Genomic DNA, 57,671 nt, shown 5'->3' on the forward strand with positions numbered 1-57,671 from the left:
GCGTACACGTGTCCATTTAAAAAATAGGTGGACACGATCGTCGCTTCCCTAACACGCTGGTTCAAGGCGACATTGCCGGGCGCTTACGTAGGTTTGTCGGATGTTCGCGAAGGCCAAAAAGGCTAATATCCCTCGTTACGTAGGGCTCGGCCAAGAGCAGACGTTGGTCGGCGGCTTCTGTATTGCTGAGGAGGTGGATATGAATGACGTAGTCGGTCGGCAGGGCGACGTTGAGGTAACGACAACCATCGACAGACTGTATGCACTTGACCGTGCACTCCGAAACGCAGTCGATGGATTTCGTGTGCCCCGGGCCGACCAAAACATGCGGTCGATATTCGAGCGGCGGTTGCGACTGCATCCAGAGTTCGAGCGCGTGGTCGTTGGTGCTGAGTACGAGAGGGCTGCGAGGGAGCTGATAGCCTCAATCGAGGAATCTGCGGCAGGCATCGCTAGGCGCTGTGGCCAGCCTTGGCGACGAGGTCGGCCCGACAGTGGCGGTGCGAGACAAGACCACGTCGGTGGGAAAATTTGGATCCTTGGGGCGGTCGAGTTTCTAATAGAAGAGCGTCCTATTCTGCGTGGAGATATTGAACTTCGCAGGACGGAGCCTATTGCACCAGGCCTTCCAGACGTCGTCGTGGAGTATTTGGTCACTGTACCGGGAACGAGAGACCAACTCACCCGAGAAACACATGGTCACTGGGGCTACCACTATCACTACCTCGACAGCAGAAATCGTCGGTCTGACACTTTGCTAACGTTTGATCGCGATAGCCCGTCGGGCATCATGCCGACGTTGAGTTGGGAGCGGCACGCCGAAGGTCAGAAATTCAAGGCTCGGGCTGCAATGTGGGGGATCGATAAGCGCGAGAGCGTCTACTCCGTTTGTCGCCCTGATACGCTGCGCTTCAGCCTAGGTGATTTCAAACAGCCAGCGTCCGATGCGGAAGTGGTTTGGCCGCTGACTGCGAAAATGCCGGCTATATGCACTGCCTGATTTGTATGCCCATATGTACAGTGACACGCGTAGTCTGGCTTAGGCAGCCTTGGCCTTCGGCTGCACTCCGCCTGACCTGAAAACTGCCCCCGAGTCGTCGGACCAGTGCGCCGGCGACAGGGCTTTCGTCGACTCGCGGCGGGAATCTCCGGCGCAGCGACGCAGCTATTTGGTGCGCGTTGCTCTAATTGAGGAGAGGTTTTGAAAGACGAAGTGCAATCAGGCTATAAGCCTGTACAGGACGATTTGCTGAAGACGTTGGGCTTGGCGGTAATCGCGGGACAGGGCGTCGAACGCCTGATGAGCACCTGCCTGACGTTCGCATTGCACGGCGAGCCACTACAGACCGTGGAACAGTTTCAAGCCTTGCTTGAGCGGCATTCGAAAGCCACCTTGGGGAAACTGCTCAATGCGCTGCGGCAGCGGGTAGATCTTCATCCCGCCTTCGACGACCAGTTGGATCGCTTCCTCCAATACCGCAATGTCATCGCGCATAGGCTACATGACGTGCCCGGCGGTTTGGATCTTCATTCCGATGAAGGCCGGGGAAGGCTAAAGGCTTTCCTGCTCCAGTACATGGATGACGGCCAAAGCGTCTCCATGGTATTGCTGGGCGTGCTGCGGGACTGGGCGCGTCAGGTGGGCATTGATCTTCCCAGTGACCACCATCTGAGCCGGCGGATGCAGCACCACCTTGACGCCAATGTCATGCCGAACCTCGAGGGCTTAATCAGGTCCAAAGGCCGCGGCGCGTATCCATAAGTTTCAAATGCCGGCTAACAGTGTCCCACCTCGCATCGGCATTCAGTGTCTCCAGTGCTTGGCGCTGATGTCGTAGACAGTTGACGGCAGTACCTCGGCCAACTGACCTTCACGTAGGTCACTGTGGCCAAGGCCGCAAACCGTTTGGGATGACCCAGGGTGAGTTCCCCTGCAAGAGCAGACCGGCAGCAACCGCTGCGCAGCAGGCCTTGGCTCCTGACACAGGAAAGACCGAAACGGGTCGTGAGTGTGAGTTCGCGGATGCAGGTTGTTGCGGTCCTCCCGCGCGAGGCCGCCAATGTCAGCAGTCCACCCGACTGCTGACCTTAACAGAACCTGTCTCAATGTCGGCAATGGCCGATAACTCGTCGACGGGTTGTCGGGCGAACGACCGTTGTACCCCGTAAAGCGCCACGGGTAGGAGGATGGAGACCGGCGGCAACGAGTCACCAGCCGCTTACCGGACGGCGTGCGCCACTCTGAAGATTCGCAGTGCCATGCAAAGTCGCTTACGGTAAAGCGGATCGTCCGTCGACGGTGTTCGCACGGTAGCACGCCGTAGTCAGGATGACTCTGCGCGGTGGCCGATCATGGACTGCCGGCACGTGGAGGCGCCACAGTGACATACGTACTGCGCCCGAATGTCCTCGCTGATCTCACCTTCGATCTCAAGGCCATAGTCGATGAACAGCTCATCGCCGGGCTTGATGTCGGTGAGTGCATGAACGTATATGCGATCGCCCGTCTCGATTGCCTCGCAGTTGGGTGCGCACGCATGATTCAGGAAGCGGGCGCTATTGCCGCCGCGACTGCCATCGATCACGCGGCCGTCCGACAGACCAAAGACGAAAGTATGTCCCACGTCGGACCGCTGACGGGCAGCGGCGGGTCGCCACCTGGTTACTTCACCCTTGTACTGAATGAGCCGCTCGCCTGCGGCGATGGGCTGTAGCGCAAAGTGAGCTTGCCCCCGAAAAACGAATCCCTTGCTGAGCGTTTAAACTCATGCAAGGAGAAACAAGAAGATGAGCAAGACAAAGTGGGCGCGATACACGCTCGAATTCAAGCTGGAAGCGGTACGGCTGGTCAAAGCCGGCCAGAGCATTGCGGCGGTGGCTGCGACGCTGGACGTGCCGACCCAATCGATTTCCAACTGGGTCAAGGCTGAGCACGAAGGCAAGCTCGGCGGAGCCGGTACAAAGCCGGTAAGTCCAGAGCAGATGGAATTATCGAGACTGCGTGCCGAAGTGGCCCGCCTGAAGATGGAGCGGGACATACTAAAAAAGGCGTGCGCGTACTTCGCGAAGGAGTCGACGTGAAGTACGCCTTCATCGAACGTAATCGCCGTCATTGGCCGATTTCGGTGTTGTGCGAGGTGCTCGACGTCAGCCCCAGTGGCTATCATCAACGCCGGCAACGTACTGCGCAGGATAAGCCGGGCAGAAGCCGTGTGAGCGACGACGCCCTGCTGGCGCATATCAAGGCAATTCACTCACAGGTCAAGGGCGAATATGGCTGGCCACGCATGTGGAAAGAGCTGCTTGCGCGCGGCGTGCGCGTAGGCAAGGAGCGCGTGCGCAAGCTGATGGCACAGCACGGCATTCGTGCCCGGCACAAACGCAAGTACATTGCGACGACAAACTCGAATCATGGCTTGCCTGTCGCGCCGAACCTGCTGGAGCGCAACTTCACGGCGACGGCGCCGAATCAGGTCTGGACGAGTGACATCACGTATGTTGCGACGGCTGAAGGCTGGCTGTATCTGGCCGTCATCATCGACCTGTTCAGCCGGCAGGTCGTGGGCTGGTCGATGCAGCCACACATGAAGGCCGAGCTGGTTACCGATGCGCTGCGTATGGCGTGGTTCCGCCGCCACCCTGAAGCCGACGTAATCGTTCATAGCGACCGTGGCAGTCAGTATTGCAGCGGTCTGTTCCAGGACACGCTGAAAGCATACGGCATGCGCTCATCGATGAGTCGACGTGGTGATTGCTGGGATAACGCGCCGACCGAAAGTCTGTGGGGTTCGCTGAAAGTTGCACGCCTGCACGGTCGACACTTCCCGACCAAACGTGCGGCAATGGACGAAGTGGTCGATTGGCTCAACTTTTATAACGCGCATCGGCTACACTCGACGCTCAATTACGTCAGCCCCATGACGTTCGAGAAGAACTGGTTCGCCGCTCAGCAAGGTGCGGCCGCATAAATCCCTCGGCTATGGGATTCGTGAAACAGGGGCAAGGTCAAAGAGTCCCTTGCCATGCACCGATGAGCGTCGTGCAGTGATACGTCGCAGTCGCATTGTGTCGTTTCCCTTTAGTACGTCTCGATCTTCGTCAAGCCGTTCAGCTGCGAAGCATATCGCGGCAGCCGTTCGCATTCGACACGTCACATGCATATCACGCAACTAACCGTCAGCCGCTGGCACCTGCTTCCCCAGCTTCGCCAGAACCGCACCGACAGGGACGGGCGGTCAGCGAATTGGTCCGCCTGATAAAGCACATACAGTGGCGATGCCCTTCCGAAAGCCTTGCGGGTTGCGTGGCACCGCACACATGCGATAGGGTGAGCGTCCTGTTCCGCGACGCGCGGGCATTTTTCTAAAGGGAGCTCACACATGAACAGGCAGGAACTCATTGATGCGGTCGCGGCCGGCACGGGCGAAAGCAAGGCCAGCACCGGTGAAGCCATTGATGCCATCATCGAGGCCGTGACGGCCGCCGTGACGCGTGGTGAGACAGTGCAACTCGTCGGCTTCGGATCGTTTTCGACGGGCGCACGTGCCGAGCGTAGTGGCCGTAATCCGTCGACGGGTGAAACCATCACCATCCCCGCAGCGAAGACCGTCAAATTCACGGCGGGCAAGGCGTTCAAGGACGCCGTCAACGCTGCCTGACCCAGGTGTTCATGCGTGCGGCACGCGGCGACGTCTGAACCGGGAGCTCCGTGCGACCTTCAGAGCCGGTCACTGGACCGAACCGGCTAACTGTGTTCGCAGTTCACGCGCTACCTGCTCAAGCAGAGCCGGAATGAGCAGCTGTGCTTCGAGTGATCCCGCGACGCTGTAGCCACCATTGCCCGCAGCATCGATTACGACCATGGCCGTACACGCCGCACCCGTTGCATCTCTGGCGTGGGTGGCAAGCACGCTGAACTGGCCGGGCGTGCCGGGTGTATGTGCCGTGACTTGTGGCTTTCCGTCGCTCATGTTTGGCTCCGCGCTATCCGGTGTTCACCCATCGTACCTTCGCAAAACGCGGGAGGCAGGCGACAGGGTTAGCCAACTGGTCCGAATCCAGGGCCGGCGCATTCAGGATGCGCAGGTGTGAGTCTCGCAGACGACTGGCTGCCGGTAATCGAGGCGCCATCCATCCGTGAACCGTGGCGCCAGCATTTTTCTGTCGTGAGACTGAACGCTGCCAGCTCATCGGGTGTGAGGGCGGTTGCCATGCTCTTGCGATTGCCGCATGCTCCTGCCAGTCGCATAGTCCCCTATTGGCGTTCACCCAGAGGCGGGCCAGTTCAACAAGGTGCGCGATCTTGAGCCAGTCACCCGTTCGTACCAGCGAAACAGGTTCCCCGACCACGAGATAATCGGGCATCTCAACGCGGACGTCATCCTCGCGGCTCAGAGGGTTGACATGATGTCACCAGGACACAGGGACGTTCTGGCCGGAATGCAGCTTCGTTCTGCAGATCTTCGTCGCGTGCAATACACCGTTTCGCGTCTGGCGGTCAGGGGCGCGCGAAATCATCCGGCGTCAGTTCCAGACGCGCAGCGGGATGAGCGCGCAGCTTGCGCTCGGCGATCGCGCGGATGCGCCCGTATCCATCCCGGAACCTCTTCAGGGTCTGAGTCTCACTGGCCTGCGGTTCCAGCCAGAAGTAAGCCTGTAGCGCCGTGAGCGTGATCACGCATTCCACCGTTCCGTTTGCGAGCGCAAACGCGACGCCGCGGCGATTCGCGAGTACGCGAGGTTCGAGATCAATGGTTTCCATAGCTAAAGGGGGCATCGCATCGATACGCGCGACAGATATTTTTGCATACATCGTGCGGTTTCAGGGGCAGGGTCGTCGTTTCCTGCGCCTAAGGATGGCGGCGGATCCGCAGGTAGGCTGACAAGGTCATTTGTGTTTCGCAAAGGCGTCGCTCATCTGCCGCGCCCGCTTGACCTCGTCGCTGTGCAGATAGATCGACGTGGTCGACACCGAGGCGTGCCGCAGGTTGTCGCGCACGGTCGTCAGTTCTGCACCGTGTCCGAGCGCATACGTGGCGTGCGTGTGCCGCCTATCTCTTCAACGAGATAGGCGGCACTATCTTCCCTGCCGGACTATGTCTTGTAAGACTGCGATGCTGCCCCTTTCGGGGCAAATGTGCGAAGCCATATAGAGATAGTCTGAGGCTCCTTTCCGCTGCACCCCAACATCGGGGAAGGAGCTCAACGTGAAGTACGTGATCCATGATCGGGCGGTCCTTTCACGACCACCTGAAGGGCCACTTGCGGCGCCTCTCGTCTTGTTTGCAAGAGCGCTGAGTGATCAGGGATACTGTGCGTATTCCCTGCATCGACAAGTGCGCATTGCAGCCGACTTCAGCAGATGGCTTGCACACAAAGGTATCGGAATACACCACATCTGCACTGACCATGCAACACGGTATTTGCGACATCGCGCACGAATCGTTCGACTGTGCCGCGGAGATCGCGCCGCGCTCGGACATCTCATGGAATTTCTACGCAGCAGGCAGTTGATTCCCGCTGAGAAGGTGCCGGCTTCCCAACTGTCGCCTATTGAGCGAAGTATAGAGGACTACGTAGCGTACTTGCGCGAAGCGCGCGCCCTGACCGAAGCGACCATTCGCAACTACGTGCCCTTTGTCCGCAGTTTCCTGGAGGACTGCTTCGGCAACCAACCGGTCTCGCTTTCCCGTTTGCGCGCGATCGATATCGTGAGATTCGTACGACGTCAGGCACCACGTTTGCACCCGAAGCGAGCGAAGCTCATGACCGCTGGGCTGAGATCCTTTTTGCGCTATGCGAGCTATCGGGGCGACGTGGCGCTCGATCTCGCCGCAGCTGTTCCTGTTGTAGCCAACTGGTCGATGCCTGCGATTCCCCGCGCGATTGCACCGGTTCAAACCCGACGATTGCTTGCAAGCATCGATCGACGAAGCGCGGTTGGTCGTCGCGACTATGCCATTTTGCTCCTGCTTGCCAGACTTGGATTGCGGTCGGGAGAAGTAGCGTTCCTCGAACTCAGCGACATCGACTGGACCAAGGGATGCCTGACTGTTCGCAACAACAGCGGGCTGCGCAACGAGTTGCCCTTGCCCCCTGACGTCGGTAGAGCGATCGCTGCATATCTGAGTCGTGATCGACCGCCCGGCCCCTGTCGGCGGGTATTCTTGCGCTCAAGGGCTCCGTTCACTGGTTTTCGGAGCGCTTGTGCGGTCGGCTCCGTTGTGCGTCATTCGCTCCAGCGCGCTGGCATTGATGCGCCGACTATGGGAGCACACCAATTTCGCCACGGATTGGCCACCGAGATGCTGTACCACGGTGCGTCGCTCGGCGAGATCGGCGAACTCCTTGGACACAGGCACCCACAGACCACGAGGATCTACACGAAGGTCGATATCAAAGCGCTGCGTACGCTGGCCGTGCCATGGCCGGGAGGTGTGCGATGAACACGCTTCGGCAAGCGGTCGAGGAGTACGTTACCGTGAGACGAGCCCTGGGATTCAAGCTGAATGAGGCAGAGAAGGGATTGCGCGACTTTGTCGCGTTCATGGGACGACGCCGCGCCTCGTACATCACGCAATCGCTCGCTCTCGAATGGGCTCAACAACCATCACACCAGCGACCCGCAAGCTGGGCACAGAGGCTGGGCTTTGTCCGTTTGTTCGCGCGCTATCGCAGTGCAACCGATCCACGCACCCAGATCCCAGCACAGGGCCTACTTCCGTTTCGGCCGACGCGGGCACGACCATATCTATATTCGGACAGCGAGATCCGAGCGCTGCTGGACGCAGCACTTCATATGCCATGCAGGTTCGAACGGGATGAACTGCAGCCATGGACGTATCATTGCCTGTTCGGGCTCCTCAGCGTAACGGGTATGCGTCTGGGTGAAGTCAGAAACCTTGAGCTTGAAGACGTCGATCTGACGACAGGAATATTGACGATTCGCGGCACCAAGTTCGGCAAGTCGAGACTCGTGCCTTTACATGCTTCGACCTGCAAGGTATTGGCCGCCTACATTGCACGCCGGGAATGTCTTTGGACCGGGCGAACCGTGTCATCCTACGTGTTCGTTTCCAACAGGGGAAACCGGCTGGACAACAGCGAGATTCATCGCGCCTTTTATCGACTCTCCCGCCAGATTGGGCTGCGCGGCGAATTCGACAGTCACGGGCCACGGCTGCATGACATGAGGCACGTCTTTGCGACGAGAACGCTTTTACATTGGTACCGGTCCGACAGGACCCCGAGCGTCGTCTGCCCATCCTGTCGGCCTACCTCGGTCATGTCCATGTGGCCGATACGCAGTGGTACCTCAACGCTTCGCCGGAACTCATGCGCGAGTCGATGCGCCGACTCGAGCGGCATTGGGAGAACCGCTCATGAACACGTCTGCCAGCTTTGCTTCCCTTCTGGAACGGTTCTTTATACAGCGCCTGATGCAGCAGCGGCAGGCCAGTCCTCACACCATCATCTCGTATCGAGACACCTTCCGCCAGTTTCTGAAGTTCGCCGAGCAACGCCTGCATAAGCCGCCGTCAGGTATGGACTTCAAGGAGATTGACGCCCCGTTGGTCGCGGCGTTTCTGGACGACCTGGAGAAGCACCATGACGTAAGCGTTCGCAGCCGCAATCTCCGCCTCACGGCAATTCACTCGTTCTTCCGGTACGCAGCACTCGAAGCCCCGGAGCATTCCGCACAGATTCAGCGCGTGCTTGCCATTCCCAGCAAGCGCTTCACCCGCACGCTCGTCAACTTCCTGACCCGTCCGGAGGTCGACGCACTCCTTGCCGCGCCAGATCAACGTACCTGGTCCGGCCGACGCGATCATGCCTTCCTGCTGGTGGCTGCGCAGACCGGCCTGCGTTTATCCGAGATGACCGGACTCAAACGCGAGGACCTTGTTCTGGGTGCCGGCGCTCATGTGCGCGTAATCGGCAAGGGCCGTAAGGAACGCTGCACGCCGGTCACGAGGTCTACGCGAGCCGTATTGAAATCCTGGTTGCATGAGCCGCAGCGCGGTGATGGTGATGTGCTGTTTCCGAACGCCAGGGGAGGACGTCTCAGTGTTCACGGCGTGCAGTATCTGCTAAACAAACATCGAGAAGCGGCCTCAAGAGTGTGTCCCTCCTTGAACAAGAAGCGGATCACTGTCCACTGCTTGAGGCATACGGTGGCTATGGACCTTCTTCAATCGGGCGTTCCTCGCTCAGTGATTGCGTTGTGGCTCGGGCACGAATCGGTAGAAACAACGCAGATCTATCTCGAGGCGACGCTTGCAATGAAGGAGCAGGCCCTTGCGAAGATGTCGCCGCTACGCGGCAAGGCGGGGCGCTTCCGCCCGACAGACCAACTGCTCGGCTTTCTGAATAGCCTGTAGGGTCACGAAACTATGTTGGGTGATCGGGGCGATGCTTCTGTTCTGAGGCGCGCAATCCTTGGGCCAATATGAACTCTCATCGATATCGCCCGACATAGTCCGGCAGGGAAGATAGTGCCGCATCCAGTGCGGGCTCGCGCGGCGCAGCTTCTCCGCGAGGGGCGGGTGGTCAGTCTGGATCGCATTGGCGGCAAGCAGCAGAAAGCGCTCGGGGACGCCCCACAGTCGCACGCTGCTGATCGCCGCGTCACTGTCCGCTTCGAGGCTGCCGATGATCGGGGTGTCCGGACGCCAGCGTACTGCCGAAACCGGCAGGCGTCGTTCGGCCAGATAGCGGGCCAGGGCTTCCCACGCGAGCGGCGGCAGCGCCACCCGCGCCATCTTGCCGCCTTTGCCGGTGACGCGCAGCCAGTGCTCGCCGCGTGCGTCCGTCTCGACGTGACCAAGCGTCGCGCCGACCAGTTCACCCGCGCGCAGGCCCGTTGCAACGCCGAAATCGAGCAGGAAGCGAAGCCGCTGCGCGGCCGGAACCGCCCAGCCGTAAGACCATTCAAGCCCGTCGGCGATCGTGCGCATCAGCGTCCATTCGCCGTCGGTAAAGGCGCGCGAGGCATCGAGTGCCGTTGCGGTATGTCCGCCGCGCACCTTGATGCCCGCAAACGGATTGGCCAGCACGTAGCGCTGTTCGACGAGCCAGCGGAACAGCGCGCCGAGAATCGACAGTGCGTGCGCGACCGAGCGCGCGGACAGGCTGCCGTTGAAGGGCCGCCATTCGGGCGACGTGCGGGGCCGTACCGGGCCGATCCAGCGAGCGCGAGGCGAAGGGTGCCGCAGGAAACCCCGATACGCGATGGCATCCTCGGTGGTGAGCGACGACAGCGCGCGGCCGCGCTCGACGATGGCCCACAGGATCAGCCGCTCGGCTTCCTTGCGGTACGTTCGCTGCGTGGCCGGCGACTCGTGCAGCGACAGCCAGGTCTGCACCGCTTCGTAGTCGTTGGCGGCATCGAGCGTGCAGGTCGCGCGCGGCGCCCGGAACGTGCCGTCGGAGCCGTCGACCTCGTGCGGCAGTTTGAGAGTTTCCCACGGTACGACGTCGCCAGCGCTGGCTGGCGACGATCAAGGCACGCGCTTTTTCGGTGAGGCCGGGCCACGCGGCGAAAAACGCCTCGATTGAGCGGGCGCTTGCGGCGCCCAGTCCCGGCACGGCCTTCCACCACTGACGGCGGCGCGGAATGCGCACGGTCAGATCAGCGAGCGTCCGGATGCCATGCGCGTGCAGTACTCGCACGGAACGCGGGGTGAACCACTGCGTGATGTCGTCGGCGGTCTGCGGCTCCGGTGGCCGCGCCATGCGCAGCGTCTCGATGGCCTGTGCGACGGCTTTCGCATGCTGCTCGCGTTCCGACGCCGAATGGCTGAGGAGTGCTACGAGATCGTCGCGATGGGCCGTGCGCGCGACATCCAGCAGCTTGCTGCGGATGCGCCCGAGGACGCCGCGGGCCGATTGCCCGTTACCGAGTGCGGCGGGCAGGTAACGCGCCACGGCCTGCCGTACGGGCACGCCGGCGTACCAAGCGCGCAGCACGGCGAGTCTGCCCCGGATGCGGGGTACACCCCAGGGCGGTGTGGTAGCTCCGGCAACAACATAGCAAACTCGCGGGTAATATGGGGCCTTCGCATGTCGAGGGAGTGTCTGGCGCCATGGTCCAGAGAACGTCCTGCCATTGATGCGGTTCTCGTGCTTGAGGCCGTTGCTCCCGCTAACCGGGAGCCCAATCGATGACACGGAGACGAAGCAAACACTGGCGAGTACGTCTCGCTTTTGAGCCGAACCGCTATTCCAGCGAACAACTGGAGAAGGCCTACGAGCAGCTCAGTCCGATCGATGCCCGAAGCACGAAGCGTTCATCGAACGCAAGGCCTGCGACGGTGATGGCTATGAAGCGAGGCAAACGATGAGCAACGTTGCCATGGTCGCGTTTTACGCGCGCGTGTCATCCGAGCAGCAAAGCAAACGCGGCACGATAGACAGCCAGATCGCTGCATTGAAAGAGCGTATTCAGGCCGACGGTGCGCAGATTGTGGAGGACATGTGCTTTGTTGATGCCGGGGTGAGCGGCGCAACGCTGGTCAGGCCGCAACTGGAGCGCCTGCGCGACGTCGCCGCGCTCGGGACGATCGATCGGCTGTACATCCTCTCGCCGGACCGCCTGGCGCGTAAATATGCGCACCAGGCGCTGCTGATGGAAGAGCTCTCCTCGTGCGGCGTACAGGTGGTGTTTCTCAATCATGCAATTGGCACAACACCGGAAGAATCACTGCTGCTGCAGATGCAGGGCATGATAGCGGAGTACGAGCGGGCAAAAATCGCAGAGCGTCACCGCCGCGGCAAGCTTCACGGTGCGAAACGCGGTACGGTCAATGTGCTATCAGGGGCGCCTTATGGCTACCGCTACATCCGAAGACAGCTCGACGGGACGCCAGCCCGGTACGTCATCGAACTGCCGCAAGCCGCCACGGTGAAAGCGATCTTCGAGTGGGTCGGGCTGGAGCGCCTGAGCCTCGGAGAAGTGATACGTCGGCTTGGCGAGGCCGGTACGGTGACGGCATCGGGCAAGCCGTACTGGGACCGCAGCGTGGTATGGGGCATCTTGCGTAATCCGGCGTACATGGGGCGGGCCGCGTTCGGCAAAACGCAGGTGTGCGATCACCCGGTGCGCGTGCGTGCCCAGCGTCACAGCGCCGACGTGCCCAGGAAACCCTATTCAGCGAAACGTGCGGACCGGCAGGAGTGGATCGAAATTCCTGTGCCGGCGATCATCAGCGAAGCACTATTCGAAATCGTTCAGGAGCAGCTTGCCGAGAACCGCAAGCTGGCGCGCCAGCGCCGGGATAATGCGACGCTGCGCCTGCTGCAGGGGCTCACTGTTTGTGGACAGTGCCGTTACGCCTATTACGCGAAGAAAGTGAGCAAGGCTGCAGCCAAAGGACATCAGCGGGATTACGCCTATTACCGCTGCGTTGGAACCGACGCTTTCCGATTCGGGGGCGAACGTATCTGCGACAACCCGCAGGTACGAACGGACAAGCTCGACGAGCTGGTATGGAATCAGATCGTCGAATTGCTTAGAAATCCAGATCGACTGAAAGAAGAGTATGAACGCCGACTTGACGTGATGGAGCGTAACGAAAAGTGCGGCTTCGACACCGCCAGCCTGGAAAAGCAGCGGCTTCAGCTCGAAAAGGGCAAATCGCGGCTGATCGACAGCTACGCCGACGGTATCATCGACAAGACCGACTTCGAGCCACGGATGCAGCAATTGAAGAGCCGGCTCGAACAGATTGAACAGCAGATCCAGGAATCACGGCGCCACGGAGCGATGCAAAGCGAACTGTTTCTGGTCATCAACCGGCTCGAGGAATTTGCAGCCGCTGTCACTGAAAAGCTTGATGCGATTGATCTTGAAACGAAACGCAAGATCGTTCTGGGCCTGGTCAAGCGCGTCGAAATCCACAAGGACGAAATCGTCGTTGTGTTCCGTGTCGATCCGCAGCCCCCGGTTCGCGGCAGCGAAAATTCGAACGACTCAGACGAAGGAGCGAAAAGTATGCAACATTGTAGGCGGCGTAATCAGCCCGATCTTGATGAATCTGTTTATGCACTATGCGTTCGATACGCGGAAGCAACTCTGGTATGGAGTGGTAGGTTTGCTCGCGTTTCTCGCGATTTTAAAGATATTCTTCTGACTGCCTGCCCAAGGCCAGCGCAATTCGCATCTTCATCCATCCCGCCAAGGGTTCACGTCGTCGGGCCGTGGTGGCCGCGTGGTCACTACCCGATTCGGACCTCGGATCGCACATGCTCGGCTCGACCTTCAGCATCCTATGCGCGTCGCCGGACTACGTGAAGCGACACAGCGTGCCTGTCTATCCACGTGATCTCGGTGCGCATGCGTGCCTGTCGTTACAGACGCCCGCATTCCCGACGCACGAATGAGTGCTTGAAGGGCCCGGTGGTATCGATCGGATGCACGTATCGGGACCAGTACAGACCAATACGGCCGAATCGCTTGCGCTCGCGATTCGAGACGGTATCGGGGTCGGCATACTACCGGTGTACTCGGCGCTCGATGCGCTGCGCGACGGTACGCTCGTGCGAGTATTGCCCGACCACGTCCTGCAGAAGATGAACGTGTATGCGTTGCATCCATCGCGCAAATTCACCGATGCGAAGGTGCGGACTTGGGTGGAGTTGCTTCGCGCACAGGTGCCGGAGATGATCGCGCGCGACGTCGAGGCTTTGAACGCGATTGCCCGCGAACCGAACGCGGCCTGACCGTGAATACGTCGAACGCCGGTTACAGCAATCCGATTTGCCTTGCGACGATTTTTCGTCATGGGTGGTGGCAACTCGGTCATTTTTCGACGGTTACACGAGAGTGCTGGACGTCGCGCGAAGGCCTCGCTGCCGCCGCCGCGCGATGGAAGGCGTTAAGCACTCTTCTGAGCATGACTTTCCTCAATTCGGGCGTGGGCTGGATGTCGGTGTAGGTCCCGATGGGGTGTGCGCAAGCGTTCTCCACTCATGGAAGGGATTAAGGGAGAGCACGACCCCAGGAGTGCCAACGAGGTAGTCCACGACCCACCTTGGTCGGGCCACCGCGAGCGCGCAGCGCGGAGCGGCCTTTGATAGACTCCTTCGTAATTGACTAAAATTTTGAAAGGAGCTTTCATCGTGGACCCTCTTGACAGAGTTGACGCTGAGATTGTTCAAAGATTGCAGATGGACGGGCGTCTGTCGAATACAAAATTAGCGGAGGAATTGCATCTAAGCGACGCTTCATGTTGGCGGCGTCTGAGACGGTTAGAAGAGCAGGGGGTAATTCAAGGGTATGAAGCGATCGTCAACCGTCGGAAGGTCGGATGTGGGGTCGTAGCATTCGTGCAGATTGTATGCACGCAACATGGCGATGAGGTAACTGCGGCCTTTGAAAGAGCAATTCTTGCCTGCCCACAGGTGCTTGCCTGCCACAACACGACTGGCGAGGCTGATTTCCTTCTACAGGTTGTTGCTAGGGACCTTGATGATTACAGCCGCTTCGTTGAGCGAGTGTTGCGAAAGTTGCCGGGCGTTTCAAGCATCCGGTCGAATTTGTCTTTGCGGGAATTGAAGGAAACGCACCAGCTGCCTATCGCGAATCTGATCGGATTGTGAGTAGGCCGGCGACGCGGCTGCGCGGCGGCCTCGACGTTGAGCTGAACCGTCACAATTCCAGGCTGGCGCCCAACGAGGCTGCAAGAAACTTTCAGCCGACGGGATGCCGTGAATGATTCTTTCATAATCTGACCCGCCTCCGACAAAATCTGAAAAGCTTTTTCCACGGAAGTCTTCAAAATATCTGCAGCATTCCTTTGGAGACAGCGAGTATGAAAGCGGTAGTTTACGAGTCCTTTTCCACTGCCCCCCGGCTGCAAAACGTCCCCGATCCTGTTCCGGAAGACCACGGTGTCGTGGTGAAAATCATGGCGACCGGCGTTTGCCGGAGTGACTGGCACGCTTGGGTTGGGCACGATCCTGATATTGTGCTGCCCCACGTTCCGGGACACGAACTGGCCGGCGTCGTCGCGGCCGTCGGCAAAAACGTGAAGCGCTGGAAAGCAGGTGACCGCGTGACCGTTCCGTTCGTGGCAGGGTGTGGGCACTGTCCAGAGTGCCACTCCGGCAATCAGCAGGTCTGCGACCACCAGTTTCAGCCGGGCTTTACGCACTGGGGATCGTTTGCCGAATACGTTTCTATCCACCGTGCAGACCTCAACCTGGTGGCACTGCCGGACTCCCTTGGCTTTGACACAGCGGCCAGCCTAGGATGCCGCTTTGTTACGTCCTTCCGTGCCGTCGTCGATCAAGGAAAAACGTCCGCCGGGCAATGGGTGGCAGTTCATGGCTGCGGGGGCGTCGGTCTCTCGGCAATCATGATCGCGAACGCTATTGGTGCCAATGTAATCGCAGTAGACATCGCAGAGGACAAGCTGAAACTCGCTCGCGAGCTGGGGGCCGTGGCCACGGTCAACGCTGCAAATGGCGGGAATGTTGTTGAGCAGGTTCGGGAACTGACGCGCGGTGGGGCCCACGTATCACTTGACGCACTCGGCCATTCTGCGACCTGCGCAAACTCGATCAACAGCCTGAGGAAGCGCGGAAAACACGTTCAGGTGGGTTTGATGCTTGCCGAGCACAGCACGCCAGCAGTCCCGATGGGCAAGGTGCTGGCCAACGAGCTCGAGATCATCGGAAGCCACGGCATGCAGGCGTACCGCTACGACGTGATGCTCGACATGATTCACTCGGGCAAGCTTGCACCCGAGAAGTTGATTGGAAAGCGGATCAGTCTCAAGGAGTCCATCGAAGCTTTGATGCGTATGGATGAATTCCAAGCCGCTGGCGTGACAGTCATTACAGAGTTCCAGTAGGCTGGCCGATTGAACCGCCTTCGGGCGGCGTTAGTTCACTGAAGGTAGCGTCCACGACCACTCGTTCAGGAAAGCCGGCTGCATGGCTTAGCGCAAAACGCGAGCCCGCGTTCGCGGCGTGCTGCGGCGGCTGTCTCGACTACGCGCTCGCGGACGCCCCGGCCGTCCTGCCGGGGCTGACGGGCGAACGCAACACCTACGCGCTCTCGGTGCGCGGAACGGTGCCGTGCGTGCCACCGACGGCGCACGCTCACCAACGGCGACGAGGACTGCACGCTTGAGCGCCTGCTCAGAGAGCGTTCGGTGACCACGGCAGCAGGAGGCTATGAGGCCTTGATGACACTCGCATAGGCGCCAAAAACCAATCGTGTCGGAGCGGTCAGGGGTTTGTGCTCCTGTAAGTTGGAGAAGCTATTTGGACGGGTCCCTCGCGGACGAGGGAGGCATCAGTCAAACTATGGGAGAGAGAGCTGTATGGCAAGAAGCATTGCGTTTGTCGGTGGCGGAAATATGGCCCGCGCGCTCATTGCGGGTCTCGCATCGAGTGACCAGTGGCAAATTCACGTGGTTGACCAGGAAGAGCCATTGCTTGAATCCTTGCGCGCGGAATTCAAGTGCTCAGTATGCAACGTCATCGACGAGCAGATCGGCGAGAACGACATCATCGTTTTGGCTGTGAAGCCGAATGTGGTGCCGGATGTTTGCCTCAAGCTTGAACCGCTGCTCAAAAATCAATTGATAGTGAGCGTTGCGGCTGGTGTCAGCACGAGCAGTACCTCCGGTTGGTTGGGGGGCTACTCCAGAATCGTCCGGGCAATGCCCAATACCCCCGCTCTTGCGAGGGCTGGCATGACTGGACTGTTCGCGACGCCACAGGTTGAGATCGCATGGCGAGCTGTCATGGACGAATTGTTCTGCTCCGTTGGGGAGATACTCTGGTGCACAGCCGAATCCGATATCGACGCCGTGACAGCGATCTCGGGCAGCGGCCCCGCGTACGTTTTCTATTTCGTAGAGGCTATGATTGAAGCCGCTAGGCAGTTTGGTTTCTCCCAATCTGACGCTATGAGCCTTGCGACCCAGACCTTTTGTGGCGCCATGAAGTTGCTCGCGGTCTCGGAAGAGTCGCCCGAAATCCTGCGTCAGCGTGTAACTTCGAAGGGAGGCACTACAGCCGCGGCGATTAGCGCGCTGGAATCGCACGGAGTGAAAGATGCGATCGTCAAGGCCGCACAAGCGGCGCGCCATCGAGCAATTGAATTGAGCGAGGGAAAGTAAATCTTGGCACGTCGCGGCGAGACCATCCTGAATGGAGCCGCGAGTTGCGGCGATCCGGATTGCAGAGCAACGACTGCATGTGGAATAAGCGTTGAAATGCAAACAAGGAGCGTGCGGACAACTGCGTTGAATCTTGACAACTGCCGAACTTCTCCAAATTGAACAATAACACCGACTCCTCACCGTCAGAATGATGACCGGATATGGACCGGTCGATGTAGCGCTCTTGATACGCGGGTGATCCTTAATGCGCCAGACCCGCCCAATCTCATCTCATCACCAATGCTCACAGGAAGGTCGTCATGACACTCGACACTCAATTCAATCAGGTTTCCGTTATCAAACGCGCCAACGTTTACTTTGACGGCAAGTGTGTTTCGCATACTGTGCTGTTTGCCGACGGGACTCGGAAGACGCTCGGCGTCATCTTTCCCGGAACGCTAAATTTCGGCACCGAGGCACCCGAAGTTATGGACGTGCAGGCCGGCAAATGTCGCATCCGCATAGAAGGCGACGGCGAATGGCACACCTACAGCGCCGGTCAGTCGTTCGCAGTGCCCGGTAACAGTCGCTTCGACATCCACGTGATCGAAACGCTTGACTACGTCTGCAACTACTTGTGACGTCGAATGCTCGTGCGGAGCGCGTCGGTAGTTTGGGACTTTACATCACGGATGCTGGCCGTCGTAGTGCGTCACCTAGGTTCACTGCCAAGCCAGACGTCCCACTCACATCGCTGGAACGGTATTCGCGTATCGTCGACGACAGGTTGCCCGCAGTAGCGCGGTATGCGGCCCGTCGCGCGCCGGTTCGGCTTTTTCACAACCTATGCAGCGCGCGCTAACCGTACAATCCCTCGACAAAACGGACGCGAACCAGGAACGCGACGCACGCGTCGGAGAGTGAAGGAAATGACACCGGTATTGTTTCACGTGGTAAGGCATGCGTGCACTTTGCGACGTATCTCGACGCGGGCGGCACTCACAAGTAGGCGGAAGCAATCAGGTCGGAGTTGATAGACAACGCTTTGTTCGGTCGGCAGGCGCGCAGGTCGTGGTCGACAGCCAACCTGATCGAGCAACTGAAGGCATTTTTGGAGAATCGAAAACGGTGGAAGCGGTTGCAACCGTCGCCGTATTCAACATGGTGTCGCGATTCATCGTCGCGCTCGCCGTCTGAAACCCTTCTCACACAAGGCCGACCGGCATTCATGAGCTATGCTCACTGCTCCATGAGAACATACCATTGTTGCCCAGAATTTCGCGCTGCTACTCTAGCCGCAATTCGAGGTCACGCCGCCGGCGTGCCGTCTATTGCGGATGGAAGTCATCGTGAAGCTTCATTGTGAAATGCCCGTAAGCGGCGCCGCAGGTGCCGGAAAAGTCGGTTCGATTTTCGACGAAGTTATCGACCGCAAAAGCTCCAATTCGCTGAAGTGGGCGTTTAGCGAAAGCTTGCTCACAGCAGAGGAGTTCGCGGCCGACCCGTTGCCGATGTGGGTCGCGGATATGGACTTCCGGGCGCCGCGAGTCGTCATCGATGCACTGCATGAGGCCGTCGAGTTCGGTGTATTCGGGTATTCGCGCGGAGCGACCGAAAGCTACGTCGCCGCGGTAACGGGCTGGCAGGCAAAGCGCTTTGGCTGGGAGGTCCCGAGCGAATGGGTGCTTCAATCCAGCGGCATCATCACCGCGTTGAAAACGGCCATTCAGGCATTTTCTTCACCGGGCAACTCGGTCCTGATTCAACCGCCCGTGTATGCGCATTTTCACGACGATGTCCTGCTGAACGGGCGCCAGCTGACCTATGCGCCGCTCGAGCGCACGGGAACCGTATATCGCTTCGACGAAAAGGCGTTCGAGGCAGCGATCAGGCACAACACGAAACTCTTCATTCTGAGCAATCCGCACAATCCGACGGGCAACGTCTGGTCAGAAGGCGAACTGCGTACGATGGGGGAAATTTGCCTGCGGCATGGCGTGCTCGTGGTCTCGGACGAGATTCACCAGGATCTCATTGTGAATCCATTCAAGAAACACATCCCATTTGCGTCGCTCGGGAAAGCGTTTGCGGAGAACAGCATCACCTGCACGGCGCCGAGCAAGACCTTCAACCTGCCGGGACTTCAGAGCGCCAATCTCTTCGTACCCAACCGCTGCGTTCGCGAGGAATTGCGTCGGCAGTTTGACAGGAACATGTACTCATCCGTCAACACGCTGGGGATGGTCGCGGCCGAAGCTGCTTATTCTCGCGGTGAGCCGTGGCTCGAAGAATTGCTGCGGTATCTGCGTGAAAATCACGCGTACTTCCGAAATGCGGTCCACGGCCTCACGTCGAAGATCGAGGTTCTACCTGCCGATTCGCTCTACCTCGCCTGGATGGACTGCCGGGGACTCGCGATGGACCCTGATGTCCTCAAACATTTCATGTTGATCGACGCGCGGCTCTGGCTGGATAACGGGCCGAAGTTCGGCATCGAGGGGCATGGGTATATGCGTGCAAACCTTGGCTGTCCGCGTTCCACGCTGGACGAAGCAATCCGCCGCCTGACGACCGCGCTCGCTGAACTCTGAACTGCTGGAGCGCGCCAGATCTCGTCCCATGAAGGCGCGCGACCAAAACACAGTGCTGAAAGTAGCCCGTGGCACACGACCATCGTGCACGGTGCGCTCCTTTAGACGACCTGACTCGAACAGCCGCGATTGACCCTGACCATCGGGGCTAGAGAACCGATGTATGCCATGACCTGAGAGAACACGGCATGCAGTCGGGACATCGGCTTCACAAATCACGAGGTCGATGCAACGGGAGATGAGGTTTGAGGTTTGAGGTTTGAAAAAAATAGTAGTGCGTAGCGGTATTCGCACGGACAAACACCACATCTGAGATCAGCGTTTCAACGATCTTTAAACCTAAAAAAACTACAAACGATTAATTTCTTTGGAGGTGACATGAGCAAGAGCATCGAGGTACAGACATACGAGCGGGAAGATCTGAAAAGAGATCTTAAGAACCGCCATATCCAGATGATTGCCATTGGCGGCGCAATCGGCACAGGACTGTTCTACGGATCTTCCTGGGCAATCAGAACAGCTGGCCCGGCCATTCTGCTGGTCTTTCTGCTTGCCGCTATCGCCATCTACTTCGTCATGCGCGCACTCGGTGAAATGGCCGTGGAAGAGCCGGTGTCCGGTTCGTACGTGTCGTATTCGAACCGCTACATTCACCGCTTCGCAGGCTTTCTGAACGGTTGGAACGCATTCATCTTTCTGCTGGCCACCAGTGCGGCCGACCTGAATGCTTTGGGCAATTACGTTCATTTCTGGTTCCCGCACATTCCGATCTGGGTGACGGCCGGCACCGCGGTATCGCTGATGTTTGTCGTCAATATCATCGGCGTCAAGATATACGGCGAGGCGGAGTTCTGGTTCTCGCTCGTCAAGGTGATCGCGATCGTCGCGATGATTATCTTTGGCGTCGGCATGATCGTGTTTGGCATCGGCAACAACGGTGTGCCCATCGGTTATCACAACCTCGTCGGCCACGGCGGATTCTTTGCCAAGGGGGCGAGCGGCACATTCCTCGCGGTGGTGATGGTCGCGTTCTCGTTCGGCGGCGTCGAAAATCTCGGTCTTGCCGCCGGCGAAGCGAAGGACGTCAAAACGACGATGCCGAAGGCCGTCAATGCGACGTTCTGGCGACTGCTGATTTTCTACGTCGGTGCGATCGCAGTTCTGCTGATGGTTTTCCCGTGGACGTCGTTGACGACGAAGGGTAGCCCGTTCGTCGAGGTCTTCACGAAGATCGGCATTCCGGCCGCAGCGAGCATCATGAATCTGGTCGTGATCATGGCGGTGCTGTCGGCAGTCAACGCGAGCGTGTTCACCAACAGCCGCACGTTCTACAACCTGTCGCTGCAGAAGAACGCGCCGGCCTTTCTCGGCGTCACCAATTCACGCAAGGTGCCGCACCGTGCAATCCTTATGGTGTTTGCCGCGATGTTCGCGGGCGTGCTGCTGAACTACATCATGCCTGAGCAGGCGTTCGAACTCTTTTCTTCGGTGACAGTGTTCGCGCTGGTCTGTGCATGGGGTTCCATCGTCATCAGCCATCTCAGGTTCCGGAAGCTGAAGATCCAGAACGGCGAAGAAGACCAGATCGCGTACCGGATGCCGTTCTACCCATACAGCAACTACATCGCGCTCGCGTTCGTGGTGGCGGTGCTGGTCGGTATCGCGATCCTGCCGGATATGCGCATGTCGCTGGTTGTTTCGGCCGTCTGGGTGCTGGTCGTGTATGCGGCCTACCGGTTCTACGTCCGCAAAGACACGTCTCAGGCGCGTGACGAAGTCGATGCCGTCAAGCCCGAGGATCAGCTGGCCTGACGGCCACCCGACCCCCGCGCGGAGCGTCGAATCGATTTCGCGACTTCATTAAGCCTATGAGGGCGGACTGCCACGGACCACCGTGGCAGCCGCCCTCAATGCATTGGCGCATGCCGTGCACTTGTTTGCCATCATTCGCTGCCGACCCGGGCGGTCGGCGACGCGGACCGGTTTCCCACTTCCTCGCCACGACCGCGCATATACGCCTGCGGGCTACTGCCCATCTCGAGACGAAACGCATATACGAACGCCGATGTCGAGCCGTAGCCAAGCTCCATCGCTGTGCGGGTGACGCCCATGCCGCCGCCAAGCAGTTCGATCGCCCTGAACAGCCTCATTCGGCGGCGCCATGACCGCAAGCTCATGCCCGTCTCGCTGACGAAACGTCGCGCCAGCGTACGGGCCGACATTCCCAGGACGCACCCCCAGTCTTCCGGTCCACGCGGGTCTGCCGGATCTGAATAAAGCGCTTCGCAAAGCGTCGCGAGCGCGCCGTCTCTCGGCCACGGCAACGCCGTCGGCAGAGGCCGCGTTCGCCGGAGCTGGTCGAGAATGAGATGGGTGATTCGACCGGCGTAGCCGTCATCGTCTTGCCGTCCCTCGATGGCCGCCGCTTCGATGATGAGTGCCTTCAGCAGCGGCGAAACAGCGAACACCATCGGAGCCGTGCCTGAGAGCGCGCGACCGGTCTCTTCGGCTATCCACAGACTGCGAAACTCAGCGCCGAGAAGTGAGCCCACTTTGTGACGGAGCCCGGTCGGCAGCCACACGGCCTGCTCCGGGGAGATCACGAGCGACCCGCCTTCCGATATCACCGTCAACGCTCCGGAAATCGCGTAGACCATCTGATGCCAGCGATGCGAGTGCTCCGGAAAGAAGTGACGCGCCGGGATGAACTGCGCGCGGACTGTCAGCGGTGCAGGGGATATGGCGTCCGCCGGGGCTTCGATTGTTTCCCAGTTCATGTCGTTCGTCCGATTGGCAGATGTTCTATACATTTTGACTACCAGTCGAAATACTGTCACGGGAAAACCTGGTTTAATGACAGTCCCGCGTATTGATGCGCGACAGGGCCGACCGCAGCCGACAGCCGCGCCCGATTGCTAACAAATTTCCGGAGTAACCGATTTATGGGCCGCCTCGACCGCTACGATCTGCCGCTTTCGACAACATCCGACCTCGCCGCAGAGCGATACCGTACGGGTGTCGACCTGCTGCTGTCGCTGTGGCCGGGCGCCGGCGAAGCACTGGAAGAGGCGATCGCGGCCGACCCCGATTTCGCGCTGGCGTACGCCGCCCGCGCGCGCCTGCATGCGATCAGCGTGCAGCCGGCTCAGGCTCGCGCAAAGATCGCGAAGGCGCTCGATCTCGTCGCCCGTAACGGGACGGAACGTGAGCGCAGCCACGTCGACGTGCTGTCGCTGGCCATCAACGGACAGGCGGCCAAGGCACTCACTGCCGCGCTCGCGCACACCGACCGCTGGCCGCGGGACATCGTCATCCTGTCGATGCCGCTTGGGGCGTTCGGCCTCTTCGCGTTTTCCGGCATGGCCGACCACGACCAGGCACGCGTCGACCTGTGCGAACGCCACGCGAAACACTTCGATGCCGACGACTGGTGGTTTCTGACCTATCGAGGATGGGCGCACGGCGAAAACGGCGACCTCCAGCTCGGACGCGCGCTCACGCAACGCGCGCTGCAATTGCGGCGACACAACGTGAACGCGGCGCACGCCGTCGCCCACGTGCTGTACGAGTCCGGTGCGAACGACGAGGCGCAAGACATGATCACCGGCTGGCTGCCGGAGTACGACAAGACAGGCGTGCTTCACGGCCACATTGCATGGCATAGCGCGCTCATCGCACTTGAGCGGGCAGACACCGGGCGGGCGCTCGCCATCTACAACGAGCATGTCGCGCCGGCTGCGTCGCTCGGCACGCCGATCAACATCGTCAGCGACACGTCGTCGTTTCTCTGGCGCATGCAGGCCTACGGCCACGCTGTTCCGGCGGGCATGTGGGACGCCGCCGCAAAGTACGCGTCAGATTACTTCAAGGAAGCGGGGTTTCCATTCGCTGACTTCCACATGGCGCTGGTAGCCGCGGCGACGGGCGACAGCAAAGCCGTCGAACAACGCGTTGCCGTGCTCAACAGGCTCATCGACGGAGGCAAGCTTCCGGCCGGCCCCGTCGTCCCGGCGATCTGCCGCGCGTCGTTGGCCTTCGCCGAAGAAAAGTACGCACTCGCCGCGGAGATCCTCGAGCCGGTCGCGCGAGACGTCGTGCGAATCGGCGGAAGCGGCGCGCAGCGCGAGGTCGTCGAGGACACGCTTCTGGTTGCGCTCATGCGAAGCGGCGAGGCCGGGAAAGCGCATGCGATCCTCAACGAGCGGCTGCATCGTCGTCCGTCCCCTCGCGACGAGCGGTGGCTCGACCAGTTGCGCAGCGCTCAGGCGCCCCTCGCGAATCGATGATCGGGGCGACTTGCGTGCGGAAACTGCTCGTTCAAGGGATAGGCCCGGTCGCCGCAATCTCGATCGCGCAACTCTTCGGTACTGCACTGTGGTTCAGTGCAAACAGTACTGCCGGCGACCTGGTGAAAATCTGGCACATCAGCGCGGCTGACATCGGCTGGCTGACGAGCGCAGTGCAGCTCGGTTTCATCCTCGGCACACTCGTCGTCTCGCTGAGCGGCGCCGCCGATCGTTTTCGCGCGAGCAGGATCTTCGTCTGCAGCGCCGTCGTCGGTGCGCTGTTCAACCTTGGCTTTGCATGGCTGTCGACCGGTCTCGTGAGTGGCGCGCTGTTCCGGTTCGGCGTCGGTATCTGCCTCGCCGGTATCTATCCGATGGGAATGAAGCTGATCATCGGCTGGGCACCCAATCGCACGGGTCAGGCGCTCGCGCAGCTTGTCGGGATGCTCATACTCGGCACCGCACTACCCCACGCGATGCGCGTACTGGGAGCGGGTCTCTCATGGCAGCTGGTCATTTCCGCGTCGTCGTTGCTTGCTGTCGGTGGGGCCGGCATTATCGGCGCGCTCGGCGATGGGCCGCACTCTGTCGTGTCGCCCCGTTCCGCGCGCAACAAGGAGACACCAGCGACGTCGCCGCCATCCCTACTCAGCGCGTTTCGCGTTCGCCGGTTCCGGGCCGCGACGCTCGGATATTTCGGCCACATGTGGGAGCTTTACGCGTTTTGGACCGCTGTGCCGCTGCTGATTTCCCATACGTCTCTGACGAGTGCATTTGCGGGTCTCAGTGTGTCGGCGATGTCATTCATTGTGATCGGGATTGGCGCATTGGGCTCCGTGCTCGGCGGCGTTCTGTCGCGATACCTCGGCAGTGCGAAGGTGGCGACAGGCGCACTCGCGATATCCGGTCTATGTGGGCTCGTCTTCGCTTTGGGCTGGCGTCACCTGGCTCCCGAAACGATGGCAGTGCTTCTGCTGATCTGGGGCGCGTCGGCCCCCGCTGACTCGCCGCAGTTTTCCGCGCTCGCTGCCGACGCATGTCCGCGCGCGCTCGTGGGAAGCGCGCTCGCGATCCAGAACTCGATTGGCTTTGCGATCACGGTGTTATCGATTGGAGCGAGCACCTCGCTTTTCGAACATGTCGGACTCGATGCGATGTGGCTGCTGGTGCCGGGACCGGTGCTGGGTCTGGCCGGGTTTGCGCTCACTTTGCGAAAAGCGAGATCGTCGCGGGAGCCGATGCAGTGCACCGATAGCGTCGATCGCCCGCGAAGCACCGAAGCGTTGCGCTGATGGAGAACAGGGATGCTAGACCTCCAGTACCTCTCGATCGTGATGGAAGTGGATCGCCTCGGCAGCGTGACCGCGGCGGCCGACCGGTTGAATGTGACGCAGTCGGCGCTCTCTCACATGGTTCGAAAATTCGAAGAGCGGCATGGCGTCAAGCTCTGGACCAAGAACGGCCGCGGACTGCGGTTCACACACGCCGGCGAATATCTGCTTGGCCTCGCCGGGCGCGTGATACCGCAGATGGAGCACGCGGAACGGACGCTGACGAATTTCGCGGAGGGTCGCCGTGGAGCGCTGCGCGTGGGCATGGAATGTCATCCGTGCCAGAAATGGCTTACCCGGCTCACGCCGCACTATCTCGCGGCCTGGCCCGATGTCGATTTCGATGTGCGCACCGCATTCCGTTTTGACGGCGTTGCCGCGCTGCTTGGGTACGAAATCGATCTGCTCATCACGCCCGACCCGATCGACGTGCCGGACATCACGTTCGCTCCCGTCATCGACTATGAGTTGATGCTGGTGGTGCCGGAGCGCCATCCGCTCGCCACACGGGAGTTCGCTGTGCCTCAGGACCTGATGAGCGAGGAACTGATCACGGTTCCCGTGAGCAAGGAGCGCCTCGACATCTTCACGCGCTTTCTGGTGCCCGCGCACTGCAAGCCGAAATTTCATCGGACGGCCGAGCAGACTGAACTGATGCTGCAACTGGTTGCAGCCGGTCGCGGCATCGCCGTCTTACCGAACTGGCTCGTGGCGGAGGAGGGGAGCGGGTTGCCTGTGCGGACCATCCGGCTCGGCGAGCATGGCTTGAGCAAGAGCATCAATGTCGGGGTCCGCAAGGGCGAAGAAGATGTCGCCTATATCGCCGGGTTCCTGAAGATGGCGCACGATCTCTGGGCGCCAGCGCAACGGATGGTGGCCGACCAAACGGACCGGGAGTGACCCAATGAATACAGAAGCCTCGCAACGGGGTGACTCGCCTCACGAGATAGCCGATGCCGGTAGCAACATCGCGGGACTGACGCGATCGCGCTAGCGCTGGCTGGCGCCCATTCGATAATCGTATATCGACAAAGCGGTCACTCGAAATGAGCGGATGACCAACCTAGTTCGTATGCCAGTCGACGCAAGCCTCGCTAAGGAGCCAATCACGAAACGCGAAAAGTCTCGGCAACGCAGCACATTCCTTCCGGTAGACGACGTAAGACGCGAGCCCTGCGCACGCTGACGATTGTCGACAACTACAGACGTGAGTGTCTGGATATCGGTGTCGGGGCGTCGCTAAAAGGCGAAGACGTAGTTGTCGCTTTCTATCGCATCACATCAGATCGGCCAATACCGCGCCTGATCAAGGCAGATAGCGGGTCCGAATTCATCTCGAAGGCGCTGGGATCGATGGGCATACGAGAACGTCGTAGAGATCGACTTCTCACGTCCCGGCAACGCTGCACACATCAATCGACTTCCATGCCGCCTGTCGACTGGGATGCGGCGGGTCGAGCGTTATGCGCCTGCGGGACGAACCCACCGCCCGGGCGGATGCGGGGAAAGACGCTCGGCTTGGGGGCGCCCCGAGGGAGTTGAGACAGTAGCGGGCGCTGTCGGTGAGCCGGCAGTAGCTGAGCAATGCCGCCGGTTGTCGGAAGGACAACCGGGAAACGAGCGTCTTGTCTCGGTGGATATCAGTTACGGCCAGCCATCACACCGCCGTCGACGTCCCAGATGGCGCCGGTTACCCAGCTTGCCTTGTCCGAGAGCAGGAAGGTGACCGCTTCGGCGACATCCTGCGGCGTGCCCACGCGGCCGATGGGATGAAAGCTATTGAAACCCTGCAGCGCGCTGTGCACTTCTGCCTTCGGAATGAAGCCTTCGTAGATTGGCGTCTGGACTACTGCTGGCGACACTGCATTGACCCGGATGTGCTTGGGTGCCAGTTCCATTGCGAGGTGCTGAGTCAGCGAATGCAGACCAGCCTTGGCCATGGAGTATGCGGACGACGGGGTTGCTGCGATGGCTTGCTTTGCCCACATTGAGCCGATATTTACAATCGCGCCGGGGCGAGCCCTGGCGACCAGGTTGGCGGCGACTTTCTGCGTGATGAAGAAAAACGCCTTGTTCAGCTTCATGTACTGATCATAGTCTGCGTCCTGATGCTCCAGGAACGGCTTGGGAAAGAAGATTCCGGCCGCATTGACGAGCAGATCGATATCCGGGTACTGCTCGTCGATCGCCTTGAGCAGAGCGGCCAGCCCGTCGTTGCTCGATAGGTCGGCCATCAATAGCGTTACCTGGCCCAATGTGGCCAATTCCTTGCGCGCCTCTTCGGCCTTGTCCGCGCGGTGGCCCACAATTACCGCGCTGCCGCCTTCGGCGAGAACCATACGGGCCGTCTCCAGCCCCATTCCGCTGGTGCCGCCGACGACCAGCAGTTTCTTGCCCTTGAATTGATTGCTCATTTGAAATGCCTCCGCCCGCTACTTGGCAGGCTTAAGTTTGAATGAATTGGACTCGCGCTCACGGCCGGGAAGAAACGGATCTCAGTTGCGCCGATGCGACGGAGCCGCAACGTTCGAACGACCGCTACCTCTTTTCTCACTTGGCAAGGACACTATCAAAGCCAACAACAACTAGAAGCAAAACTAGTCGCAGTCGTGCATCGGACGTCGGTCCAGGAACAGGCCTCACCATCGTCGACCCAGTGCGGATTCTTCGCTGAATTGTTCTTGTGGGCAAATGAGATAAAGTGTGTCGAATTGACAGAAAAACTTTCTATTGCGGGCGCCACAGAAAGCGATATCCTGTGCTCAAACTGCAACGTCGGATCTGAAGTGCCTCCATAGGGCGAATACTATGACGCACTGGTCCCGCACGGAAACGTCAGTAGAGACGTGCCCTGGGATAGTCCTCGGGCCCTTTTTACCCTTGAACTCCCAATGAAGTTTATCTTTGCATGAAGGGTCCCGTACATCTCAATGCGCTTCGAGCGTTTGAAGCGAGCGCTCGGCACCAAAGCTTCTCGTCTGCGGCAGCGGAACTGAACGTGACGCCTGCGGCAGTGGGTCAATTGGTTCGCTCGCTCGAAGAGTGGCTCGGTACACCATTATTTCATAGAGGAACAAGCGGCCGTTCCCGCCTCATTCCGACCGAGACGGCGGAGCGTGCGTTGCCTGATATTCGCGCAGGGTTTGATCGGCTTTCACTCGGATTGGATCGCTTGCGCGAAGGCTCCAGGAACGGTGTGTTGACGGTCGCGGTTAGTCCATCGTTTGCGGGGAAGTGGCTGATGCCGCGGATAGAGCGGTTTCACGAAATGTGGCCGGAGACCGACGTTCGGCTCGACACGAACCTCAAGCTGGTCGACTTCACCGCTCAGGGCATCGATATCGGTGTGCGGTATGGGCGCGGCTCCTGGCCAGGCCTCGTGGCGGAAAAGCTGATGGACGAGCAAGTCTACGTCGTTTGCTCTCCCGCATGGCTCGCCAAAAACGGCAAGCTCAGGACACCCACTGACCTCGCCGGCAAAGCACTGATACACGATCTGTCGGTCGATACCCACCTCGGATTCGCATCGTGGAGCGACTGGCTTAAGCGGGCGGGAGTAGAGAACGTCGATGCGAGGCGGGGGATGCGGATCAATAACTCGGCCGCAGTGTTGCAAGCAGTGGTGGACGGTCATGGCGTAGCGCTGGCGCGGAGCGTCTTGGCCCGCGACGATCTGGCCGCCGGCCGGCTGGTCCAATTGTTCCCAAAGGTAAAGTGGACCTCCGAACTGGCTTACTACATCGTTTACCGCGGAGAGTGCTCGTCTCTGCCCAAGCTTGTGGCATTCCGCGAATGGTTAATCCAGGAGGCGGCATCGGCACAGTAATCGGTCATTGCCTCGCGTCGTAGAGCCGATCAACTGACGACGCTGCGCCGGTATGCTGTCGCCGAGACGATCAGAGCAAACATCGCCAACGCAAGAGGAATGAATGACAACGAGAGCACCATGTTCCAGCCATATGAGGTCAGGAGACCGCCCGACAGCAAGGAGCCGAAGGTCATCGTCCCGAAGACAATGAAGTCGTTGAGCGACTGCACGCGGGCCTTTTCTTCCGGTCTATGGCATTCGAGTACGAGAGCCGACGCCCCCACGAAGCCGAAGTTCCACCCTACGCCGAGCAGAATTAACGTGAGCCAGAAATGCGCGACATCGACGCCCGCCAACCCGACGACGGCGGAAAGAGCGATGAGTATCAGGCCCGTCATAACAACCTTTTGTGCCCCGAAGCGCGTGATCAAACGCCCGGTAAAGAAGCTGGGACCATACATCGCGATGATGTGCCATTGAATCCCAAGGTTGGACGACGTCTGCGGCAGGCCACACATTTGCATCGCAAGTGGTGCCGCCGTCATGAGGAAGTTCATCAGCAGGTATGAGACGGTTGCGCAGACAACTGCGGTCACAAACCTGGACTGGCGAGCGATGATGCTGATTGGACGGCCACCGGGCGCCGCCGTCGTCGAAGTCTTTGGAAGACGCACACCAAAAAGGATAAGTGCCGATATTGCGGCGACGGCTGCTTGCGCCAAGAATGTCGCAGCGAACGCATGAGGCGCCCACAAGTTCACGGTGTAGGTGACGAGTTGCGGGCCAATCACGCCCGCGAAGACACCGCCGGCCATGACGAACGATAGTGCACGCGGACGCCGCTCTGACTGGACGCAATCCGCGGCCGCGAAGCGGAAGGACAAGACCACCGCGGCGTAGGCCCCGCCGAAGAAGGTTGCTGCGCAAAAGAGCCAGAAAGCGCTCACTACTACCGCCAAAGCTGCAAGCAAGCCGGCAAGCATGCCGCATCCTGTGCCGGTCAGAAAGGCTGTCCGGCGGCCATAGCGCTGCGCGATGGCGCCGCTGGGTAGCGAGCAAGCCGCCATCCCCACTACGAAGATGGAGATAGGGAGTGTCGCCAGCGCGTGACTCGGGGCAAGCGCATTCCCGACGATTGCGCCCGTCGAGTAGATAATCGCCGAGTTCGCGCCGGCAAATGCCTGCGCGACGGTGAGCCTTGTGATATTGCCTTTCGCGTGAACGTAAGAGGACGACAATGGCGACGTGGTCGGGGGGGAGGATTGGCCGTGTGGCATAGGTTCGGTCTAGATTGCCCGGACTGGCGAGCGTTGCGAAGCGAAGAAGCATCGGCTATGTTCGGCGACCGCTGGGCTAGAACCCCGGCTCAGCGGTCGGCATCGCGATTATGGGTGGTGCCCACTAACATGCGTTTTTCTATCGCATGACTAAGACCATCCTGAACTTGACATCGCCGCTCTTCACTTTCTCATAGGCGGCAAGCGCGTTTTCCAGTGGCATGGTTTCGATCATTGGCCGAACGTCGGTCAGCGCGCTGAAATTCAGCGCTTTTTCGTTCTCGTAGGGAGTGCCTGTCATTGACCCGATGACACTCTTTTCTCCGGAGACCAGTTGGCCGCTTGCGACTGGTAACGGATCTTTGCCCACGCCCAGCACGATCAATCTGCCCTGTGGGGCGAGGCCCGCAATGCACGCGGATACAGTGGCGGCGTGGCCTATCGTCGTGACGATAGCTTGCGCGCCTCCCATCTCCTGGAGTTTGGCAGCGGCGTCGTCTTCATTCGTGTCGATATAGACATGCGCGCCCAGTGCCAATGCATCGTCGACAATCTCCCTCCCGCGGCCGATGGCTACGACCTTGAAGCCCATTTTTCGCGCGTATTGCAACGCCATGTGCCCAAGCCCACCGATGCCCAGCACGGCCACGAGATCACCCGCTTCGGCCCCTGACTTCTTGAGTGCATTGAAGGTGGCAAGGCCCGCACACAAGATGGGCGCCGCCTCTTCGGAGTCGAGTTCGTCGGGAATCGAAACCAAGCCAGTGCTGCGAGCGATCATCACTTCGGCGTAGCCGCCATCGGTCGTTACGCCAACGACCGGCTGATTCCGACAAAGTTGGAATTCCCCGCGTCGACACTGGTCGCATTCGTTGCAATGGCCGCCGAGGCGGCCGACGCCTACGCGCTGCCCCATCTTCCATATCGTTGGTACTGCCGCCCCGATGGCAGCAATTCGTCCGATCACTTCATGTCCTGGCACGCGCGGCTTCGATTTGGGATCGGCTCGGTCGATCTGGCCGATGTCGGCGCCGCAAATTCCGCATACCTCCACCTCGATCAAAACTTCGCCCGCTCCTGGAGTGGGTCTCGGTCGTTCGACCAGTTCAAGAAATCCAGGCCGGCTCAACTGCATTGCTCGATATGTGCTGTTCATGCTCGTGTCTCAAAGAGTAGGGGGATTAGACGATTCCTGGTTGCGACGCCCGGCTATTACACTCCGACGCCCCAACCGTTTACTGCCGCGGTACGGATTGCCTCGCGTACGCCGATGGTTGCGGCATCGATGGCGCCTGCCACATAACCAGGAAACCGAACTGACCATTCGCTGGCTATTCCCACCAGACGTCCATGCCACGGTGACGACGTGACGGTCGCCTGCGGCGCCGCGCCATGTCCTGCTGCGCCTTCGAGGTCGACCGCCGTCGCGGTCAGAGGATCGGCGGCCCAGTCTTTGATCAGCTCCGCTTTAGGCTGCTCAGCCTCTGCGCCAAACATGCGCTTGAACTGCGCTCGACAGTGGAGCAGTAATTCTTGCTCCGGCACACGCTTGCGCGTGTGGGCGGGAACGCCGAAGAAGCCGAACAGTGCGGCGCTGCCGCCCGGCATCGAGGCATCGTGGACTTCTGCGAGCGGTCCCACAGCGCTACGGGCTTCGCCGGAAAGTCCTCGATCGCGCCAGAATGGCCTGTCGTAGACAGCGACATATTTGGCGTGCGATGCCATCCAGGTAGCCGTATTGCTCCAGGCGCGCGAGATCGAATCCGGCAATGGCGGCGTGAAGTCGATCGCGGATGTCGCCAAGCGTGGGGGGACGGCAAGCAACACGAATTGCACGCGGTAAGTGATAAGCCGTTCGCGCGAATCCTCAGCATCGACTTCGATTTGTTGACCGCTATGGCGGACGCGCTTGACGCTGTGACCGACAGAGAGGCGGTCCTGCGGGAGCTTTTTGCACAGGGCCGCTACCAGTGCGTTCATCCCACCCACCAGACGCATCGACCGGGGCGATGCAGCGTGGCCGGAGTGGACCCGCAAAGGCCCCTCGTTTGACGATCGCTCGATAATCATGCTGCCGACGTCATGCTGTTCGAACCGTTCAAGTTCTAGACTGCTGACGAGACGATCGAACTGAGGCTGAAACTCGGGCCAGAACCACGTTGGCCCTAAGTCAAAGCGGTCGAAGGTATCGGATGTATCTTGGCCTGATTCATCCATTCCGGCGGGCGACACGGAAAGAATGCGACCGCCAAACGTGGAGCGTGCTTCCAGCAACACGTAGTCTTCGATGCCCTGTTGCTCGAGAAGAAGAGCCGCATACAGACCGCTTAGTCCACCCCCGATAATGGCGATGCGCGCTGCTCTCATGCCTATGCCTCCGCGGCCCGATTAGCCAGGTGACCGGTCTTGAGGTAGCAGGTCGCTCCTTGTGGGCCGGCGACGATCTCGGGATACTTACCCACGGGTAATCGTACCCAACTGCCCCGATCACAGGGCCGTTTCCCAACTACTAGATTTCCGGCCAATACCAGCAATTCGGCGCCGTCTATCTGGCCGTCGAATAATGCTTCGCCTGCCGATAGGCGTTGCAGACAAACTTGCTCGGTATCCGATGAGAACAGAGGACATACCTCGCGCCGACCTTGGCGCTGCCAGAATCCGGGATCGCGTGTGTCGATGCGAACTCGGTGGTGTTCTCCCGGGTGCATTTGCCGAAGCTTGACGAAAATGATCGCGCCCTCGGCGCTGGACGGCTGATGGATGGATCCTGGCGGGTTGCGCAGATACCAGCCGGCCGGATAGTGGTCGTCGCGCTCGGAGAACGTGCCGGACAGGACGAAGATCTCCTCTCCTCGCGGGTGCGCATGGCCGGGGAAGTGTGAACCGGCCGCATACCGCACGATGCTGGTTGCCCGGGCTTGTTCCTCGCCAATTCTGTCGAGTATCACGCGCTCGACGCCGCTCTGAGGGGAGGCGACCCAGTCGTAACGGTCTGGTGTGACGACGACTGGGCGCGAAAAATCTGCATTTACAAGCATGGATGTCTTACCGCAAACGCCGAAAATGAACGGCCGGCTTACCCACTATCGGCGGCCGACCGCGTACAGAGGTGATTCAGGTATTCGTATTGACCAGTTGCGCGTGGGCTTCGAACACGTGCGCCGTGTAGACCAGGGCGGGTCCTGCGTTCATTGCGATGGCCACGCTCAGCGCTTCAGCAATTTCCTCGCGTGTCGCGCCCAGTTCGACGGCTTTCTTCGTATGCACCGAGATGCAACCGTCGCAGCGTGTGGTGACGGCCACGGCCAGCGAGATCAGTTCGTGAATCTTTGGGCCGAGCGTGCCGTTTTTTTCGGGCGAACTTTCGATCATGTGGAGGCCCTTCATCACTTCCGGGCTAAGCTCCGCGTAGTCTGCGACGCGCGCGAGCAAAGAAGCACGGTAGTCGTTCCAGTCATTCATCATTTTGGTATCTTCCCAGAAGGTAATAAGAGGTTAGGTGCCAGCGCAGCACATTGCTGTATGGGGATCAGGCGACTTGATAGATACGCACGTCCGGCGCTGCATCCAGCAGGGGTTTGAGCCCGCCGACGACGTCCGCGGTGAACAACTCGCTCTGCAAGTAGGCATTCGCGTTCGCTTCGCTATCGAAACCGTGCATCACCTGCACGTCCTCATCGCGCACCAGCAGTTGCTTCGACTTCGCGCCGGCGATGGTGTTGAGGAAGGGGGCCTTGTATTTCTCGTAGACCCCCGCGGCAGCTGCCCGATTTGCATTTGCGACCTTGAGAATAATCTGCAGATAGACCATTTCGTTGCTCCTGTCCTGTTTATGCAATGGGTGACCTTCGTGTTCTGCGATTGCAGTGCAATGAATCGGCAGCACGACGCCGATAAAGTCTGCCTACGGAAAACGATACATACCGATTCATATCGCGCCGAAGCGATGCTGGCTGCGTGTCCCTTCCGTAACGCTGCGTTTCGCTGAGGTGAATTCTTCGCTGATTTATGGGGCGCCGCAAACGAGATTTAGTGTCGCTGATGGAAAGAAAAAATTTGCGGTGGTAGATTCGCCACCTCTCAGATCGCTCTCAGTTCCTGCCTGACAAAGTGTTTGTTGTAGTGGCGAATAGAAATGGTGCCGTGTGCGGCGATGGTTCGATGGCGACGCATGCGGCTATTGAGGGCGATCGAGTTGCTTGGCAGGAGGAGTGACCCAGTCCACAATGGAACTTAGATATGGCTCAACGTCAGCTTTTGTGTGCGGTTTTTCGGGCACCGATCCGCAAGCACATATGCGGCGGCGCGAAGAGCACGCGAGTGTTCGGTTGCCACCGAAGGCTCGCGCAAAACCTTCGGGGCCAGCGAGCGAGGATGAACCCAGCCGGCGCCGAATCAGTCCTCAGAGGAGGGTACCCCGCTAATGGGATGACCACGTTTTGATGAGCAGGCGGACCGTCCGTATCGCAAGGTAGCCAATGAACAGGTTGGCGCCGACGAATACGGGTATAGCCAGCAATTGCGCCGATCGCACGCCCGACTGCGCTAGCTTGAGGCTGCAGACCGTTGCGGCGGCGATACCGAACGTATAGGCCCAGTAGGCGGGGATAAAGGACTGCACGCCGAGCCACAATCCGAGGCGTAGGCCAAGCAGCAGTTGGAAAAGTCCGTAACCCCAGAGCATGAGAAGCCAGTGGTCCGTGCTACCAGGGGACAATGCCAGCCAAGCCATGGCGCAAACGACCGGCGGGGCGAACTGAATGCCAATGAGAGGGCGCTGACACGCGGGTATCGCTGTTGAATGCCATAGCCGATGGATTACCAGGGATTCGAGGGCCAACCATGAGAACAGTCCGGCACCTAAAAATAGCCAACCCCAGTCCGGGGACCCTAACGAACCAAGCGCCGCTGCGCTAGTGAAGTTGCCGGCAACGGTCGGCAGATACAGGGTCGGCACCATGTCCTCCGAGTTCCTGCCGCCCTGCCATAGCGTGCCTGTGTGCCAGAGGGAGAAGCCCAGGTGCCATGCGATGCCGCTTATGGCTAGAAACCACGCCACGGTAATCGAGTATGGAAGGACTGCCATGGCAACGAGCAAAGTGGATACCGCCAACAACGCAGGCGTGCCTCCCTGCACAGGATGCAGGAACTCGGCTTTGACGGCTTCGAAGTTCCGGATGGCTTGCCACAAGTAGCCGATGGCGAGTATGGTCCAGACCAATCCCGCAATGGCCAGAAGCGCTTCGGCAACGGCGGGCGGGAGGTCCCATAGGCGTGCCGCCATGCGCCACGCCTGCCCGAGACCGGAGACACCCAGGACTGTGCCGAAGTGGGACGCCGGAATGTGAGTCCGGCATATCTGCATAAGGCGTGTCGTCGTCGGCGTCGCCGTATCGCAATGATGGTGTTCATCGCGAGAGGGCGACGCTGTGAGCGAGCAAACCTTATTGCTGTTGTCCACAGCAGCTCTTCGCCTGAGTGCAGGCGTTGGCGTTCGCATCATCGATCCGCACGGGCGTGTAACCGGCATCCGCAATGGCATCCTGCAGCTCGTTTGGATCGGCGTCGGTCGATTCGATCGTCACCAGGTGCTTGGCCGGGTCGACGGTGAACTTGGCATCGTTGTCCACGGCCTTCAGCGCTTTCGTGATCAAGCTGACGCAGTGACCGCAAGTCATGTCATTTACTTCAAAGGCAATCATGAGATTTCTCCTACAGGGGTTTGTCGATGAGACGTTGGAACTATCCGGCTTCCAATCATCGGAATGTCAAGGGGCTTTGTTGCAGCTAATACCAAATGCGAATGCCGGCGACCCAGTGTTGATCGAAGACGGCTTGATGATCTTCACGGGCGAAATCGGCTGTGCCGCCGAAGCGGCGCTTCCACTCGACCCCGATGTAGGGCGCGACGCGCCGATTAATCTCATAACGCAAACGCAACCCGAGCTGGGCGTCGGAGATTCCAGCGCCGATGCGCCTGGCAGGATCCGACCGCCCATACGCGTTGATCTCGAGGTCCGGTTGCAGGATCAGTCGCTGAGTGAAGCGCATGTCGTACTCCGCGCGCACGCGGGCAGCGGTTCGGCCTGTTGGATCCACGTAGCCGGTGGCTTCGATATCGAAGTTGTAAGGCACTATGCCCTGTACACCGAATGCGGCCCAATGGCGAGACGGTCCATCACCGAAGTCCTGGCGTATGCCGAGTTCCGTGTCCCAATATGCCGCGACTGCATGACTCCAGAGCGCCTCGACATCAGCATCTTCGAAGCGGCCGCCACTACGTTCTCCTTCGCTGCGGACCCACAGCTTATTGCTGTCGCTGCCGTACCATCCGTGCATTTCCCAAGCCAGTCCATTAGTGTCCTTGTCGTGGAATGCTTCCAACTGGTCGAATTGCAGCATGCCCAGTGGCGCGGCGTCGTCCATGTCCATGCCCGGCTCGGAACTGGCGCTGGCACCTTCGGAGTAGTCGGGGCTGCGCGCGTTGGGCGGTGCGCTGCCGCCCTGCATGGACCCCATTCGCATGGGCATCGGATTCTTGCCGTTGCCATGCGGCTCAGCGTTGCTGTTTTGCATGGAGCCCATCATGGGCTGCATCTGCATGCCGGGCATCGAATGCTCGTCGCGCGTCGCCGCGTCGCCGTTTTGCATCGAGTTCATCTTGGGAGGTATCTGCGTGCCGGGCATCGAATGCTCGTCGTGCGTCGCCGCGTCGCCGTTTTGCACGGAATTCATCTTGGGAGGCATCTGCATGCCGGGCATCAAATGCTCGTCGTGCGGCGCTGCGTCGCCGTTTTGCATGGAGTTCATCTTGGGAGGCATCTGCATGCCGCCCATCGAATTTTCATCATGCGACGAAGCGTTCGTCGAGGGCATCGAACTGCCGGCGGGGGGCTGAGCCACCTGGGCGATGGATAGGGCCGGCGCGGCCAGCAGTCCCGCCGCGAGCCACAGAAAGCGCCGCGGGACCATGGCGGTAGTTTGTCGGGTTTTAATCATGACACGACCACCTCGCGGAACATGCCCGCAAACATGTGATAGAGCATATGGCAGTGGTAGGCCCAGTGTCCCGGCGTATCGGCCGTCACACCATAGGCGATACGTTGCGCAGGCTGCACGTTGATAGTGTGCTTGCGCACCTGGAAACCACCGGACGGATTTTCCAGCTCGCTCCACATGCCATGCAGGTGGATCGGATGATTCATCATGGTGTCGTTGACGAGCACGACGCGCACGCGCTCCCCAGTTCTTAAGTGAACCGGCTTTGCATCGGAGTACTTCACTCCGTCAAACGACCACATGAACCGCTCCATGTTGCCGGTAAGGTGCAGTTCGATTTCGCGGTTCGGCTCGCGCGGGTCCAGCGACCCGCCGATCGTATGCAGATCGGCATAGGTGAGGACGCGGCGACCGTTGCCGCGCAGACCTGCGCCCGGGTCGTCGAGATTGGTGCGTGGCATATCGACACGCATGTCGACACCGGGGCCATATTCGGTACGAGCGTGATGCGCGGGCGGCGTCGCGGCCATCATGCCCATCATCCCCATCCCGGGTTTCCCCGACATTCCCCCTTGCCCATGCATCCCGCCCATCATCATTGCGCCCATCATGTCTGCCTTGTCCAACCAGCCGACCGGATCCATTTTCGGAATGTCCGCCTGCATGCCTGGGCGCGGAGCGAGCGTGCCTCGCGCGTAGCCGCTGCGGTCGATCGATTGGGCGAACACGGTGTACGCGCGGTCGTCTTCGGGCTGGACGATCACGTCGTAGGTTTCAGCAATGGAAATGCGGAACTCATCCACGCTCACCGGCTCCACGTCCTGTCCGTCGGCGCTGACCACGGTCATCTTCAGGCCAGGAATGCGCACGTCGAAGACCGACATCGAAGAGCCGTTGATAAAGCGCAGTCGCACCTTTTCGCCGGGCTTGAAAAGTCCCGTCCAATTGTCGGCCGGCGAGTGTCCGTTCGTCAGATAGGTATAGATCTGTCCCGACACGTCGCTGTAGTCGGTCGGATTCATACGCATCTGCTCCCACATCTTGCGCCTCGCTAGAGCATTACTCAGCCCATGCTCTCCCACGTCGCGGAAGAAATCCGGGGCTGTGGGCATGGCGTAGTTGTAGTAATCGCCCGACTTCTTCAGCGTTGCGTAAATGTGCTCGGGGTCATCGTCGGACCAGTCGTTGAGCATGACGACATAGTCGCGGTCGACCGCAATGCGATCGGGTCCAGCGGGTTCGATAACCAGCGGGCCGAACACCCCCGTTTGTTCCTGAAAGCGTGAATGCGAGTGGTACCAATAGGTGCCGGCCTGCCGCACGGGGAAGCGATAGACGAAGCTCTCGCCCGGTGCGATGCCAGGAAAGCTGAGGCCAGGCACCCCATCCATTTCAGTTGGAACAAGAATGCCGTGCCAATGAATGGAAGTTGGCACCCGTAGCCGATTGGTCACGCGCAGCGTCACTGTGGTCCCCTCCTTCCAGCGGAGCGTGGGCCCGGGAAGGCTGCCGTTGATGGTCGTGGCCGGACGTGAATGGCCAGTGTAGTTGACGGGGGTCTCGGCGATATCCAGTGCGAAATCGGTACCGCTCAACACGGTCGGCTGGTCGGGGCTGTTCAGCGCCCAGGTGCGCGAGGACTGGAGTAGGCCAAGTGTAGCAGCGGCACCGCCCAAGGCCACGCCTTGAACGAAGCGCCGCCGCGACGTACTGGTTGGTGGATTACGACTTTGCATTTAATTCTCCGTGATCTACGGCAGTCGGTAAGCCATGAGATTTCTCGACTGGTTTTTTCGATGAGACGGCGGGACTGTAGGGCTTCCTATCGTTGGAATGTCAATAGAGCTGTTGCAAACGCTGTCACGTGGTCGATTTTTTTTCATGCACCGCTTGACCTTCCGATGATGGGAACGATGAAGCTGCTCTCCATCGAAACACCAACGAAACGGAGATCACCCTCATGAGTACGACCGCTTCAACACCCAAATTCCAGGAATTCAAGCTGCCCATCGAAGGTATGACGTGCGCGAGCTGCGTCTCGCGCATTGAGAAGGCGCTGGAGGCGCTGCCGGGCGTCGAAAGCACGGCGGTCAACCTCGCGACCGAGGAAGCCACGGTTCGGGCGTCTGCCGATGTGAACGTCGGGGCGCTGGCCGACGCCGTCCGCAAGGCCGGATACGATGTCCGCTCCACCGCGATCGAGCTCGGGATCGAAGGCATGACCTGCGCATCGTGCGTGGGCCGGGTGGAAAAGGCGTTGCTGAAGGTCCCCGGCGTCTCGGCCGCATCGGTAAACCTGGCGACCGAAAAGGCGACTATTACCGCGAATGGCGGCGTGTCGTTCGCGACGTTGGCCGCGGCTGTCGAAAAAGCCGGTTACGCCGCTAAACCGGTCGAGGCCACATCAGCGGCATCGGCTGCACCGGCTGCGGCAAGTCTTCTGCAATGGTGGCCGGTGCTCGCCGGTACGTTGCTGACGCTTCCGCTGCTGCTGCCGATGCTGCTGCAGTTGGTCGGCATCGAGTGGGAACTGGGGGGCTGGGTGCAATTGGCGCTGGCGACCCCCGTGCAGTTCTGGCTCGGCGCTCGTTTCTACCGCGCCGGCTGGAAAGCTGTGAAGGCGGGCAGCGGCAACATGGACCTGCTGGTCGCGCTGGGCACAAGTGCGGCGTACGGGCTTTCGGTTTTCCTGTTGTGGCAGCACCGCAACGGCGATACACCGGATCTTTATTTCGAGGCATCGGCCGCGGTCATTACTCTGGTGTTACTCGGTAAATGGCTCGAATCGCGTGCCAAGCGGCAGACGGCCGATGCAATCCGCTCACTGAATGCGCTGCGGCCGACTGTTGCTCGCGTCCTGGTGGATGGCGTCGAAGTCACGACGCCGGTTGAGCAGGTTGCCGTAGGTGACGTCGTGGTTATCCGTCCCGGCGAACGCGTACCGGTGGATGGTGAAGTCATCGACGGCCGCAGCCACATCAATGAGTCGCTCATCACCGGCGAGAGCCTGCCGGTCGCGAAGGCTGTCGGCGACAAGGTGACCGGCGGTTCCGTCAACGAGGAAGGTGTATTGCAGGTCCGCACGCTGGCCATTGGCGCCGAGACGACGCTTGCCAGAATCATCCGCATGGTGGAGTCGGCGCAGGCGGCAAAAGCTCCGATTCAGCGCATCGTCGACCGCGTGAGTGCGGTCTTCGTCCCCGTCGTCCTCGGGCTGGCGCTGTTGACCTTCGTCGGCTGGTTTATTTACAACGGCGATGTGCAGCATGCGGTGATCAGTGCGGTCGCCGTGCTCGTGATCGCTTGCCCCTGTGCTCTCGGCCTCGCCACGCCGACGGCCATCATGGCCGGCACCGGCGTTGCCGCCCGTCAGGGAATTCTGATTAAGGATGCGGAAGCACTCGAAGTGGCCCACTCGGTGACGGTCGTAGCGTTCGACAAGACGGGCACGCTGACCGAAGGCAAGCCGTCGTTGGTCGCGATCGAGGCAGCCGACGCCGGTGATTCGAAAGAGGTGCTGCAGCTTGCGGCCGCACTGCAGAAGACCAGTGACCATCCGCTCGCACATGCGGTGATGGAGAAGGTCCGCGATGAGCGTATCGCGGTGCCGGTGGCACAGGACGCTCAGGCTCTGCCCGGTCGCGGTGTGCAGGCCGTCGTGCGCGGGCGGCAGCTCCTGTTGGGCAGCACGCGGTTGATGAAGGAGTCTGACGCGGCTCCGGGAGCGCTGCTGTCTGAGGCCGAGCGCCTCGAGGGGGAGGGGCGGACTATCTCATGGTTGCTGGCGCAAGAGGAAAGTCGGACTCGCATGTTGGGACTGCTGGCGTTTGGCGACACCGTCAAGCCCGCGTCGTATGCGGCCGTCAAGCGGCTGCGCGAGCTGGGCATCAAGACGGTGATGCTGACCGGTGATAACCAGGGCAGTGCCAATGCCGTGGCGCGGGACCTGGGCATCGATGAAGTCCATGCCGAATTGTTGCCTGGTGACAAGGCGTCGATTGTTGAGGGCCTGCGCAAGCAAGGCCACGTCGTGGCGATGGTCGGAGACGGATTGAACGATGCGCCGTCGTTGGTGGCAGCGGACGTTGGCTTGTCGATGTCGACAGGCGCCGACGTGGCGATGGAAGCGGCAGGGATCACCTTGATGCGCGGCGATCCCCGCTTGGTGGCGGATTCGTTTGATGTGTCGCGTCGTACTTACTCGAAAATCAAACAAGGCTTGTTCTGGGCGTTTGCGTATAACGTGCTGGGTATCCCGCTGGCGGCTTTGGGCTTGCTGAACCCGGTCATTGCCGGGGCAGCCATGGCCTTCAGCAGCGTCAGCGTCGTCAGTAATGCACTGATGCTGCGTCGCTGGCGGGGCGCGGCAGCCGCCGCCGGCGCGCTTGGCCCGACGCAAGGAGCTTGACCATGAACATCGGCGAAGTATCGTCCGCGACCGGCATATCGACGAAGATGATTCGGCATTACGAAGGCCTCGGGCTTTTACCGCGGGCGATCCGCACGAGCAGTGGTTACCGGCAGTACAGCGACAAGGACGTGAGCAGGCTGCGGTTCATCCGCCGCAGCCGGGACCTCGGCTTTTCGTTGGAACGAGTCGGAGAGTTGCTTGAGCTATGGCAGAACCGCGAGCGTTCAAGCCGGCAGGTTAAGACACTGGCGCAGACACACATGGCCGAACTCGATGGAAAATTGAAAGAGCTCCAAGAGATGAAGGCTGCGGTCGATCACCTGATACAGAGCTGCAATGGAGACGACAGGCCCGATTGTCCAATCATCGATTCGCTAGCGTCCGAAGCGGCGGTGCGAGACGGGCGCTGACAACCCCCTTCCTGAAAGACGCTACCCAACAAGCGGCGGCGGGAATTTCGGCGTGGATTTTGGCATCTGATTTCTCGTGAGGAGTGTTGCCCCGCTGTTGTGAAACCGGCAGTGCGCATGTTCGATCAATCATCGCTTTCGATCAGCGGTCCTCACGTGATGAGCGCATCGTTGAGAAAAATCATTCTCCAGCGTCAACTGGCCGATCTTCCCGCGCATCCCGGCGGGTTGCTCGCCGGCGTGCTGAAAATGCATGGCCACCTTGGTCGGGATGTCGTGCCTTACGACGACATGGCTTGGACGCGCCGCTTTGACGGCACTGCTGCTCATGCCCGCGACGATCATCAAGCGGCCCCTCCTCAATCAGCAGTGGGTTGCCGGCAACCGCATTTGGTATTAGCTGCAACAAGCCCCTTGACATTCCGATGATTGGAAGCCGGATAGTTTCGACGTCTCATCGACAAAACCCATTAGGAGAAGTCTCATGCTTGCCTTCGAAGTACACGACATGACCTGCGACCACTGCGCCGGCGCGATTACCGCAGCGCTGAAGGCCGTGGACGACGATGCCAAGTTCACCGTAGACCCGGCCGGGCATCTGGTGACGATCGAATCGACCAATGTCGATCCGAACAAGTTGCGCGATGCCATTGCGGATGCCGGTTATACGCCCGTGCGAATCGATGATGCGAACGCCAACGCCCGCACTCAGGCGAAGAGCTGCTGTGGGCAACGGCAATAGGGTTTTTGCGCGCCCGACGTCGCCCGCTCGCGATGAACATGTTGATGACGCGCAGTTCATCCGTTGATTCACTCATTTTTTCAGACTTGAAGCGTTCTTTCCAACCTAAAATTAAAGGATCAGATCATGAAACTTCGGCAACTCGTTTGGAGCAGCGGTCTTGCTTTCGCTGTTGCGGCCATGGCGTACACCCCGGCGTTCGCCGCGGACGCGGCGGCGGCTGCGTCGGGCACAACCATCACGACAAGTAAGCAGGCCATCACGACCAAGAAGTCGATTCGCGCAGCTAACCGCGCGTTCTCCAGGACCGTTCAGAAAGCAATTTTCAGAACCAAAGGCCTCGAGGCAGCGTCGATCGCCGTATTCGGCGACGCAAAAACGGGGCATGTGACGCTGGCTGGCCAGATTGACAGTGAGGAGCAGGATGGTCTGGCCGTGGATGCGGCGCAGAAAGTGCAAGGCGTCACTTCAGTTAGCAGCAAGCTGACGGTGCGCGAGCAAGGCGGAGGCTAAAGCGGTCGGCGCGGTGGCCGGATCTGGCCGCCGCGCACATGAACGTGCTTATCCCAGTTATCGCACTATGGTCACACAAGCTACCGGAGATGGATCGATGACCGCGCTATCCAAAGACAATATCGTGATTCTCACATTGTTGAACGTCCTTGATCCATCTGCCGATCAGCTCAATGCGTGTGCGAAGAAGCAATGGGTAGCGCTCAAGAAGCGCCGCACCGGTCCATGTCAAGCTGTGACTGGAGATCATCGGCGCCTGTCGAAGCGGCCTTCCAATATTGTGGTCGTGGACCGATTGTCAACATGCACGATCAGCGTTTCGTGGAGCGATCCGTGTGTCGGTCGATACACAGAGCAGATCTGGCGCAGCGGCCGTGCTAACGTCGCCGCGATCTGCGTACTGACGGGGCGCGCCATCAATCGCGGCGACCGGGTGTTTCGCCCCCGCTCACACGAATGGCGCGTGCCGACGAATTGCCATCAGATGATTCTGGCGGCAACGATCGGAGATTGCAGCGACCTGACGACCGCTGGCGCATGACATGCTGTTTCATTACAACTCGGGCGGCCGCTCGCATTTGATTCTTCGCGCCCAAGCCAAACCTCCCTTGTGAGGACTGTTAGCTTTCCCGGTGAGCTCAATCTTGGATACCGGATCAACGTTTGCCCAAGGATGGAAGCCCTGAATAGCCGGCTGACGATGTCCGAGACATGCCCGGCATGACCCGTCATTTGCGCTATCTCACGAATAAAAACGGTTTGCATATTCCGTCTTATGTCAGGGGCGTCACTTTTGCTGCCGATAAAGTATCTATTCTTGTCACGGCACGAACTGGCTGAGGGCGAGATGGAAAGTCATTGGGTCAGATCTCCTGCTGGATTTGACTGTGGGGCTGCAGGCCCTCGTGATCTTCCAAGATGTCGGAATGTCAATGGACCGGCGCAACTCTGTCGTGCGATGAGGATTGTTGAGTAAATTTACCTTGACCTTCCGACGAGGGAAAGGTTGAAGATGCAGGTGTGCGGACAGGCAAATTGGCTGGAGATCCTTGAGTACAGTCCCAGCATCCCTATTACTGAAAGGCAATGGCCCTATGAAGGTCCGGGCTGCGCGAGCCGGGGCTCGCATATGGAGAAGGCATCTCAGCGCTGCCACGCATCGAACGTATCGCAGATCGGCGTCGGCGCTTGGTATGTCGTTGATGTCGATACGAGGTTCAACGCTGTTGGCAGAAAGCGGGAACAAAGTCCGGTCCCATCGGTTAGAGGAAAATTGCTGTAATGGATACCCTTCAAAACATGCGGGTGTTTGTGCGTATCGTCGAGGTTGGCAGCTTCACCGCAGCCGCTCAATCGATGAATGCGACTACAGGTGTGATGTCGCGCGCGGTGTCGGAGCTCGAGGAGCGATTGCGCACCCGGTTGATGAATCGTTCGACGCGTCGCCTTGCGCTAACGTCGGCCGGTGAGAGCTATCTGCGACGCTGTCGCCAGATCCTCGCCGATATCGACCACGCCGAAGAGGAGGCGAGCAGCGCTCACAAATGGCCTGCCGGCGTGCTACGCATGCGCAGCTTTCCGAGTGTAGGCCATCGCTATGTGTTGCCGGCGCTGACGCGCTATCACGCGCAATATCCAAACGTGTCAATCGAGCTTTCGCTATCGCAGCAGATGCCCGACCTGTTTGACGGTACGAGTGACATGGCGGTGGTGGCCGCGTTGTCGCTACCTGATTCGGACCTGGTATCGCACACGCTCGGCTCAACCTTCAGCATTCTATGTGCGTCGCCTGACTATGTAATGCGACATAGCGTGCCTGTCTATCCGCGTGATCTCGGCGCGCATGCGTGTCTGACGCTCAGTACACCCGCGTTCCCGACGCATGAGTGGGTGCTTGAGGGGCCCGGTGGCGTCGAGAGGATTCACGTATCGGGGCCTGTACAGACCAATACGGCCGAATCGCTCACGCTCGCGATCCGAGACGGCATCGGGATCGGCATACTGCCGGTCTACTCGGCGCTCGATGCGCTACGCGACGGTACTCTCGTGCGCGTGCTGCCCGACCACATCCTGCAGAAGATGAATGTGTATGCATTGCAACCATCGCGCAAATTCACCGATGCGAAGGTGCGGACTTGGGTCGAGTTACTGCGCGCACAGGTTCCGGCGATGATAGCGCGCGACGTCGAGGCTCTGAGCACAATTGCTGGGGAACAGCAGGCCGCCTGAAGATGGTCACGCTCGATTCCGACAAAATACCGGGAGCTCATCGCGCTGAGCGTCGCATTTACCACGCAATGCCCGCTTTGCGTTGACCTGCATACAGCGGGGGCTAAAGCACACGGCGCCACTCGCGAGGAGATCGCGGAGGTGTGCATGATCGCGGCCGCCATGGCCGGTGCAGCATATGGACAGAGACTGCTCTCGTTGAAGCTGTATGATCAGCGGTAACGACCACTGAGGCGGTATAGATCTGCTAAGCGGCGCGGTCCGCAAATTTCCGATATTGCTTTGCGGACCGTTTATGTCAGGTCCGGTCTAGGCTAATACATGTCCACCTGTGACTGAAGATCATCAGCGCCTGTCGAAGCGGCCTTCCAATATTATGGTCGTGTACCGATTGTCAACATGCACGCTCAGCGTTTCGTGGAGCGATCCGTGTGCCGGTCGATACACAGAGCGGATCTGGTGCAGCGGCCTCGCCTCTGTCGCCGCAATCTGCGTACTGACGGGGCGCACCATCATTCGCGGCGACCGGGTGTTTCGCCCCCGTACACGCGAGATGCGCGTACGGCCTGATTGTCATAATATGATTCTGGCGGAAACGATCGGAGATTGCTCCGACTTGGAGTTCACTGGCGCATGATATTCCGCTTCGTACCGCTCACGTCTCGCATATCTCTTTGCTTGAGTGTGAACTCTCAGGAAGGGATTGGTATTTTGTTCGAAGGCAACCGCCAATTTTTGTCGTGCGCTGCTTGACATTCCAATGATGGTAAGGATCAAGCTGTTATTCATCGGAAGACTGAAAAACAGGAGCTTGACCCATGAACATCGGCGAAGCAGCGGCCGTCTCGGGCGTCTCGACGAAGATGATTCGACATTATGAAGGCCTCGCGCTGCTGCCACAGGCGAGCCGCACGAGCAGCGGTTACCGCCAATACAGCGACAAGGATGTGAGCAGGCTGCGGTTTATCCGCCATTGCCGCGACCTCGGTTTTTCGCTGGACGAGATCGGCGAACTGCTCGATCTGTGGCAGAATCGCGAGCGCTCCAGCAGGCAGGTCAAGGCATTGGCGCAGGCGCACATCGCGGAACTCGACGAAAAACTCAACGAGCTTCAGGAGATGAAGGCCGCGCTTGAGCATTTGATGCACTGCTGCAATGGAGACGACCGTCCCGACTGTCCAATCATCGAGTCCCTCGCGTCCGAAGCAGCCGTGCGAAACGTTGCTAAGAACGCTCCGGCCCGAAAAGCGCTGCCCGACAAACGACGAAAGCCGACAGGCTGACCCGAACGTCGCATTGACTGCCGGGCGAGAATCAGGGCTTAAAAGGCGGTAGCCTATGAATTACGGTCAAGGCTTGGATCACAATCCAGATGGTTTTCTTACTGGAGTACAGGTGAGTAGTTAAGGCGGCCACGTTATCAAAAAGGGGTGCTCACCCTACGCAGATCGGTACAGGCGGACGCTTCCGTCGGCGCAAGCTCAAGCCTTTTTTGCCGATCTCGCGGGGTAGCCTGTCTTTGATCTTTGCCTCGTCGCCGCACACACGCTTCGTATCTATCCCCTCCCGGTGAATCGCTCACACCGATGCCGACGACGGCTCTTCCTTTGCATCGACTCGAAACTGAAAGGTCTGAGCCCCGTGCAACACAGAACTCAGCCTTTCTACGCCTGACCTTCCGCTGTCAAATTTGGTGAAAGCAGTCTCACGGCGCTCTTCTTCTCGCAATTTCAGACTTGCCTGCTTTAGCCCATCGATGTCGCCGGGCGCGGTGTCATACCGCCGTCGCGCCCACTGCTCGCGTTTCGCGTCTTTCCAAATCTGAGGAGACGCAAGGCGTTGAGCGTGACGAGTGCCGTTGCGCCGGTGTCGGCCATTACCGCAACCCAGAGCCCGGTCACACCTAGCACGGTGGTGATGAGGAACAACACTTTCAGGCCGAGCGCGAAGGTCACGTTCTGCTGAATATTCGCCATTGTGGCGCGTGAGATGGCGACAAGGTGAGCAACATCGGTGACGCGACTCTTGAGCAGGGCGGCGTCAGCCGTCTCAATGGCGACGTCGGTGCCGCCCGCCATGGCGATGCCGACGTCGGCGGTTGCAAGTGCCGGGGCATCGTTGATGCCGTCGCCGACCATGGCAACCTTAACGTCCCGCTTCATTTTGTCGATGTGGCGTAACTTGTCTTGGGGCAGCAATTCGGCTTGCCATTCGATACCAAGCTGCGAAGCGATGGCGTGCGCTGTCCGGCTGTTGTCGCCGGTCAGCATGACAGAACGGATTCCGAGTTGCTTCAGGCGTGCCACACCTTCCCTTGCGTCACTTCGGGGTTCGTCGCGCAGCGCTAACAGGCCGATGATTTCGCGGTCCTGCTCGTCGAACAATACCGAAACCGTCTTGCCACCATCCTCCAGCGCTTCAATGCGCTGGCGCAAGTCGGGTGCGAGCTTTGCTGCCTTGGCCGCGTGCGAAGGAGATCCGACGGTCAGATTACGACCATTCACCGTTGCATGCACCGCCTTGCCGGGCGTCGCCGAGGCGTTCTGGGCGGAGGGGATGACGATGTCGGCATCTTCGGCATGCGCAACGATCGCCTTGGCGAGCGGATGGTTCGATCCTGATTCGACTGCTGCCGCGAGAGCGAGGACATCGTTTTCACCGCCGGGGCAGAGCGAGACGACGTCGGTGACGCGCGGCTTGCCTTCAGTCAGGGTGCCGGTCTTGTCGAATGCAACGGCGCCTACGCGTCCGATCGTTTCCAGAGCATTGCCGCCCTTGATCAAAAGCCCGCGACGCGTTGCGACCGCGAGTCCGGAGGCGATGGCGGCGGGCGTTGATAGGACGAGCGCGCACGGGCAGGCGATAAGCAGCAGCGACAGGCCCCGATAGAGCCAGGTTTCCCAAATGCCGCCAAAGGCGAGCGGCGGAAGGACGATAATCAGCGCGGCGATGCCCATCACGGCCGGGGTGTAGTACCTGCTGAGTTTCTCAATGAATCGGGCGGTGGGGGCTTTTGCAGATTGCGCCTGTTCCACCAGTTGGATGATTCTCGATATGGTATTGTCTGCGGCCGCTTTCTCGACACGCACCTGGAGCGCACCTTCAACGTTGATCGATCCGGCAAAGATGCTCTCTCCGGAGGTTTTCGGGCGCGGAACCGATTCGCCCGTCACGGGAGACTCGTCGAGGCTCGATGCGCCGTGGAGAATCACGCCGTCCGCGGGAACACGGTCGCCGGGACGTACCAGGACACTGTCGCCGACGCTCAAAGAGGCTGCAGGCACGGTGCGCTGCCTACCGTGCTGATCGAGCAGGACTGCAGTCTTGGGCACGAGATTCGCGAGCGCCTTAATGCCCGCCCGGGCGCGGCCAGCTGCCACGCTTTCAAGCAACTCGCCGATTGCGAAAAGGAATACAACCGCAGCGGATTCCTCTGACTGACCAATCATGAGCGCGCCGAGCGATGCGACGACCATCAGCATCTCGATCGAGAAAGGCGACCCCGAGGTTGCCAGTGCCAACGCTTTGCGCGCGAAAGGGAGAACGCCAACAATCACCGCGGCTGTGAAGATCCGGCCTGCATACTCCGGGATCAAATGGGCTACGGCGTAGGCGATGCTCATCAAGATGCCAAGGCTAATGACAAGTTTCCCTTTCTTGGTCTGCCACCAGCGCTGCGTGCGGGAGGGTGCCTCGACGTTTCGCGGTGCGTCTGTGCGAGTGCTGTCGTACTGGGCGCCGGATACGCCAAAGCCTAGATTCTTGATCGTCTTCTCGATGTCTGATACCTGCGTGAACGCACCTGATGCTAGCGAAAGCCCCAACGTTTCCGCATTGAAATTGATCTGGACATCCGAGACGCCCGGCATGCGCGACAGGGCTGTCTCAATCTTGCCTACGCAGCTTGCGCAATCCATGCCTTCTACGCGCATAGTGAGGTTTGGCCCGACAGATGCGTGCTCGGATGGCTTCTTGCTGGTCGATGCATGCGACTTACACGACTCGTGACTGTGGTCACGGTCATGCACCTGGCTCTGATGTTGATGGTCATTGCAGGCATGTCCCTGCTGATCTTTATGGTCGCCTCCATCGTCATTCCCAAACGACTCGTGATCGTGTGCCTCGCTGCACTGAAGACCGCCGTGTTTGTGGGCATTTCGACGGTGTGCTTGCTTACCGTTTGATTGAGCGGCATTGGCAAAGGCCGACTCGGTCGAATCTGCGCTCGCCGGTAACGCTGTCGCATCGAAACCGAGATTGCGGATCTTTTTTACGATGTCCCGAGCCGTCGTTTTGCCCGACAAGCTGCGGCTAACAGACAACGTCTCGCTGGTGAATTGGACACTGATGTCAGATACGCCATTCAGACGACTCAGTGCCGTTTCAATCTTGCCTACACAGCTCGCGCAATCCATTCCTTCGACGCGAAATGCGAGCTGTTCGTTATCCGCCAGTGCGGTGCCAACTGACTTTAAAGACATATTAATCTCCAGTGTTGCCGGTACAGCCAACGCGAATCGATACGTTCGAATTGGGAGCGCTCATGGCTAGCTGCCGACAGTTTGTTCAACCTGTTCTGTAAGCTAGCCTTTCCAATCGTGGCAAAGTCAAGCCCAAATCGGTCCAAATTGAGGATCATGCTCAGTTGCACGCAGGGCATCGATCACATCGTCGCAAAGGACTGCACGCGGCAAAGATTTTCTTTCGACTCAAGACACTTTCTCTCGTTTGCCGGCGGAAAGAAAACGGTGAAGAATCCCATAGAGCAGGGTAGTGTCCAGCAAAACGTGATCCACAGTCGATAGTCGGGGTCACCGCCGCGCTCGCGAGCATGAATAGCTTTCCTTCCAGTGCCTCGCGGGGCTTCGACGGGTCGTTCCCGCATTAAGTGACGCCGGGGGGGCGCCGCACGGTGGTAGCTCTATCCTGCTTTTCTTCAATCGCATCCTGCCAAGCAGCAGGTAGAGAGATTTCAAATGAGCAATCAATTCAAGGGCAAGAAACTGTTGGTCGTCGGTGGAACCAGCGGAATGGGGCTGGAGACGGCCCGTATGGTCCTCGCCGAGGGCGGCACTGCGGTCATCGTCGGGCATCGTGCCGATAAAGCAGAGGATGCGCGCAAGCAATTGGCGGCGCTGGGCGAGGTGTCCGCGTTGACGGCGGACCTATCGAGCAACGATGGGCTGACCGCTCTGCTCAAGGCGATCGACGAGCAGCATCCGGATATCGACTTGCTCGTCAATGCGGCCGGCATCTTCTTTCCGAAGCCGTTCCTGGAACATCAAGATTCGGACTACGACCAGTATCTGAAGCTGAACAAAGCCTTCTTTTTTATAACGCAGAAGGTTGCCGCGAACCTCGTTGCGAACGACTGTCCGGGCGCCATCGTCAACATCGGTTCGGTCGGGGCGCAGCAGGCCATCGCTGCGATGCCGGCGTCAGCGTATGCCATGGCCAAGGCGGGTCTGCATTCGCTGACCCAGCACTTGGCCATGGAGTTGGCGCCGAAACGCATCCGTGTCAACGCGGTGTCGCCGGCAGTAGTCCAAACCCCGATCTACGAGAAATTCATCCCGAAGGCCGAGGTGAATAGTGCGCTGCAGGGCTTCGACAGCTTCCATCCGATAGGGCGTATCGGGACTCCGCAGGACGTTGCCGAAGTCGTGATCTTTTTGCTGTCGGACAAGGCAAGCTGGGTGACCGGCGCAATTTGGGACGTGGATGGAGGCGTGATGGCCGGACGCAACTGATGCTTGCCGGGTAGGGGCCACGCGCTTGCCCTTACCCGGCGTTTGTTTTACCCGGGAACCTACCTCGACTCTCCTGGTTGCCGACTTACTCTCCGGTCATCCAACCCCAGCGGGCGTAAATTGCCGCACCCGCTTTGGACCGAAGAAAATCAACGAACTGCTGGGCGGCCGGATTCTCTGTTCCACGTTTGGTCACTGCTACGCCTGTATCGCGATAGATCGCGTAGCGTGGCTCGATCGACACTGTCTCGGCAAGAGAAGGGTTCGATACTTGCCAGATGTTCCAGATAAGCCACGCGTCGATGTCGGGCTGTGCGATCCAGGTCTGTCGCGCGGTAGCGCTATTACCCGCGTAGCTCACGATATTGCCGCGCATCGCCGCAACGGTGCGAATATCGCCGAGGCGACCTGCAACGTCTTCCCATACGCCGTTTTGTCCCGCGCCATTGACCACCAGAATCTTCACGCCCGGCTTGAGCAAGTCCGCTAGGCCACGGATATGGCGAGGATTGCCGGGACGAACGAGGATCGCCATTGGACGAAGGTACAGCGGAACCGGTGCTTGAGGTGTGAGTTGGTCGCCCATTGCGACGACAAAGTCCGACATCATCGTTTCGGAGCCGCTGAAGATCAGGTCAGCGTCGGCGCGCGCGTGGTCGATCCATGATGGCGTTGGTCCGGCCGTGACGTCGACATGCGTACCCGTCTGCTTCTCGAACGCTTCGGCCGCCTCCTTCATTGCCGGAGCCGGACCTCCGGGACCATAGACATGCAACACAAATTGTGGTGACGCGTGGACTGACGAGATAGACAACGCCAGCACGGTGGCAAGGCGCGTGGAAGCTCGCAGGGCGAACCCCTGATAGAAACTGTTCATAAATTCTCCTGAAATACCAAGTCCTGGGTGCGGTCGCTGATCGATTTGGTTTTCTTTCCCTCTACACCGACATTGTTCGATGACTTCGCAGGCTGTCGCAAACAAGATGTTCTGCTGATGATCGAAAGAAAACCTTGACCGCGTATTAGCGTTACCTCTGAGTCGCCGCATTACCGGTGAGGGAGTTTGCAGGCCGCGGCCTCCAAGAGGCGCCATGCGTACATGAAACTCACGCGTCATGGAGGTCAGGCGGGGTTGAATCCACCTTGAAGATGGAGATGGCGGTGCGCAGTCCGATCGCCTGCTCCTCCAGCGACCGTGCCGCTGCCGCCGACTCCTCCACGAGGGTGGCGTTCTGCTGGCTCATGCGATCTAGCTGATTGACCGCGGTATGGACCTGCTCGATACCATCCGTCTGCTGCTCAGATGCAGTCGAAATTTCAGCGACGATTTCCAGCACCTTGCGCACCGCCTGTTTGATCTGCTCAACACTGGCGCCGACCTCTCCGGCCTGACGGGCGCTATCTTGGATCATGCCGACCGATGTCTCGATGATTTCCTTGATCTCCTTGGCCGCCGCCGATGAGCGCTGCGCCAGCGAGCGCACCTCGCTCGCCACCACGGCGAAGCCGCGTCCCTGCTCGCCGGCGCGCGCGGCTTCAACCGCGGCGTTGAGCGCCAGGATGTTGGTTTGGAACGCGATGCCTTCGATGAGGCTGGTAATCTCCGAGATCTCGGCCGCGCTTTCGTTGACGCGCCCGATCGTCCCGAGCATCTTCTGCACCGCCGAGTGGCCCGTATCCGCAATGTCGCTTGCGTTCGCTGCGAACGCCTTCGCCTCGTGTGCATTTTCCGCGTTCTGTTTTACTGTTTCGGTCAATTGCGTCATGCTCGCTGCGGTTTGCTCTAGTGAGGCGGCTTGCTGCTCGGTGCGGGTAGCCAGCGAGGCGTTCTCCGAGGCAATTTGACTCGCTGCCGAATTGATGGTCTCAACGCTGGTCCGCACGCCACCGATGATCTGTGCGAGGCTTCCATTCATTTTCTGCAAGGCTCGCATTAGCTGTCCCATCTCGTCGTCTGTCCTCGTGTCGATGCGCACCGTCAAATCTCCGTCCGCGACGCGATTGGCTGATTCGACGGCCGCGCGCGCCGGCTCGGCCACCGAGCGGGTGATCGCCCAACTGCACGTAATGCCAAGCACAATTGCGATGAGGGCGGACACTGCAATCGTCAGTGTGGCGTCACGGGCGGCCGTCGCGGCGTCATTGCCGCTTTGCGCCATCAGGTCGGTTTGAAATTTCACGAGATTGTCGATCGCGTCGAAGTATGCTTGTTGCTCCTTGCGTAGATCGCCAAACATGAGATCGATGGCTTGGTCCTTTTGCCCCTGCCTTGTGAGACCGACGACCTTGTCGCGCGTATCCCGGTAACGCAACTGTACTGCCCGCATCTCGTCGAAAAGCTTGCGTCCCTCCGTGAAGCGAATGAGCGCATCGAGCCGCTTGACCACTGGCTCGTACTTGCTGCGCGTTTGCTCGACTTGCTCCAGGTCCCTCGTGACCTCGTCCGTGCCGCGGGCAAGCAGCGCACTGCGCATTTGGCGCGCCGTGAAGTTTGCATAGTCTTTGAGTTGATGGGCAAGTTCGACCTTGAGATAGGTTTCATTGACCAACTCTTGGGTGCGCTGGCTTGCCGCACGAAGCTGAAGCACCGCGAGAGCCGAGATTCCGATCAGCAGCACGATCAAGAGACCAAAAGCTGCCGACAGACGAACACCGATCTTGAGGTTATTCATTTTTTTAATGAGAAATTGAACACAAAGAAATTCTCGCTCCTGAAATGGTGCTGGCGAGCGCTCTGCGGGCGATGGTACGGAAACGGATTACGGCTATTTCCGTCCACCTGGCATCCACTTCCAAAAAAAAAGGTGCCGTGCTAGCACGGCACCCAAACGATCCCGGAGACAGGGGTGGAGGAGGATCCGGGATCCCTACGAGGTGGTGCGACAGGCCGGAAGAAGCTACCCCGGCAAAGCGTCTTGTGGCTCGCTGGGTAATCAAGAGAACGTTGGTCTGACTCAGCAGCGCCTCGTGGTACTCGGCAGGCAGCACCGCGAGCAGCCCGCCAAAGCGGGATATCGCCTCGGCGTTCCACGTCAACGCTTTCTGTTACGCCTCAGCTCTTCTCCGCAAGTGTTTGAGATTATTGCCAGCATCGCAACGTCTCTCACCCTTGCGTCCAAAGCCCTTAGCCGGAGCGAGCGTACCGGCAGGGCGTCTCGAACCGATCTAATGCGGTAGCTTGTCTTTGATCTTTGCTACCGCCGCCAGCGCGCAGGCTTCATCTTTGTCCCCACCCGGCGAACCACCCACGCCAATGCCGGCGATGATTTCGTCCCCGACCTTGATGGCGACACCGCCCGGCAACGTCGTCACATTCGGCGTGGATGCCAGGGACTGTGCAGCAAGTGGTGGAAATTTCGACGTAAGTAAATCCAGGAACTGGCTGGTGCGATCGAAATGGAAAACCGACCCCATCGAAACTGCGGTATATGCCTTCCGATATGAGGAGTCCCTCGTATGAACCGCGGCGTGATCGCTCCGCAAGACAGCTTGGGGCGTTCCCGCTACGTCGACTACAGTTGCCGTCACGGCATAGCCCTTTGCGTTGCACGTTTGCACGGCTTCGAGCGCCGCTTCGAACGCGAGATTCATCGGTAGGACGTATCCGCTCGTCGAAACTTGCGCGTACGCCGCCGATAGCGAGCTGAGGCCTGCGACCGCGATCGCGCCGAGCGTGATCGCATTTTTTGTTTTCGACATCTGATCTCTCGTGAGGAGTGTTGTCCGTCCAGGCTTGCACTGTGAGCCGGGTGAAACATAATTTCTTCGCGGTTGAAAATTCTGACGTCGCTAGACGCGCGTCGGTCAGAACAGGCTTCAAATAACTCAGCTATTGTTCAACTTACAACGCTCACTCGCAAATGAGATATTCTGTTTTCGATTGAAAGAGAATCTTTAGATTGGTCGCGCATGACGCGGTACATCGCGCCAGACCAAACGGTTCCTCGCCTGTACGAGCCTGCTTCGGTTGGCGACAACTCGGTGCGACGCAACGAGATTTGAGCGCCCTCACAGGGTTGAAGGCTTGAAACTGACCTGCCTGTGCAGCTCGTCAGCGATGGGATGCAGGAGATGAGGCGCTTCAGCGCCGACCACGCTGTAGCCACATCCCGCGCAGCCCAAGCAGTCTGCTGCATCGATCTGTCTGGATCCTAGAGGGAATTATTTGGGAATGCGCTTGCCAACACGCGCAGTCACTGGCGTGCCAGTGGACGGGCAGCGCTCTTCCTTTGCAGTTGAGCGTCTCATGCCGCTCGTCGGGGTAGCGGAGCTCGTGCATGTGAATCGCGGGCTTTAGTCCAACCAATTTATCGAAAATCTCAGACTAGGGATGTTCGAGACTGCGCAAGATAAAGATTATCTATATATCCGACAAAGCACGTCTGCCTTGCGGAGCCGGCATGGTCACTTTACTGTTGTTAACGCGCTCTTGTATGCGCTCACGTTAACGCTGGTATCCAAATAGGAATTGTGAAAAATGAGCTACCAAGAAAGATCGGACCTTAACCTGTCAGAAGAACTGTTCCGGCTCGCCGGGCCAGATGGGAAGACGTTCAAAGCGTTTCACCACGACGCCATTGCGCGCGCAGATGGGCACATTCCCAACAAGTATCGGGAGCTCGTCGCATTAGGTGTTGCCTTTACAACACAATGCCCGCTCTGCGTTGATTTGCATACAGCAGGGGCGAAACGGCACGGTGCCACTCGTGAGGAAATTGCTGAGGTGTGCATGATCGCAGCTGCCATGCGTGCCGGCGCTGCATATGGGCAAGGACTGCTTGCGTTGAAGCTGTATGACGAGCGGTAGCCTCCACTGAGGTCGCAAATCTGCTAAACGAGGCGGTCTACGAAGCCCAAGGATTGCTCCGGAACCGCCTCGCCCCGGATGGATTGGTGGCCAAGGACTTGGACCATAGGTGCCCAATGCGCCTAGCTTCGAGACGTGTCGGCGGCGACTGCCGCGGCCGTTGAAGCGGCGGGTAGCGCGTTGATGCGTGCGAGCCCACGTCTGAAGCCAGATTCGTTCGACGTCTCGTGTCGCACGCTAGCAGCTTGGGCTCAGGCGACGTCTGAGTTCTTCGGAAATAGGAACAGCCATGGACGATCAGGTTGAAGTGTTGGTCATAGGGAGCGGGTTTGGGGGAGCCATTGCTGCGAAAAAACTAGCGGAAGCGAACAGAAACGTTCTGATGCTAGAGCGCGGTCCGTGGCGAGACACGGTTCCGATGCAGTCGACTGACATCGAAGACTTGGCTCCTCTCCCGCAAGGGCGGCATGCATTTACCTATGGCTTGAGATCCGTTAGGGCTAGTCTTTTTGCAGGCGAGATGGTTATTAATAAAAGAGGGTTTGTCGAGGCATATCTCGGTGACGGCATCAATGTGATTTGCTCTTCAAATGTTGGGGGAGGTAGTCATATCTATGCGGCAGTGTTGGGTAGACCTTTCGACCCCACGTACTGGGATAATCGACATCCGCGGATTTCTCAAGAGCACATGGAAAGCTACTATGACGAGATTCTTACCCTGCTCAACGCAAGGCCCATATTTCCCGATGATATGGTCCCAAACAAACTTGATCAAACCAATTACAAGGGCGAGCTGTCGAATGCAGGGCTAAGAAATGCACCCATTGGCATCCTTTTGCCCAAGAAACCTGGACAGGCGACGAAGGTCACGGCGGAGCACGGGGTTGAGCGGTGGGAGTGCGACATGCGGAATAATAGCTTTCTCGGATCTCCGTCCGGGGCGAAAACAACTTTGGATTTCTCGGTCATCTGGCCAGCAATACAGTATGGCTTGGTTGTACGCGATCTGTGTGAGGTCAAGTCGATTCACAAACTAAGAGGGGAAGGTGAGCGCAAGATGCGATATGAAGTCCGTTATAGAGACCATCGAAGCGGACAGGACGAACGAGTGCTCGCGGAAAGCGTCATCCTGGCGGCCGGTGGCGTAAATACTGTACGTTTGCTAATGAAGAGCCGCGATGTTGATCATGGCCTGGATGGCATGCCACGGTTGGGCTATGGATTTGGCACGAATGGCGGGTTTTTTGGCTTTTGGAAGGAGAACAGCGACAGGGATCTTAGTATTGGTACGCCGCTCTGCGGACCTTTCAGAACAAAAGACTCACTAAGCAAATCTGCACAAATGCTCCGTGCGAGCATTCAGGGTATCGAAGAGGTGCCACTTCCGGAATTTTTAAGAAAGT

The 57,671-nt window shown here is 59.4% G+C and carries 49 protein-coding genes and 4 pseudogenes (1 of these 53 running past the window's edge); 32 read left to right on the plus strand and 21 right to left on the minus strand.

Going from position 1 to position 57,671, the window contains the following annotated elements; genetic code table 11:
- Positions 1-1,201 precede the first annotated feature (1,201 nt).
- Entirely contained in the window at positions 1,202-1,762 is a 561-nt protein-coding gene (locus BN2476_RS38710; RefSeq protein ID WP_087739466.1) for a hypothetical protein, read from the plus strand.
- A gap of 562 nt (positions 1,763-2,324) precedes the next feature.
- On the opposite strand, the gene BN2476_RS38715 is transcribed toward BN2476_RS38710, so the two are convergent.
- A complete protein-coding gene (locus BN2476_RS38715; protein WP_087739467.1) occupies positions 2,325-2,705 on the minus strand; it encodes an SET domain-containing protein in 381 nt (126 codons plus the stop codon).
- An 82-nt stretch (positions 2,706-2,787) separates the two neighbouring features.
- Between BN2476_RS38715 and BN2476_RS38720 the strand changes: the two genes are divergently transcribed.
- Positions 2,788-3,968 (plus strand): IS3 family transposase gene (locus tag BN2476_RS38720; protein WP_087739468.1). Its coding sequence is split into 2 segments (ribosomal slippage): positions 2,788-3,052 and positions 3,052-3,968, totalling 1,182 coding nucleotides; the frame shifts between segments, so codons are not numbered across the junction.
- 411 nt (positions 3,969-4,379) lie between these two features.
- Positions 4,380-4,658, plus strand: coding sequence for an HU family DNA-binding protein (locus BN2476_RS38725; protein ID WP_087739469.1), 279 nt, complete (start codon positions 4,380-4,382; stop codon positions 4,656-4,658).
- Positions 4,659-4,727: 69 nt separating this feature from the next.
- Here BN2476_RS38725 and BN2476_RS45990 read toward each other — a convergent pair whose 3' ends face one another.
- The 3 genes and pseudogenes from BN2476_RS45990 to BN2476_RS50010 form a co-directional block, all read right to left on the minus strand.
- Entirely contained in the window at positions 4,728-4,970 is a 243-nt protein-coding gene (locus BN2476_RS45990) for a hypothetical protein (protein WP_143811146.1), read from the minus strand.
- A 527-nt stretch (positions 4,971-5,497) separates the two neighbouring features.
- Positions 5,498-5,761 (minus strand): DUF1488 family protein, encoded by a 264-nt coding sequence (locus BN2476_RS38730; RefSeq protein ID WP_087739470.1) that lies wholly within the window; start codon positions 5,759-5,761, stop codon positions 5,498-5,500.
- 126 nt (positions 5,762-5,887) lie between these two features.
- A pseudogene (locus BN2476_RS50010) lies at positions 5,888-6,049 on the minus strand (site-specific integrase); the annotation flags it as partial.
- A 436-nt stretch (positions 6,050-6,485) separates the two neighbouring features.
- Between BN2476_RS50010 and BN2476_RS38740 the strand changes: the two are divergent.
- The 3 genes from BN2476_RS38740 (at position 6,486) to BN2476_RS38750 (ending at position 9,380) form a co-directional block, all read left to right on the plus strand.
- Positions 6,486-7,445, plus strand: a complete 960-nt coding sequence (locus tag BN2476_RS38740; protein ID WP_218274585.1) for a tyrosine-type recombinase/integrase — start codon at positions 6,486-6,488, stop codon at positions 7,443-7,445.
- Positions 7,446-7,798: 353 nt separating this feature from the next.
- Positions 7,799-8,530 carry a tyrosine-type recombinase/integrase gene (locus tag BN2476_RS48800; protein WP_227747361.1) on the plus strand — a complete coding sequence of 244 codons (732 nt, stop codon included), beginning with the start codon at positions 7,799-7,801 and terminating at the stop codon, positions 8,528-8,530.
- Positions 8,436-9,380, plus strand: a complete 945-nt coding sequence (locus BN2476_RS38750; RefSeq protein ID WP_265335351.1) for a site-specific integrase — start codon at positions 8,436-8,438, stop codon at positions 9,378-9,380. Before BN2476_RS48800 ends, BN2476_RS38750 begins: the two co-directional genes overlap by 95 nt.
- A gap of 114 nt (positions 9,381-9,494) precedes the next feature.
- Here the strand turns inward: BN2476_RS38750 and BN2476_RS38755 are convergent.
- Positions 9,495-10,986, minus strand: a pseudogene (locus BN2476_RS38755) (site-specific integrase); the annotation flags it as partial.
- A 352-nt stretch (positions 10,987-11,338) separates the two neighbouring features.
- Between BN2476_RS38755 and BN2476_RS38760 the strand changes: the two are divergent.
- From BN2476_RS38760 to BN2476_RS38800, 8 genes and pseudogenes are all read left to right on the plus strand, one after another.
- Positions 11,339-13,291, plus strand: a complete 1,953-nt coding sequence (locus BN2476_RS38760) for a recombinase family protein (protein WP_235851151.1) — start codon at positions 11,339-11,341, stop codon at positions 13,289-13,291.
- Positions 13,180-13,719, plus strand: a pseudogene (locus tag BN2476_RS38765) (substrate binding domain-containing protein); the annotation flags it as partial. The gene BN2476_RS38760 and the pseudogene BN2476_RS38765, both read left to right, overlap by 112 nt.
- 399 nt (positions 13,720-14,118) lie before the next feature.
- Positions 14,119-14,598 (plus strand): Lrp/AsnC family transcriptional regulator, encoded by a 480-nt coding sequence (locus tag BN2476_RS38775; protein ID WP_087739561.1) that lies wholly within the window; start codon positions 14,119-14,121, stop codon positions 14,596-14,598.
- Positions 14,599-14,810: 212 nt separating this feature from the next.
- The gene (locus BN2476_RS38780; RefSeq protein ID WP_087739474.1) at positions 14,811-15,854 is read left to right on the plus strand and encodes a zinc-dependent alcohol dehydrogenase family protein; all 1,044 of its coding nucleotides are present in this window, start codon (positions 14,811-14,813) and stop codon (positions 15,852-15,854) included.
- Positions 15,855-16,328: 474 nt separating this feature from the next.
- Positions 16,329-17,132 (plus strand): pyrroline-5-carboxylate reductase, encoded by an 804-nt coding sequence (gene proC, locus BN2476_RS38785; protein WP_087739475.1) that lies wholly within the window; start codon positions 16,329-16,331, stop codon positions 17,130-17,132.
- A 302-nt stretch (positions 17,133-17,434) separates the two neighbouring features.
- Positions 17,435-17,755 (plus strand): pyrimidine/purine nucleoside phosphorylase, encoded by a 321-nt coding sequence (gene ppnP / locus BN2476_RS38790; protein WP_087739476.1) that lies wholly within the window; start codon positions 17,435-17,437, stop codon positions 17,753-17,755.
- 696 nt (positions 17,756-18,451) lie between these two features.
- Positions 18,452-19,705, plus strand: a complete 1,254-nt coding sequence (locus BN2476_RS38795; protein ID WP_087739477.1) for a MalY/PatB family protein — start codon at positions 18,452-18,454, stop codon at positions 19,703-19,705.
- Positions 19,706-20,083: 378 nt separating this feature from the next.
- Positions 20,084-21,517: an amino acid permease gene (locus BN2476_RS38800; RefSeq protein ID WP_087739478.1), complete on the plus strand. Its 1,434-nt coding sequence runs from the start codon at positions 20,084-20,086 to the stop codon at positions 21,515-21,517.
- A gap of 131 nt (positions 21,518-21,648) precedes the next feature.
- On the opposite strand, the gene BN2476_RS38805 is transcribed toward BN2476_RS38800, so the two are convergent.
- Positions 21,649-22,515 carry an AraC family transcriptional regulator gene (locus BN2476_RS38805; protein ID WP_328590442.1) on the minus strand — a complete coding sequence of 289 codons (867 nt, stop codon included), beginning with the start codon at positions 22,513-22,515 and terminating at the stop codon, positions 21,649-21,651.
- A 132-nt stretch (positions 22,516-22,647) separates the two neighbouring features.
- Here BN2476_RS38805 and BN2476_RS38810 point away from each other — a divergent pair, with 132 nt between their 5' ends.
- From BN2476_RS38810 to BN2476_RS38825, 4 genes and pseudogenes are all read left to right on the plus strand, one after another.
- The gene (locus tag BN2476_RS38810; protein WP_087739480.1) at positions 22,648-23,991 is read left to right on the plus strand and encodes a tetratricopeptide repeat protein; all 1,344 of its coding nucleotides are present in this window, start codon (positions 22,648-22,650) and stop codon (positions 23,989-23,991) included.
- The gene (locus BN2476_RS38815; RefSeq protein ID WP_087739481.1) at positions 23,988-25,283 is read left to right on the plus strand and encodes an MFS transporter; all 1,296 of its coding nucleotides are present in this window, start codon (positions 23,988-23,990) and stop codon (positions 25,281-25,283) included. Before BN2476_RS38810 ends, BN2476_RS38815 begins: the two co-directional genes overlap by 4 nt.
- A gap of 12 nt (positions 25,284-25,295) precedes the next feature.
- Entirely contained in the window at positions 25,296-26,222 is a 927-nt protein-coding gene (locus BN2476_RS38820; RefSeq protein WP_087739482.1) for a LysR family transcriptional regulator, read from the plus strand.
- Positions 26,223-26,489: 267 nt separating this feature from the next.
- Positions 26,490-26,721: pseudogene (locus tag BN2476_RS38825) on the plus strand (DDE-type integrase/transposase/recombinase); the annotation flags it as partial.
- 241 nt (positions 26,722-26,962) lie between these two features.
- Here the strand turns inward: BN2476_RS38825 and BN2476_RS38830 are convergent.
- A complete protein-coding gene (locus BN2476_RS38830; RefSeq protein WP_087739483.1) occupies positions 26,963-27,736 on the minus strand; it encodes an SDR family NAD(P)-dependent oxidoreductase in 774 nt (257 codons plus the stop codon).
- 494 nt (positions 27,737-28,230) lie between these two features.
- On the opposite strand from BN2476_RS38830, the gene gcvA reads away from it, so the two are divergent.
- Entirely contained in the window at positions 28,231-29,148 is a 918-nt protein-coding gene (gene gcvA / locus BN2476_RS38835) for a transcriptional regulator GcvA (RefSeq protein ID WP_087739484.1), read from the plus strand.
- 29 nt (positions 29,149-29,177) lie between these two features.
- Here the strand turns inward: gcvA and BN2476_RS38840 are convergent, their stop codons facing one another.
- The 10 genes from BN2476_RS38840 to BN2476_RS38885 all read right to left on the minus strand — a co-directional run bounded on the left by BN2476_RS38840 (position 29,178) and on the right by BN2476_RS38885 (position 39,142).
- Positions 29,178-30,407, minus strand: coding sequence for an MFS transporter (locus tag BN2476_RS38840; RefSeq protein ID WP_087739485.1), 1,230 nt, complete (start codon positions 30,405-30,407; stop codon positions 29,178-29,180).
- Positions 30,408-30,546: 139 nt separating this feature from the next.
- Positions 30,547-31,563: an alcohol dehydrogenase gene (locus BN2476_RS38845; RefSeq protein ID WP_087739486.1), complete on the minus strand. Its 1,017-nt coding sequence runs from the start codon at positions 31,561-31,563 to the stop codon at positions 30,547-30,549.
- A 56-nt stretch (positions 31,564-31,619) separates the two neighbouring features.
- Positions 31,620-32,774 carry a flavin monoamine oxidase family protein gene (locus tag BN2476_RS38850; RefSeq protein ID WP_087739487.1) on the minus strand — a complete coding sequence of 385 codons (1,155 nt, stop codon included), beginning with the start codon at positions 32,772-32,774 and terminating at the stop codon, positions 31,620-31,622.
- Between the two features lie 2 nt (positions 32,775-32,776).
- On the minus strand, positions 32,777-33,445 hold the full coding sequence (locus BN2476_RS38855) for a cupin domain-containing protein (RefSeq protein WP_087739488.1): 669 nt from the start codon (positions 33,443-33,445) through the stop codon (positions 32,777-32,779).
- Between the two features lie 76 nt (positions 33,446-33,521).
- A complete protein-coding gene (locus BN2476_RS38860) occupies positions 33,522-33,872 on the minus strand; it encodes a carboxymuconolactone decarboxylase family protein (RefSeq protein WP_087739489.1) in 351 nt (116 codons plus the stop codon).
- Positions 33,873-33,936: 64 nt separating this feature from the next.
- Positions 33,937-34,218, minus strand: a complete 282-nt coding sequence (locus tag BN2476_RS38865; protein ID WP_087739490.1) for a hypothetical protein — start codon at positions 34,216-34,218, stop codon at positions 33,937-33,939.
- 609 nt (positions 34,219-34,827) lie between these two features.
- Positions 34,828-35,949, minus strand: coding sequence for a dicarboxylate transporter/tellurite-resistance protein TehA (gene tehA, locus BN2476_RS38870; RefSeq protein WP_438942939.1), 1,122 nt, complete (start codon positions 35,947-35,949; stop codon positions 34,828-34,830).
- Entirely contained in the window at positions 35,852-36,109 is a 258-nt protein-coding gene (locus BN2476_RS38875) for a heavy-metal-associated domain-containing protein (protein ID WP_087739492.1), read from the minus strand. The genes tehA and BN2476_RS38875 overlap by 98 nt, the downstream gene beginning before the upstream one ends.
- Before the next feature lie 85 nt (positions 36,110-36,194).
- Positions 36,195-37,406 carry a copper resistance protein B gene (locus BN2476_RS38880; RefSeq protein ID WP_087739493.1) on the minus strand — a complete coding sequence of 404 codons (1,212 nt, stop codon included), beginning with the start codon at positions 37,404-37,406 and terminating at the stop codon, positions 36,195-36,197.
- Complete coding sequence (locus BN2476_RS38885) at positions 37,403-39,142, minus strand: copper resistance system multicopper oxidase (protein WP_087739494.1); 1,740 nt, start codon at positions 39,140-39,142, stop codon at positions 37,403-37,405. The genes BN2476_RS38880 and BN2476_RS38885 overlap by 4 nt, the downstream gene beginning before the upstream one ends.
- Positions 39,143-39,366: 224 nt before the next feature.
- Here BN2476_RS38885 and BN2476_RS38890 point away from each other — a divergent pair, with 224 nt between their 5' ends.
- The 10 genes from BN2476_RS38890 to cueR (BN2476_RS38935) all read left to right on the plus strand — a co-directional run bounded on the left by BN2476_RS38890 (position 39,367) and on the right by cueR (BN2476_RS38935) (position 46,994).
- Positions 39,367-41,814 (plus strand): heavy metal translocating P-type ATPase, encoded by a 2,448-nt coding sequence (locus tag BN2476_RS38890; RefSeq protein ID WP_087739495.1) that lies wholly within the window; start codon positions 39,367-39,369, stop codon positions 41,812-41,814.
- Between the two features lie 2 nt (positions 41,815-41,816).
- Positions 41,817-42,227 carry a Cu(I)-responsive transcriptional regulator gene (cueR, locus tag BN2476_RS38895; RefSeq protein ID WP_087739496.1) on the plus strand — a complete coding sequence of 137 codons (411 nt, stop codon included), beginning with the start codon at positions 41,817-41,819 and terminating at the stop codon, positions 42,225-42,227.
- A 117-nt stretch (positions 42,228-42,344) separates the two neighbouring features.
- Positions 42,345-42,656: a hypothetical protein gene (locus BN2476_RS46000; RefSeq protein WP_143811147.1), complete on the plus strand. Its 312-nt coding sequence runs from the start codon at positions 42,345-42,347 to the stop codon at positions 42,654-42,656.
- Positions 42,657-42,711: 55 nt separating this feature from the next.
- A complete protein-coding gene (locus tag BN2476_RS38905) occupies positions 42,712-42,969 on the plus strand; it encodes a heavy-metal-associated domain-containing protein (RefSeq protein WP_087739498.1) in 258 nt (85 codons plus the stop codon).
- 126 nt (positions 42,970-43,095) lie between these two features.
- Positions 43,096-43,482, plus strand: coding sequence for a BON domain-containing protein (locus tag BN2476_RS38910; RefSeq protein ID WP_087739499.1), 387 nt, complete (start codon positions 43,096-43,098; stop codon positions 43,480-43,482).
- 97 nt (positions 43,483-43,579) lie between these two features.
- Positions 43,580-44,023, plus strand: a complete 444-nt coding sequence (locus BN2476_RS38915; protein WP_087739500.1) for a DUF3331 domain-containing protein — start codon at positions 43,580-43,582, stop codon at positions 44,021-44,023.
- A gap of 740 nt (positions 44,024-44,763) precedes the next feature.
- A complete protein-coding gene (locus BN2476_RS38920) occupies positions 44,764-45,711 on the plus strand; it encodes a LysR family transcriptional regulator (RefSeq protein ID WP_087739501.1) in 948 nt (315 codons plus the stop codon).
- Between the two features lie 15 nt (positions 45,712-45,726).
- A complete protein-coding gene (locus BN2476_RS49810) occupies positions 45,727-45,933 on the plus strand; it encodes a carboxymuconolactone decarboxylase family protein (protein WP_087739502.1) in 207 nt (68 codons plus the stop codon).
- A gap of 154 nt (positions 45,934-46,087) precedes the next feature.
- Positions 46,088-46,348: a DUF3331 domain-containing protein gene (locus tag BN2476_RS38930; RefSeq protein WP_087739503.1), complete on the plus strand. Its 261-nt coding sequence runs from the start codon at positions 46,088-46,090 to the stop codon at positions 46,346-46,348.
- Positions 46,349-46,529: 181 nt separating this feature from the next.
- Positions 46,530-46,994, plus strand: a complete 465-nt coding sequence (gene cueR / locus BN2476_RS38935) for a Cu(I)-responsive transcriptional regulator (RefSeq protein ID WP_087739504.1) — start codon at positions 46,530-46,532, stop codon at positions 46,992-46,994.
- A 462-nt stretch (positions 46,995-47,456) separates the two neighbouring features.
- On the opposite strand, the gene BN2476_RS38940 is transcribed toward cueR (BN2476_RS38935), so the two are convergent.
- The gene (locus tag BN2476_RS38940) at positions 47,457-50,192 is read right to left on the minus strand and encodes a heavy metal translocating P-type ATPase (protein WP_087739505.1); all 2,736 of its coding nucleotides are present in this window, start codon (positions 50,190-50,192) and stop codon (positions 47,457-47,459) included.
- Between the two features lie 495 nt (positions 50,193-50,687).
- Between BN2476_RS38940 and BN2476_RS38950 the strand changes: the two genes are divergently transcribed.
- Positions 50,688-51,461, plus strand: coding sequence for an SDR family NAD(P)-dependent oxidoreductase (locus tag BN2476_RS38950; RefSeq protein ID WP_087739507.1), 774 nt, complete (start codon positions 50,688-50,690; stop codon positions 51,459-51,461).
- A gap of 85 nt (positions 51,462-51,546) precedes the next feature.
- Here BN2476_RS38950 and BN2476_RS38955 read toward each other — a convergent pair whose 3' ends face one another.
- The 3 genes from BN2476_RS38955 to BN2476_RS38965 all read right to left on the minus strand — a co-directional run bounded on the left by BN2476_RS38955 (position 51,547) and on the right by BN2476_RS38965 (position 55,160).
- Complete coding sequence (locus BN2476_RS38955; protein ID WP_087739508.1) at positions 51,547-52,338, minus strand: extracellular solute-binding protein; 792 nt, start codon at positions 52,336-52,338, stop codon at positions 51,547-51,549.
- Between the two features lie 229 nt (positions 52,339-52,567).
- Complete coding sequence (locus tag BN2476_RS38960) at positions 52,568-54,133, minus strand: methyl-accepting chemotaxis protein (RefSeq protein ID WP_087739509.1); 1,566 nt, start codon at positions 54,131-54,133, stop codon at positions 52,568-52,570.
- A gap of 493 nt (positions 54,134-54,626) precedes the next feature.
- On the minus strand, positions 54,627-55,160 hold the full coding sequence (locus BN2476_RS38965; protein ID WP_087739510.1) for a GlcG/HbpS family heme-binding protein: 534 nt from the start codon (positions 55,158-55,160) through the stop codon (positions 54,627-54,629).
- 778 nt (positions 55,161-55,938) lie between these two features.
- Here BN2476_RS38965 and BN2476_RS38970 point away from each other — a divergent pair.
- Positions 55,939-56,268 (plus strand): carboxymuconolactone decarboxylase family protein, encoded by a 330-nt coding sequence (locus tag BN2476_RS38970; protein ID WP_087739511.1) that lies wholly within the window; start codon positions 55,939-55,941, stop codon positions 56,266-56,268.
- Between the two features lie 289 nt (positions 56,269-56,557).
- On the plus strand, positions 56,558-57,671 hold the 5' portion of the coding sequence (locus tag BN2476_RS38975; RefSeq protein ID WP_087739512.1) for a GMC oxidoreductase. The gene runs 395 nt beyond the window's last position; the window shows 1,114 of its 1,509 coding nt (coding positions 1-1,114); the start codon lies at positions 56,558-56,560; its stop codon lies off the right edge, out of view.

This window comes from Paraburkholderia piptadeniae (assembly GCF_900007165.1).
Taxonomy (GTDB): domain Bacteria; phylum Pseudomonadota; class Gammaproteobacteria; order Burkholderiales; family Burkholderiaceae; genus Paraburkholderia; species Paraburkholderia piptadeniae.

What these genes read in the sequence shown, in the direction of transcription:
- BN2476_RS38725 (WP_087739469.1), top strand. Translation starts at nt 4,380, where the DNA reads ATGAACAGGCAGGAACTCATTGATGCGGTCGCGGCCGGCACGGGCGAA.
- BN2476_RS45990 (WP_143811146.1), bottom strand. Translation starts at nt 4,970, where the DNA reads ATGAGCGACGGAAAGCCACAAGTCACGGCACATACACCCGGCACGCCC.
- BN2476_RS38730 (WP_087739470.1), bottom strand. Translation starts at nt 5,761, where the DNA reads ATGGAAACCATTGATCTCGAACCTCGCGTACTCGCGAATCGCCGCGGC.
- BN2476_RS38740 (WP_218274585.1), top strand. Translation starts at nt 6,486, where the DNA reads ATGGAATTTCTACGCAGCAGGCAGTTGATTCCCGCTGAGAAGGTGCCG.
- BN2476_RS48800 (WP_227747361.1), top strand. Translation starts at nt 7,799, where the DNA reads ATGCCATGCAGGTTCGAACGGGATGAACTGCAGCCATGGACGTATCAT.
- BN2476_RS38760 (WP_235851151.1), top strand. Translation starts at nt 11,339, where the DNA reads ATGAGCAACGTTGCCATGGTCGCGTTTTACGCGCGCGTGTCATCCGAG.
- BN2476_RS38780 (WP_087739474.1), top strand. Translation starts at nt 14,811, where the DNA reads ATGAAAGCGGTAGTTTACGAGTCCTTTTCCACTGCCCCCCGGCTGCAA.
- proC (WP_087739475.1), top strand. Translation starts at nt 16,329, where the DNA reads ATGGCAAGAAGCATTGCGTTTGTCGGTGGCGGAAATATGGCCCGCGCG.
- ppnP (WP_087739476.1), top strand. Translation starts at nt 17,435, where the DNA reads ATGACACTCGACACTCAATTCAATCAGGTTTCCGTTATCAAACGCGCC.
- BN2476_RS38795 (WP_087739477.1), top strand. Translation starts at nt 18,452, where the DNA reads ATGGAAGTCATCGTGAAGCTTCATTGTGAAATGCCCGTAAGCGGCGCC.
- BN2476_RS38800 (WP_087739478.1), top strand. Translation starts at nt 20,084, where the DNA reads ATGAGCAAGAGCATCGAGGTACAGACATACGAGCGGGAAGATCTGAAA.
- BN2476_RS38805 (WP_328590442.1), bottom strand. Translation starts at nt 22,515, where the DNA reads ATGTATAGAACATCTGCCAATCGGACGAACGACATGAACTGGGAAACA.
- BN2476_RS38810 (WP_087739480.1), top strand. Translation starts at nt 22,648, where the DNA reads ATGGGCCGCCTCGACCGCTACGATCTGCCGCTTTCGACAACATCCGAC.
- BN2476_RS38815 (WP_087739481.1), top strand. Translation starts at nt 23,988, where the DNA reads ATGATCGGGGCGACTTGCGTGCGGAAACTGCTCGTTCAAGGGATAGGC.
- BN2476_RS38820 (WP_087739482.1), top strand. Translation starts at nt 25,296, where the DNA reads ATGCTAGACCTCCAGTACCTCTCGATCGTGATGGAAGTGGATCGCCTC.
- BN2476_RS38830 (WP_087739483.1), bottom strand. Translation starts at nt 27,736, where the DNA reads ATGAGCAATCAATTCAAGGGCAAGAAACTGCTGGTCGTCGGCGGCACC.
- gcvA (WP_087739484.1), top strand. Translation starts at nt 28,231, where the DNA reads ATGAAGGGTCCCGTACATCTCAATGCGCTTCGAGCGTTTGAAGCGAGC.
- BN2476_RS38840 (WP_087739485.1), bottom strand. Translation starts at nt 30,407, where the DNA reads ATGCCACACGGCCAATCCTCCCCCCCGACCACGTCGCCATTGTCGTCC.
- BN2476_RS38845 (WP_087739486.1), bottom strand. Translation starts at nt 31,563, where the DNA reads ATGAACAGCACATATCGAGCAATGCAGTTGAGCCGGCCTGGATTTCTT.
- BN2476_RS38850 (WP_087739487.1), bottom strand. Translation starts at nt 32,774, where the DNA reads ATGAGAGCAGCGCGCATCGCCATTATCGGGGGTGGACTAAGCGGTCTG.
- BN2476_RS38855 (WP_087739488.1), bottom strand. Translation starts at nt 33,445, where the DNA reads ATGCTTGTAAATGCAGATTTTTCGCGCCCAGTCGTCGTCACACCAGAC.
- BN2476_RS38860 (WP_087739489.1), bottom strand. Translation starts at nt 33,872, where the DNA reads ATGATGAATGACTGGAACGACTACCGTGCTTCTTTGCTCGCGCGCGTC.
- BN2476_RS38865 (WP_087739490.1), bottom strand. Translation starts at nt 34,218, where the DNA reads ATGGTCTATCTGCAGATTATTCTCAAGGTCGCAAATGCAAATCGGGCA.
- tehA (WP_438942939.1), bottom strand. Translation starts at nt 35,949, where the DNA reads ATGCCATTGCGGATGCCGGTTACACGCCCGTGCGGATCGATGATGCGA.
- BN2476_RS38875 (WP_087739492.1), bottom strand. Translation starts at nt 36,109, where the DNA reads ATGATTGCCTTTGAAGTAAATGACATGACTTGCGGTCACTGCGTCAGC.
- BN2476_RS38880 (WP_087739493.1), bottom strand. Translation starts at nt 37,406, where the DNA reads ATGATTAAAACCCGACAAACTACCGCCATGGTCCCGCGGCGCTTTCTG.
- BN2476_RS38885 (WP_087739494.1), bottom strand. Translation starts at nt 39,142, where the DNA reads ATGCAAAGTCGTAATCCACCAACCAGTACGTCGCGGCGGCGCTTCGTT.
- BN2476_RS38890 (WP_087739495.1), top strand. Translation starts at nt 39,367, where the DNA reads ATGAGTACGACCGCTTCAACACCCAAATTCCAGGAATTCAAGCTGCCC.
- cueR (WP_087739496.1), top strand. Translation starts at nt 41,817, where the DNA reads ATGAACATCGGCGAAGTATCGTCCGCGACCGGCATATCGACGAAGATG.
- BN2476_RS46000 (WP_143811147.1), top strand. Translation starts at nt 42,345, where the DNA reads ATGTTCGATCAATCATCGCTTTCGATCAGCGGTCCTCACGTGATGAGC.
- BN2476_RS38905 (WP_087739498.1), top strand. Translation starts at nt 42,712, where the DNA reads ATGCTTGCCTTCGAAGTACACGACATGACCTGCGACCACTGCGCCGGC.
- BN2476_RS38910 (WP_087739499.1), top strand. Translation starts at nt 43,096, where the DNA reads ATGAAACTTCGGCAACTCGTTTGGAGCAGCGGTCTTGCTTTCGCTGTT.
- BN2476_RS38915 (WP_087739500.1), top strand. Translation starts at nt 43,580, where the DNA reads ATGACCGCGCTATCCAAAGACAATATCGTGATTCTCACATTGTTGAAC.
- BN2476_RS38920 (WP_087739501.1), top strand. Translation starts at nt 44,764, where the DNA reads ATGGATACCCTTCAAAACATGCGGGTGTTTGTGCGTATCGTCGAGGTT.
- BN2476_RS38930 (WP_087739503.1), top strand. Translation starts at nt 46,088, where the DNA reads ATGGTCGTGTACCGATTGTCAACATGCACGCTCAGCGTTTCGTGGAGC.
- cueR (WP_087739504.1), top strand. Translation starts at nt 46,530, where the DNA reads ATGAACATCGGCGAAGCAGCGGCCGTCTCGGGCGTCTCGACGAAGATG.
- BN2476_RS38940 (WP_087739505.1), bottom strand. Translation starts at nt 50,192, where the DNA reads ATGTCTTTAAAGTCAGTTGGCACCGCACTGGCGGATAACGAACAGCTC.
- BN2476_RS38950 (WP_087739507.1), top strand. Translation starts at nt 50,688, where the DNA reads ATGAGCAATCAATTCAAGGGCAAGAAACTGTTGGTCGTCGGTGGAACC.
- BN2476_RS38955 (WP_087739508.1), bottom strand. Translation starts at nt 52,338, where the DNA reads ATGAACAGTTTCTATCAGGGGTTCGCCCTGCGAGCTTCCACGCGCCTT.
- BN2476_RS38960 (WP_087739509.1), bottom strand. Translation starts at nt 54,133, where the DNA reads ATGAATAACCTCAAGATCGGTGTTCGTCTGTCGGCAGCTTTTGGTCTC.
- BN2476_RS38965 (WP_087739510.1), bottom strand. Translation starts at nt 55,160, where the DNA reads ATGTCGAAAACAAAAAATGCGATCACGCTCGGCGCGATCGCGGTCGCA.
- BN2476_RS38970 (WP_087739511.1), top strand. Translation starts at nt 55,939, where the DNA reads ATGAGCTACCAAGAAAGATCGGACCTTAACCTGTCAGAAGAACTGTTC.